General features: G+C 35.9%; 51 protein-coding genes, 1 other RNA gene and 4 pseudogenes (2 of these 56 running past the window's edge). 11 read left to right on the top strand and 45 right to left on the bottom strand.

Translation table 11 applies throughout. From position 1 onward, the window contains the following. The 3 genes in view from BW727_RS05120 to sufC are tightly spaced (at most 11 nt apart) and all read right to left on the bottom strand, a layout consistent with a single transcriptional unit that may run on beyond the window. Positions 1–949, bottom strand: partial view of an aminotransferase class V-fold PLP-dependent enzyme gene (locus tag BW727_RS05120; protein WP_062470171.1) — the 5' portion only. Its footprint begins 284 nt before the window's first position; the window shows 949 of its 1233 coding nt (coding positions 1–949); the start codon lies at positions 947–949; the stop codon falls past the left edge of the window. Beyond that, the gene (sufD, locus tag BW727_RS05125) at positions 949–2223 is read right to left on the bottom strand and encodes a Fe-S cluster assembly protein SufD (protein WP_062470174.1); all 1275 of its coding nucleotides are present in this window, start codon (positions 2221–2223) and stop codon (positions 949–951) included. The genes BW727_RS05120 and sufD overlap by 1 nt, the downstream gene beginning before the upstream one ends. 11 nt (positions 2224–2234) lie before the next feature. Continuing rightward, positions 2235–3008: a Fe-S cluster assembly ATPase SufC gene (gene sufC, locus BW727_RS05130; protein ID WP_062470177.1), complete on the bottom strand. Its 774-nt coding sequence runs from the start codon at positions 3006–3008 to the stop codon at positions 2235–2237. A gap of 222 nt (positions 3009–3230) precedes the next feature. On the opposite strand from sufC, the gene BW727_RS05135 reads away from it, so the two are divergent. Both BW727_RS05135 and BW727_RS05140 read left to right on the top strand, forming a co-directional pair. Beyond that, the gene (locus tag BW727_RS05135; RefSeq protein ID WP_227807255.1) at positions 3231–3938 is read left to right on the top strand and encodes a gamma-glutamyl-gamma-aminobutyrate hydrolase family protein; all 708 of its coding nucleotides are present in this window, start codon (positions 3231–3233) and stop codon (positions 3936–3938) included. A gap of 120 nt (positions 3939–4058) precedes the next feature. Then, entirely contained in the window at positions 4059–5243 is a 1185-nt protein-coding gene (locus tag BW727_RS05140; protein ID WP_062470183.1) for an MFS transporter, read from the top strand. A gap of 55 nt (positions 5244–5298) precedes the next feature. Here the strand turns inward: BW727_RS05140 and BW727_RS05145 are convergent, their stop codons facing one another. From BW727_RS05145 to BW727_RS05195, 10 genes are all read right to left on the bottom strand, one after another. Continuing rightward, on the bottom strand, positions 5299–5649 hold the full coding sequence (locus tag BW727_RS05145; protein WP_062470186.1) for a glycine cleavage system H family protein: 351 nt from the start codon (positions 5647–5649) through the stop codon (positions 5299–5301). 67 nt (positions 5650–5716) lie between these two features. Then, complete coding sequence (locus tag BW727_RS05150; RefSeq protein WP_062470189.1) at positions 5717–6919, bottom strand: FtsW/RodA/SpoVE family cell cycle protein; 1203 nt, start codon at positions 6917–6919, stop codon at positions 5717–5719. Positions 6920–7027: 108 nt separating this feature from the next. Beyond that, positions 7028–7978: a YihY/virulence factor BrkB family protein gene (locus tag BW727_RS05155; protein WP_062470192.1), complete on the bottom strand. Its 951-nt coding sequence runs from the start codon at positions 7976–7978 to the stop codon at positions 7028–7030. A gap of 76 nt (positions 7979–8054) precedes the next feature. Then, entirely contained in the window at positions 8055–8564 is a 510-nt protein-coding gene (locus tag BW727_RS05160) for a DUF2179 domain-containing protein (RefSeq protein WP_062470195.1), read from the bottom strand. 21 nt (positions 8565–8585) lie between these two features. Next, entirely contained in the window at positions 8586–9116 is a 531-nt protein-coding gene (locus tag BW727_RS05165; protein ID WP_062470198.1) for a hypothetical protein, read from the bottom strand. 27 nt (positions 9117–9143) lie between these two features. After that, positions 9144–10061, bottom strand: coding sequence for a metallophosphoesterase family protein (locus BW727_RS05170; protein WP_062470201.1), 918 nt, complete (start codon positions 10059–10061; stop codon positions 9144–9146). 121 nt (positions 10062–10182) lie between these two features. Then, positions 10183–10947 carry an ABC transporter permease gene (locus BW727_RS05175; protein ID WP_062470204.1) on the bottom strand — a complete coding sequence of 255 codons (765 nt, stop codon included), beginning with the start codon at positions 10945–10947 and terminating at the stop codon, positions 10183–10185. Beyond that, on the bottom strand, positions 10940–11596 hold the full coding sequence (locus BW727_RS05180; RefSeq protein ID WP_077795764.1) for an ABC transporter ATP-binding protein: 657 nt from the start codon (positions 11594–11596) through the stop codon (positions 10940–10942). Before BW727_RS05180 ends, BW727_RS05175 begins: the two co-directional genes overlap by 8 nt. 161 nt (positions 11597–11757) lie before the next feature. Then, positions 11758–13539, bottom strand: coding sequence for a pyruvate oxidase (gene spxB, locus BW727_RS05185; protein WP_062470207.1), 1782 nt, complete (start codon positions 13537–13539; stop codon positions 11758–11760). A 620-nt stretch (positions 13540–14159) separates the two neighbouring features. Next, positions 14160–14426, bottom strand: a complete 267-nt coding sequence (locus BW727_RS05195; protein WP_159443132.1) for a hypothetical protein — start codon at positions 14424–14426, stop codon at positions 14160–14162. A 271-nt stretch (positions 14427–14697) separates the two neighbouring features. Between BW727_RS05195 and BW727_RS05200 the strand changes: the two genes are divergently transcribed. Next, positions 14698–15165 carry a hypothetical protein gene (locus BW727_RS05200; RefSeq protein WP_062470214.1) on the top strand — a complete coding sequence of 156 codons (468 nt, stop codon included), beginning with the start codon at positions 14698–14700 and terminating at the stop codon, positions 15163–15165. A gap of 81 nt (positions 15166–15246) precedes the next feature. Here the strand turns inward: BW727_RS05200 and BW727_RS10605 are convergent, their stop codons facing one another. The 6 genes from BW727_RS10605 to BW727_RS10915 form a co-directional block, all read right to left on the bottom strand. Beyond that, entirely contained in the window at positions 15247–15417 is a 171-nt protein-coding gene (locus tag BW727_RS10605; protein WP_156179558.1) for a hypothetical protein, read from the bottom strand. 204 nt (positions 15418–15621) lie between these two features. Beyond that, positions 15622–15804 (bottom strand): hypothetical protein, encoded by a 183-nt coding sequence (locus BW727_RS05205; protein WP_062470217.1) that lies wholly within the window; start codon positions 15802–15804, stop codon positions 15622–15624. A gap of 41 nt (positions 15805–15845) precedes the next feature. Further along, on the bottom strand, positions 15846–18428 hold the full coding sequence (locus BW727_RS05210) for a DUF4268 domain-containing protein (protein ID WP_062470220.1): 2583 nt from the start codon (positions 18426–18428) through the stop codon (positions 15846–15848). A 246-nt stretch (positions 18429–18674) separates the two neighbouring features. Next, positions 18675–19415: an HIRAN domain-containing protein gene (locus BW727_RS05215; protein WP_062470223.1), complete on the bottom strand. Its 741-nt coding sequence runs from the start codon at positions 19413–19415 to the stop codon at positions 18675–18677. Further along, entirely contained in the window at positions 19408–20280 is an 873-nt protein-coding gene (locus tag BW727_RS05220; protein ID WP_062470227.1) for a HipA domain-containing protein, read from the bottom strand. Before BW727_RS05220 ends, BW727_RS05215 begins: the two co-directional genes overlap by 8 nt. A gap of 170 nt (positions 20281–20450) precedes the next feature. After that, the gene (locus BW727_RS10915; protein WP_082220156.1) at positions 20451–20582 is read right to left on the bottom strand and encodes a DUF4357 domain-containing protein; all 132 of its coding nucleotides are present in this window, start codon (positions 20580–20582) and stop codon (positions 20451–20453) included. Positions 20583–20664: 82 nt separating this feature from the next. Between BW727_RS10915 and BW727_RS05230 the strand changes: the two are divergent. Further along, positions 20665–20946 (top strand): annotated as a pseudogene (locus BW727_RS05230) (tyrosine-type recombinase/integrase); the annotation flags it as partial. 332 nt (positions 20947–21278) lie between these two features. Here BW727_RS05230 and BW727_RS05235 read toward each other — a convergent pair. The 7 genes from BW727_RS05235 to BW727_RS05265 all read right to left on the bottom strand — a co-directional run bounded on the left by BW727_RS05235 (position 21279) and on the right by BW727_RS05265 (position 31859). Further along, positions 21279–23279 carry an ATP-dependent DNA helicase gene (locus BW727_RS05235; RefSeq protein WP_062470230.1) on the bottom strand — a complete coding sequence of 667 codons (2001 nt, stop codon included), beginning with the start codon at positions 23277–23279 and terminating at the stop codon, positions 21279–21281. A gap of 54 nt (positions 23280–23333) precedes the next feature. Then, the gene (locus tag BW727_RS05240; RefSeq protein WP_062470232.1) at positions 23334–23912 is read right to left on the bottom strand and encodes a hypothetical protein; all 579 of its coding nucleotides are present in this window, start codon (positions 23910–23912) and stop codon (positions 23334–23336) included. Between the two features lie 123 nt (positions 23913–24035). Further along, the gene (locus BW727_RS05245) at positions 24036–25316 is read right to left on the bottom strand and encodes a hypothetical protein (protein ID WP_062470236.1); all 1281 of its coding nucleotides are present in this window, start codon (positions 25314–25316) and stop codon (positions 24036–24038) included. A gap of 48 nt (positions 25317–25364) precedes the next feature. Next, positions 25365–26273 (bottom strand): restriction endonuclease, encoded by a 909-nt coding sequence (locus tag BW727_RS05250; protein ID WP_062470239.1) that lies wholly within the window; start codon positions 26271–26273, stop codon positions 25365–25367. A 91-nt stretch (positions 26274–26364) separates the two neighbouring features. Beyond that, positions 26365–29691 carry a DEAD/DEAH box helicase family protein gene (locus BW727_RS05255; protein ID WP_062470242.1) on the bottom strand — a complete coding sequence of 1109 codons (3327 nt, stop codon included), beginning with the start codon at positions 29689–29691 and terminating at the stop codon, positions 26365–26367. A 1-nt stretch (position 29692) separates the two neighbouring features. Beyond that, complete coding sequence (locus BW727_RS05260) at positions 29693–31606, bottom strand: Eco57I restriction-modification methylase domain-containing protein (protein WP_062470244.1); 1914 nt, start codon at positions 31604–31606, stop codon at positions 29693–29695. A 19-nt stretch (positions 31607–31625) separates the two neighbouring features. Beyond that, positions 31626–31859: a TIGR04540 family protein gene (locus tag BW727_RS05265; RefSeq protein ID WP_062470247.1), complete on the bottom strand. Its 234-nt coding sequence runs from the start codon at positions 31857–31859 to the stop codon at positions 31626–31628. 422 nt (positions 31860–32281) lie between these two features. On the opposite strand from BW727_RS05265, the gene BW727_RS05270 reads away from it, so the two are divergent. Further along, positions 32282–32653, top strand: coding sequence for an aquaporin (locus BW727_RS05270; RefSeq protein WP_062470251.1), 372 nt, complete (start codon positions 32282–32284; stop codon positions 32651–32653). 187 nt (positions 32654–32840) lie between these two features. On the opposite strand, the gene arsB is transcribed toward BW727_RS05270, so the two are convergent. The 4 genes from arsB to arsA all read right to left on the bottom strand — a co-directional run bounded on the left by arsB (position 32841) and on the right by arsA (position 36715). After that, positions 32841–33920: an ACR3 family arsenite efflux transporter gene (gene arsB, locus BW727_RS05275; RefSeq protein WP_149025730.1), complete on the bottom strand. Its 1080-nt coding sequence runs from the start codon at positions 33918–33920 to the stop codon at positions 32841–32843. Between the two features lie 382 nt (positions 33921–34302). Beyond that, the gene (arsD, locus tag BW727_RS05280; protein ID WP_062470254.1) at positions 34303–34638 is read right to left on the bottom strand and encodes an arsenite efflux transporter metallochaperone ArsD; all 336 of its coding nucleotides are present in this window, start codon (positions 34636–34638) and stop codon (positions 34303–34305) included. Continuing rightward, positions 34616–34957 carry an ArsR/SmtB family transcription factor gene (locus tag BW727_RS05285; protein WP_062470257.1) on the bottom strand — a complete coding sequence of 114 codons (342 nt, stop codon included), beginning with the start codon at positions 34955–34957 and terminating at the stop codon, positions 34616–34618. The genes arsD and BW727_RS05285 overlap by 23 nt, the downstream gene beginning before the upstream one ends. 18 nt (positions 34958–34975) lie before the next feature. Further along, positions 34976–36715 carry an arsenical pump-driving ATPase gene (gene arsA, locus BW727_RS05290; protein WP_062470260.1) on the bottom strand — a complete coding sequence of 580 codons (1740 nt, stop codon included), beginning with the start codon at positions 36713–36715 and terminating at the stop codon, positions 34976–34978. 374 nt (positions 36716–37089) lie between these two features. On the opposite strand from arsA, the gene BW727_RS05295 reads away from it, so the two are divergent. Next, entirely contained in the window at positions 37090–37668 is a 579-nt protein-coding gene (locus BW727_RS05295; protein ID WP_062470263.1) for a rhodanese-like domain-containing protein, read from the top strand. 202 nt (positions 37669–37870) lie between these two features. Here the strand turns inward: BW727_RS05295 and BW727_RS05300 are convergent. Then, positions 37871–38585, bottom strand: a pseudogene (locus BW727_RS05300) (FAD-dependent oxidoreductase); the annotation flags it as partial. Between the two features lie 174 nt (positions 38586–38759). On the opposite strand from BW727_RS05300, the gene BW727_RS05305 reads away from it, so the two are divergent. The 4 genes and pseudogenes from BW727_RS05305 to BW727_RS05315 all read left to right on the top strand — a co-directional run bounded on the left by BW727_RS05305 (position 38760) and on the right by BW727_RS05315 (position 42227). Then, positions 38760–39122, top strand: a complete 363-nt coding sequence (locus BW727_RS05305) for an ArsR/SmtB family transcription factor (protein ID WP_062470271.1) — start codon at positions 38760–38762, stop codon at positions 39120–39122. 16 nt (positions 39123–39138) lie between these two features. Further along, positions 39139–39750 (top strand): CadD family cadmium resistance transporter, encoded by a 612-nt coding sequence (locus BW727_RS05310; RefSeq protein ID WP_062470274.1) that lies wholly within the window; start codon positions 39139–39141, stop codon positions 39748–39750. Between the two features lie 26 nt (positions 39751–39776). Beyond that, positions 39777–39971, top strand: a pseudogene (locus BW727_RS10725) (cation transporter); the annotation flags it as partial. A gap of 60 nt (positions 39972–40031) precedes the next feature. Continuing rightward, positions 40032–42227, top strand: coding sequence for a heavy metal translocating P-type ATPase (locus BW727_RS05315; RefSeq protein ID WP_227807257.1), 2196 nt, complete (start codon positions 40032–40034; stop codon positions 42225–42227). Between the two features lie 211 nt (positions 42228–42438). Here the strand turns inward: BW727_RS05315 and BW727_RS05320 are convergent, their stop codons facing one another. From BW727_RS05320 to BW727_RS05345, 6 genes are all read right to left on the bottom strand, one after another. After that, positions 42439–42993, bottom strand: coding sequence for a Dps family protein (locus tag BW727_RS05320; protein WP_062470279.1), 555 nt, complete (start codon positions 42991–42993; stop codon positions 42439–42441). A gap of 40 nt (positions 42994–43033) precedes the next feature. Next, positions 43034–43264 (bottom strand): heavy-metal-associated domain-containing protein, encoded by a 231-nt coding sequence (locus BW727_RS05325; protein ID WP_062470281.1) that lies wholly within the window; start codon positions 43262–43264, stop codon positions 43034–43036. Between the two features lie 303 nt (positions 43265–43567). Continuing rightward, entirely contained in the window at positions 43568–45448 is a 1881-nt protein-coding gene (locus tag BW727_RS05330) for a heavy metal translocating P-type ATPase (protein ID WP_062470300.1), read from the bottom strand. 56 nt (positions 45449–45504) lie between these two features. Next, entirely contained in the window at positions 45505–46809 is a 1305-nt protein-coding gene (locus tag BW727_RS05335) for an ISL3 family transposase (RefSeq protein WP_159443124.1), read from the bottom strand. A 270-nt stretch (positions 46810–47079) separates the two neighbouring features. After that, positions 47080–47292 (bottom strand): heavy-metal-associated domain-containing protein, encoded by a 213-nt coding sequence (locus BW727_RS05340; RefSeq protein ID WP_062467865.1) that lies wholly within the window; start codon positions 47290–47292, stop codon positions 47080–47082. A gap of 164 nt (positions 47293–47456) precedes the next feature. Then, a complete protein-coding gene (locus BW727_RS05345; RefSeq protein WP_062467864.1) occupies positions 47457–47768 on the bottom strand; it encodes a hypothetical protein in 312 nt (103 codons plus the stop codon). A gap of 167 nt (positions 47769–47935) precedes the next feature. Between BW727_RS05345 and BW727_RS10920 the strand changes: the two are divergent. Continuing rightward, positions 47936–48520, top strand: a pseudogene (locus BW727_RS10920) (site-specific integrase). A gap of 520 nt (positions 48521–49040) precedes the next feature. On the opposite strand, the gene ssrA reads toward BW727_RS10920, so the two are convergent. The 8 genes from ssrA to eno all read right to left on the bottom strand — a co-directional run. After that, positions 49041–49407: a transfer-messenger RNA gene (gene ssrA / locus BW727_RS05365) on the bottom strand. Between the two features lie 71 nt (positions 49408–49478). Continuing rightward, positions 49479–50234 (bottom strand): histidine phosphatase family protein, encoded by a 756-nt coding sequence (locus BW727_RS05370; protein ID WP_077795769.1) that lies wholly within the window; start codon positions 50232–50234, stop codon positions 49479–49481. An 18-nt stretch (positions 50235–50252) separates the two neighbouring features. Next, positions 50253–52235, bottom strand: coding sequence for a fructose-bisphosphatase class III (locus tag BW727_RS05375; protein ID WP_062467860.1), 1983 nt, complete (start codon positions 52233–52235; stop codon positions 50253–50255). Between the two features lie 80 nt (positions 52236–52315). Then, the gene (gene smpB / locus BW727_RS05380; protein WP_062467859.1) at positions 52316–52774 is read right to left on the bottom strand and encodes an SsrA-binding protein SmpB; all 459 of its coding nucleotides are present in this window, start codon (positions 52772–52774) and stop codon (positions 52316–52318) included. A 17-nt stretch (positions 52775–52791) separates the two neighbouring features. Next, complete coding sequence (gene rnr, locus BW727_RS05385) at positions 52792–55131, bottom strand: ribonuclease R (RefSeq protein WP_062467858.1); 2340 nt, start codon at positions 55129–55131, stop codon at positions 52792–52794. Between the two features lie 3 nt (positions 55132–55134). Continuing rightward, a complete protein-coding gene (locus BW727_RS05390; protein WP_159443133.1) occupies positions 55135–55887 on the bottom strand; it encodes an alpha/beta hydrolase in 753 nt (250 codons plus the stop codon). Between the two features lie 134 nt (positions 55888–56021). Beyond that, the gene (gene secG / locus BW727_RS05395; RefSeq protein WP_062467856.1) at positions 56022–56255 is read right to left on the bottom strand and encodes a preprotein translocase subunit SecG; all 234 of its coding nucleotides are present in this window, start codon (positions 56253–56255) and stop codon (positions 56022–56024) included. A 135-nt stretch (positions 56256–56390) separates the two neighbouring features. Further along, positions 56391–57671, bottom strand: the 3' portion of a protein-coding gene (eno, locus tag BW727_RS05400) for a phosphopyruvate hydratase (protein ID WP_062467855.1). 18 nt of this gene lie beyond the right edge of the window; 1281 of the gene's 1299 nt are visible here — the last part of the coding sequence; its start codon lies off the right edge, out of view — the gene reads right to left on this strand; the stop codon is at positions 56391–56393.

The following is a 57671-nucleotide window of genomic DNA, read 5'->3' on the forward strand; positions in this document are numbered from 1 at the left end:
TTTCTCGCATCTTAGGAAGCACGTAAGCCATAAGCTCTTGTTCATGGGCGGCAATCTGGTCCATCCCAATTTCAGTTAAATAATCAATAGCTGCTTTCAGTCCAATAGCCCCAGCAATATTAGGCGTTCCGCCTTCAAACTTAAAAGGCAGTTCACTCCAAGTTGCGTCTTGTTCATATACAAAAGCAATCATTTCACCACCAAATTCGACTGGTTCCATTTGGTTTAATAATGCTTCTTTCCCGTATAAGACACCAATACCGGTTGGACCGCTCATCTTATGACCACTGAATGCAAAAAAGTCTATATCTAAGGCTTGAACATCTACGGGCAGATGTGGAGCACTCTGAGCGCCATCGACGACAATATAACCTCCTACCGCGTGGATTAAACCGGCTAATTCCTTAATAGGATTGGTCGTTCCCAGAACGTTTGATACATGCGTCACTGCTAGAATTTTACCTTTTTGGCTAATTGCTTCTTTTGCAGCTTCTAAGTCGACACTACCGTCTTTTGTCAGGGGCAAATAATGCAAATGAGCCTTTTTACGTTTGGCAAGTTGTTGCCAAGGAACAATATTCGAATGGTGTTCTAGTGGCGTGATATAAATCTCATCCCCCGCTTCTACTACCAAATCACCTAAACTATAGGCCAGCCAATTTAAGGAAGTTGTAGTTCCTTTTGTAAAAATAACCTCTTTGGTTGATTGTGCATGGATAAACGCACGTATACCCTCACGAGCCTCTTCGTACTGACGGGTTGCTCGCTCACTTAAGGTATGAACCCCCCGGTGAACATTAGCATTGTCATGCGTATAGTACTTTTCGATTGCTTCAATTACTTGCTTGGGTTTTTGTGTGGTAGCGGCATTATCTAAATAAATAAGTAATTCGTCATTCACTTCTTGAAATAAAATTGGAAAGTCCTGTCTAATTCTTTGAACGTCCATTAGCTTCCCTTCTTTCTCAACTTCTTATCAATCATAGTAATTAATCCGTCACGAATTTCTTTAATCGGGATGGCTGCAATAACAGTCCCCAAAAATCCGCGAATCACTAAGCGTTCTGCTTCTTCTTGTGAGATACCACGACTGGTCAAGTAAAATAATTGCTCTGGGTCGACCCGCCCAACGCTGGCAGCGTGGCCAGCAGTCACTTCATTCTCATCAATTAATAAGAGCGGGTTAGCGTCACCTTTAGCATTTTCAGATAACATTAAGATTCGGCTCTCTTGTTGGGCATCGGCACCCTTTGCACCTTTGATAATATGACCAATTCCATTAAAAGTTAATGTAGAGCGATCTAATATAACCCCATGTTGCAAGATATGACCGATTGAATGTTTTCCATAGTTGGTTACCCGTGTATCTAATGCTTGGATTTGGTTACCGGTGGAAACCGCTACCGCCTTAATTTCACTGTGGGACCCGTCTCCAATCAAATCAGAATCAAAATCAGCAATAATATTGCCGTCATTCATAACCCCAATGGCCCATTCAATCGAAGCATCTCTTTCTAAGTAGCCACGTCGATTCAAATAAGCAGTGGTATGGACGCCCAGATGGTCAACTGCTGAATATTTAACTTTAGCGCCAGGTTTTGCAATCACTTCAACGATGATATTAGCACTGTTTGCCTGGTTACCTTCTGTTTCAAAATTTTCAACATAAGTTAACGCACTATTAGTGTCCGCCACAATAAGAATATGCTTATTGTAGGCTTCTTTAACAAAGCTATTTTGAATAAATAATGATTCAATCGGCTCTTCAATGATGACGTTTTTTGGCACATAGAGAAATAATCCACTGTTGACATAGGCCGCATGATAGCCGGTCAGATTGTTCTCGTTAGGTTGGACGGCTTTTGTCATATAATAACGTTGAACTAATTTAGGATAGTCCCTTACGGCAGTAAATAAATCCGTAAAAATAACACCGGCATCAATTAATTCTTGTGGTAATTGTTCCATAATGGTTTCTTTTCCATATTGGACTATTTTGGCGCGGTCGCTTGTACCGTATTGATATTGTTGGCTGCGGTAAAGCTCATCACCGTATTCTGTATCTATTTGTGTATCAGTTAAAGGCCAGCGGTGAAATTTTACTTTTTCAATACTTGGCAAGGCTAAGTGTTCAAATTGCGCTAGATTTTGAAGGCGAAAATCTTGCATCCAACTTGGTTCTTCTTTGAAAGCAGAAAACAAACGGATATTTACGTCACTCATCTTGTTTCCTCCTAATCTTCCATTATTTCAATGTCAAGACCTAACTCGTCTCGAATTCCACGGTAACCTTCTGCTTCTAAACGTTTGGCTAAACTAGCATCACCAGACTTCACAATTTTTCCATCCATCATGATATGGACAAAAGTCGGTTCGACATAATTTAATAGGCGTTGATAATGGGTAATAATTAAAACACCAAAGTCATCACCAAGCATAGCGTTAATCCCTTTAGAAACCACTTTTAGGGCATCAATATCTAAACCGGAGTCAATCTCATCTAAAAGGGCAAAAGCTGGTTCAATCATCATTAATTGCAAGATTTCATTCCGTTTTTTCTCGCCACCAGAAAACCCTTCGTTTAAATAGCGCTCAGCCATTTCTTCTGGCATATCTAATGTCGCCATATGCTTATCTAGTTTTTTAATAAAATCCATGACCGACATTTTATCGTTCTCACCCAAGCGTGCATTAATGGCGGCGCGCATAAACTCGGCATTGGTAACGCCGGTAATTTCACTAGGATACTGCATAGCGAGGAACAATCCAGCTCGTGCCCGTTCATCTACGGCCATTCCCAAAACATTCTCGCCATCCAGTAAAATCTCACCTTGAGTTACTTGGTAACTGGGATGACCCATGATAGCTTGTGAAAGTGTCGATTTACCAGTCCCATTTGGACCCATAATAGCGTGAATTTCACCGGAATGAATTACCAAATTGACGCCTTTCAAAATTTCTTTATCTTCTATAGAAACATGCAGATTCTTTATTTCCAAAACAGACATGTTTATGCCTCCTTATTTTATCTCGTTACTGACCATCTATAAGCACATAAAACCTTTTATATAAAACGATTTCTATCAATAAATTATACTACTAAAAGTAACACTCAGGAAGTCTTTAGTCAATGTTAGGAGCCAGTTCAAAAGCTTTCAAAAAGTATAAAAGTATGCGATAATGAAAAAACTATTTTATAGGAGGCGATTACAATAAAACCAATTATTGGTATATCGGGTACACAAATATTATCACCAACGAGTGAATTCGAAGGGACTTTAGTTGCTTATACTCCGCAATTTTATATTGATAATATCCAAACAGCTGGTGGGACCCCCATCATGTTACCAGTTGGAACAGCTGAAGATGCAAAAAATATGGTTCAATTAATTGATACATTGGTATTAACCGGTGGACATGATGTCGATCCCGATTCTTATGGTGAGAACCCTCACCCCAAATTGAACGGTATCTTCCCTAAACGTGATACCTTTGATATGGCCCTTCTTGAAGCGGCACTAAAAAAAGGAATTCCTGTTTATGGTGTTTGCCGTGGGATGCAAATTATCAACGTTTACTTTGGTGGTAGCTTATATCAAGATTTAGAGAGTCAGTATGAAGGTGACCTGATGCTGCATGTTCAAAGTGGCGCCCTCGATGTCCCTGTTCATTACGTAACCGTCCGCGAAGAAAGTCGTTTGATTGAAATGACAGGACCCAACCCCAAAGTGAATACCTTACATCACCAAGGGATTAAAAAGATCGGTGATGGTCTAAAGGCAGTTGCTTATAGTAGCGATGGTATGATTGAAGCCTTTGAATCAATTGATTCCGCCCAAAACATACTCGCTGTTCAATGGCATCCAGAAATTTTAGCTGCTTTTGATCCAGCCTGCCAAGCCTTTTTCAAAGATATTGTTAACAAAGCAAAAGATTAATTTATAAATCAAGAGGTATATCACTATGATATGGCCTCTTTTGTTTTTATTAACGCTCTTACTCCTCTATAATGATAATTAACGGTTAACTTCTAAAACCTAATGAGGAGGCATTACTTTTTGAAAAATGGTTCATTTTATTCAAAACTAAGTCCTGATAATCAGTATATTGTAAAAATCGCCTACTATGCATTTGCAGTAAATGGGCTATTTGGTATGATTATGGGTTCTTTATTGCCCTATATAAGTGATGCCTATAACTTAAGCGATACCGTTAGTGGGTCACTCTTATCCTCCCACTACATTGGCAATTTATTAGCGAGTTTCATCGCTGGAGTTTTACCTCTCTATATGGGGCGAAAAAGAGCTATTGTTTTCTTAACAAGTTTCGTAACAGCTGGTTTTTTATTAATGATTTTCACGGGTAATCCTTTTTTATTACTCCTATCTTTTTTCTTTACAGGTTTAACGCGTGGGAGTATTTCGAATTTTAACAATAGTATCATCAACGAGGTTTCTAATAGCAGTCCGGCCGCAATGAGCTTTTTACACAGTATTTTTGCTATTGGTGCGCTTTTAGCGCCCTACCTCGTTATGGGATCTGTTAAACTAGCGGGTGAGAACGGTTGGCGTTTGGCAGGAGCAATTATTGTTGCCCTAACGGCTCTTTCTGTTTATTTCTTCTCACAAATGAAATTAAAAGATGGCCCGGTCCAACAAAAGAAAAAAGTTGCTTCTTATCATTTTATGAAACAAAAAGAATTTTGGATTTTATCCGGCATTTTATTCTTTTATTTATGTGGAGAATCAACCATTAATGGCTGGTTAGTAAAATATTTTGTTGACTCTGGTATTTTAACAATTGGCTACTCCCAGTTTTTAGCTTCACTTTTATGGATTGGGATGTTAGTAGGTCGTTTAACAGTAGCTGCGCAAGGACAACGCTATTCCCGTACCAATCAACTCTATCTTTTTGCTTTTACGACTACTCTATTGTTTATCGTTTTACTGTCGTCACGGAATTCATTGGTTATTACCTTTGCGATACTAGGACTTGGTTTATCTATGGCAGGAATTTACCCGACTACTATTGCTGCTACAGGCGGTTTTATCAAAGACTATCCTATGGCAATGGGTGTCATTTTAGTCCTTGGTAACATCGGCTCAATTGTGATGCCAACGATTACTGGTGCCTTATCAGATCGGTTTGGTATTTTTTATGGAATGGCCGTGATTGCTGTGGCTTTAGTCTTGATGATTCTCTGTGTTTTCCTCTACCAACGCGACCAAAAACAAACCGTATAATAAAACGATCAGACGCCTATCCGGAATGGATAGAAATCTGATCGTTTTTACTTTTTTAGAGGCCAGACTGATTTCCCAAAGCTAAAAACGCTTCTTCAGATACAGCAGTCATCTTAACAATCCAATTTTTTTGGATATCTGGACTGTCTAACTGACTAGGATCGTCTTCTAGGCCCTCATTTACTTCAATAATTGTTCCTGAAACAGGTGCCGGTAATTCTGTCACTGCTTTTGCGGCCTCCACACCAATCAGCACCTCATCTTTTTGGATAGGGCCTTCTGCTGGTAAATCCACAAAGCTTACTTCGCCTAAATCATCTTGCCCCTTATCTGAAAGACCAATGATGTAGTGAGTTTCTTTCTTTTCTACCCAAAATCCTTCTTGACTATATTTTATCTCTGACATTCTACGACCTCCATCATTTTCATATACTTCTTCATTATAACCAACAAAAACCAACAAAGATATTTTTTTACTTTATTCCGTAGTGTTCTTCATCTTCCGATAGCATATAACTATTATAGTGAAAGCGCATGGACATCACGAGTCCAATGGCTAGCATATTTCCTAATAAAGCTGAGCCTCCTTGCGAAATGAACGGCAATGGAATACCGGTAATTGGCAACAGTCCGATTGTCATTCCGACATTTTCCAAAACGTGGAAGAGAATCATCATGATAACACCAGCAGTCATATAGGCATAAAACTCATTTTTTGTATCAAAACAAATACGAATCATTTGATAAATTAATAGAAAATAGATAAAAATTAAAAAACAACCACCGATAAACCCAAAGTTTTCTCCAATAGTTGAAAAGATCATATCGGATTCACGAACCGGCACATATACTTCTGAAACGCCTAGCCCTTTTCCGAATAATTGACCCGATCCAATGGCTTTCATACTCTGAGCTAACTGGAAGGCATCTCCACGACTATCTCCGAAAGGATTTAGCCAAGAATCAATACGCGCAAATTGATAGGGCATGAAGCCTAAATTAAGTAGAATGTTACGATTATAAATAACTAAATAAATTAAGAATGCACCGATCACACCGATAAAGCTAAAGAGTGGCATTAATATTTTCCAACTAATTCCTGATAGAAGTGTCATCCCAATAATAATAGCTAAGTAAACCAGAACCGTTCCTAAATCATTTTGTGCCATAATCAATACCAAAAGTGGCAGTGACCATAGCCCAATACGCAGAATTAGTTTCCCGTCTGTTTTAACAGTCCGTTCTGGCGTATCCATATTATGTTGGGTAATAACACGCCCTAGCATCATAATCAGTGATATTTTCACAACTTCTGAAGGTTGAAATGACACGGAACCGATCACAAACCAACTCTTGGCGCCTTGCATGATATAACTCGTGCGGTCATAAAAAATCAAGATTAATATTAATAAGACAACTCCGATACCATAGGCAATCGGTGCCAGTTTCCACAGCTGTTCCGAATCAAAAAACATCATCACACCTGCCGCAACGCTCCCAATAATATACCAAAGCATATGCATCAGAGTGGGCCTTAAACTTGGCGTCCCACTCATTAAATAAGTGGTCGAATAAATCGTTAAAAAACTAATAAGAGCTAGAAGGATAATAGACAGGATAATGCCATAATCAATCTTTGATACATCCGACTTCGATTTTAATTGTTGGTTTCTCATAAATATTTCCTTTCTGTTCGACACATACTTCATTCAATCATTATATAGAACAATGTCTTAAAAAAAAAGCGGTAATCCCAGAAGTATCCAGAATTACCGTTCTGACTATTAGTGTGACGTGTGAGTATCTTTGAATAAAGCGCGTTTTAGAACTTGTTTAGGCATTAACGCTTGGCCATTTTCTGAGTAAATTATCGACACATATGGAAAATTTTTATCAACTGGTTCTTCGTGCGCGTGTTTATAATCGTATATGATAACGTTCAAAACGCCGCCTAGTATAAAAACAATTCCTAAGAGGTAGAGCCAAATCATCAAGACGATAAAGACGCCAATGGTACCCGTTCCGATGGATGCTCCACCCGCCAAACTAATATAAAGCGAAAATAATTGTGAAACCAACAAGAAACCTAGTGTAGTCAAAATCGCTCCGGGTACCGCATATTTTAGTGGCCATTTTACGTTAGGAATAAAGTAATAGATAAAGGTCATAATGATAATCAATATACCAAACGCCACAATCCATCTAAAGTATTCAAAAGCCGTTATAATACCTAAAATATCAATCGGGATTAAAGATTGAATAAGCTCTAAAATTTCACGTCCAAACACAAAAATAAAGGCAACTGCACCAACTAAACTAACCATTAACAACACGGTTAAGAAGGAGAAGATACGTGAAATAATAAAGTTTTTCCGCTCATCCGCATCATAAACTTGATTTAAAACACGTTGAAAGACGGTAAAGGCTTTAGAGGCAGGCCACAGAGAAATAATAATCCCAATTGAAATCGCCCCGCCATTTCCACCCTCTAGATAACCTTCTAAAATAGGAAGAATGATGGTAGCTACTTGGTCAGGGACACCTAACTCGACATATTCTAGTACTTGATCCGTTGGAATTGGTAAAAAAGGAATAAAATTGGCGAGTGCTAATAATAAGGGAAACAAAGCTAATAAAACATAGTAAGCCAGCTCCGCTGCTTGTCGGCCAATTTCCGCTCGTTTAAAATGTTCTAATATAATCGTTACTGTATTTGGAAGCTTTAGGCTTTTCATTCTGCTCCACCCTTTTCTAAAATTTATAAACTTCATATTAAAATGAAATAAGAAATGTTGCCTCTTCCGTCACTCTTTACCGAACACGTTTAGACCAGAAGCCACCGCGAACATATTTAGGATCAGAAGAGTAGATAAAGGCTTTTTCATCAATCTCTAAAATAGTATTAATTAATTCACGTTCTTTCTTTCGAATTGCCAGTACATTTAATACCAAGCGACTTCCATGTCTACCTTGCGCTTGGGTAATTGTGACACCGTACCCAGCTTCCCATAGTTTATCGGGTAATTTTGTTTCTTGGTCGGAGGTCATCACCGTCATCATGGTATAACCTAGAGCTAACCAATCTTCTATTTTAATCCCTAAGGCAATCCCCACGCCATAGCCAACAGCATAGGAAGCTAAATTGAGTGGGTTATCTAAACTACTCATGACGATACTTAACCCCGTTACATAAATGACAATCTCTACCATACTCAACAATGGCGCAAATAGACGGTAACCTTTTATGGTTAGCATAAAACGTATCGTGTTCAACGTTACGTAGACAAAACTAATAATAAATATTTGTAAAATTAACAGCATTCTAATCTAACACCTCAGTCATTATTCTGCAGGATATGTAACATACTCTCCAGTTAGTAAATCCATTTCTTGTAATTCTTGTGTTTCGTCATTATAACGGAACATGCCTATCATACTCGCGACTTCTTCACCATCTTCACGGACTTCAATCGTTGCAATTTGATCTTCGATGGGATGAATGAGGAATAGATAGTCCCCTTCTGAGTAACCAGTCGCTTCTGTAATCGCTGCTTTTGCGCGTTCAATCAAGGTCGTTTCTTCTGAGTTGAGCTCTGTTACGTCTTCAAATGATTCTTGAGAACTTTCCACAAGCACTTCTTCTGAGCTCTCTTTTGAACTTTCTTCAAAATTTTCTTCAACGCTTTCTTCTATTAAAGTGCTAGATGATTCCTCTTGTATTTCTTCAGAAACACTTTCGGAAATCGACTCTATTACTTGAGAAGACTCCGAGATAGAAACTGATTGCTTGTCCGGTTCTACCTCAGTTGTACTGTTACAAGCCACTAGTAGGCTACTTGTTGCTATAAATAAAGACATTTTTCTAATATTCATCTCAAAACCCCTTCTCTAAAAACTGTTTTATAGTGCTGGTGATTCTGTTAAATCCCTTAAATCAAATTCTTTCACATTATCTGGCCCTCTCATAACGGATCGAACGACGTTAAGCGATCCTTCTTCATCACTTTTGACGTGCCACCTTACAAGTTGGATTTCCTCTCCCACTATTTCAATAGCGGTAATAATGGTTGGATAAACACAACAGCCCGTATTGAAGTAAGGTAAGGCATTTTTTCGGGGATATTTAAACCGATGGGTGTGCCCACAAATGAGCATCATCTTGTTTTCAGCAATCCACTTACTATAGTTCTTTTCAATTTTGTGTCGTCGACTAATATTTTTAACCGGGCTTGACGGGTTGCGAATCCCAAAAGCATGTAGGAAACGCCAAAAATACTTGAGTGACAACATGGTTAAGACCCAAAACTGATCATTCGGTGCATCACCTTGATGCCCATGAACGGTTAATATTTCTTGCCCCGTTCGCGTATGTTTCAAAACAAGCGCTTCAATAGGTTTAAGTCCTTCCAAAAAACTGTAGAAGGTTTCATGATATTCGTCGTAGTTTGTGTAATAATGCCTCTCCACATAACTAGGATCTTTTAAATAAATATTGTGGTTCCCCCACATCATGATAAAGCGGTCCTCATCAAAAAATTGTTTAATAGTAGAAAAAATCGCTGGATGGGCATTTTTAATATACTTGACGTCTTGATATTCCCAGAGTTCGTCGCCATCTCCTGCTTCTACATAGGTAAAATCATTGCGATAATAGTATTCGAGTGCATACTGGAAGATATTCCTATTCCTTGTAAATTCATCCGATAAACTCCCATCACCACGGTGGTGATCACTAATAAAAACATATTTCGTTGTTTCATCAAAGGGTTCAACGCGTGCACCTTCATAGGCGCCAGTCAATCTTTGCTTGGTAAACATACTCTCACCCCTAGCTCGTTCTTGATTTCTTTCTTAAGTATACTTGAAAGAGTGAAAAACTAAAAGATTTGTCGTTTAAAGAAAAAAATACTGCTAGAAAGTATCTAGCAGTAAATCCATTCTATTTGATGACAAGTTGAACTTTATCATTAAAATAACTACGATATGCCAAGTAACTGGAGATCATCGTGGAGAATCCTGTTGTAGAAATCAGCATAAACATGACAATAATTTGATAGCGAATCGCCGCAATAGGATCAACACCCGCAAAAATCATCCCCGACATCATACCCGGTAAACTCACTAAACCAACTGTTTTTGTTGTGTCTACGGTTGGCCCCATTGCGGATTTAATGCTAGCACGAATAATTGACTGCGATGCTTGGCTTGCGTTTGCCCCTAGAGAAAGGCGTTCTAGTACTTGTTGACGCTGATCGGTATATTTAGACCGCATTGTACGGTAACCAACCCCAATTGCGGTCATGGCGTTACTAGCAATCATTCCCGTAATCGGGATAATCTGTGAAGGAATCCATTTCAATGCGCCAGAAAACAGCATCACTCCAAGTGAGACGAAGGTTCCAACACCAATTGCTAATAAGGAAATAGCAAAAGAATGATCAATTCCTTCCGCACTCTTGGCTCCCTGAAAGGCCGCATTAAAAATAATAAAGAGAACCATCACAAAGGTCACAATCGTATTATCAATTTCAAAGATATAACCTAGTATGTACCCAATGGCAAAGAGTTGCACCACTGTTCGAATCGTCGCAATGATAATATCTTTTCTTAACCCTAATTTTTCTTTGGAATCTATGATTAAAGCAATCACAATGAGTAGTCCGGTTAAAGCTAGTGATAAATTTGAAATATTTAAATCAGGCATGTGTATCTACCTCCACTTGGCCAGCAACTATTTCCATCGTCTTAGTCGCATTTTTAATTTCTTCTGTGTTATGGGTAACCCACAGAACAGTCACGCCTTCTTCTTGATTAAACCGGCGGATGGCTTCACCAATGTCATGGCGTGTCGCTTCATCTAATGAGCTAGTCACTTCATCCAGAAGCAGCACTTCCGGCATAAAGACGACATTTCGGATCAAAGCAATTCGCTGCTTTTCTCCCCCGGAAAGAGCGGTTACTTTCTGTTCTAAATAAGATTCCGATAGATTGACCTTTTTCAACAATTCAAGGGCACGTTTACGGTCGAATTCTTGGTCACGAATGAGATAAGGAAAGGCTAAGTTTTCCGCAACCGTTTCTCCAAATAGTGAAGCGTTTTGAAACCCATATGAAACTTCTTTTCGGTAATCGGTCACGTCAAAAGCTGATAGTGGCTTACCCTTATAGTAGATTTCCCCAGAGCTTGGACTGATTAAAGAAGCCAGACATTCCAACAAGGTACTCTTCCCACTCCCAGAAGGCCCTTTAATGGTTAAAAACTCCCCTTTTTCTACGGTAAAGGAAATATCTTTTAGGATCTTCTTACCGTTCACTTCATAAGACATATTTTTAACATCAAAAATAGTTGTCATAATTTCCTCCTGCATCATTTTTAGTGGTTATGGATTATAATTATTATAATCTATTATACCAAACAAGATAAAGAAGTGCGATGATTGGGTTTTGAATAAAAAACTCCCAAGTGTTTAGATTTCAATCTAAACATTTGGGAGTCTCTACTAATTATTTGAATTTATTCTGTTTTTGATTTTAAACCTTCTGCTTCAAGAAACGCACGAAATGGTTTCAAATCCCAGGCTTCATAGCGATCTTTGTATTCTTTAATTTCTCCTTCTGAATATTTCATTGAATCCAGTCTTAAATACTGAGTTTGAATAGGAATCGGCTGTTCATCAGTAATTTTTGCATCAATAATGACTGTTTTCCCTGCTGCTTCATCTGCCAATGCTTTTTTGAATACGTCATCAATCTCTTCGATTTTTGTGATGGTATAGCCTTCAGCTCCTTGAGCTCTAGAAATTTTGGCATAATCAACTGCTCTTTCAAAATCAACGCCAAAGTAAGGATTTTTATTGGTTACTTCTTGTTCCCTTTTAATAAACCCATACATTTCGTTTGAAAAAACAATATGGATAGAAGGTAATTGATATTGAACTAAAGTGACGATATCTTGCATAACCATACCAAAGCCACCATCTCCAGATAAATTCCACACTTGACGATTTGGAAATTCTAACTTGGCCGCTAGGGCGCCAGGAAGACCATTACCCATAGTGGCAAATTTAGGAGAAGTACGCCATAAATTTTTAGGAGTTAAATGCAAATGACGCACGGAATGTTGCGTCACATTCCCAACATCAACTGAATAGATGGCATCTTCTTTTGCAAATTTGTTAATGGCATTAAATATTTGAAAGGCTTGTAAATCGCCTGCTTCTTTCGTTTCAAGACGAGTCATATAGTCACGCCAGTTTTCGTTATTGGCGATACTTGCACGGTACCAAGGGCTATCCGATACTGCACGAATTTCTTTGGTAATTTCACGAATGGCTGTACCCGCATCCCCTAAAATAGCAACATCTGCAGCACGTCTTTTCCCTAACTGACCTGCATCAATATCAATCTGGATAAATTTCTTGTTATCGAAGATTCCACTCGATTCCACAAATGGATAATCACTACCAATAAAGAGAATGGTGTCTGCTTCATCAATGATTTCATTAGCTGGTTTCCAAGCGACACGTCCGGCAGATCCCATAAAGTCGATGGAAGCAAAGTCAAAACTATCATAATTTTTACCTGTTGTGACAATGGGTGCTTTTATTTTATGAGAAAGCTCTTGAACCGATTCGCCTTGTCCGCGCGTTCCAATCCCAGCATAGATAACTGGTCGTTCAGCTTCTTCTAACAATCCCACTGCTTTTTGAATGTCCCCTTGGTTTATAGGTGGCGTTTCAAATTCACGGTAACTACTTGCGGAAGAATACCAAGCATCATCTTCTATTTCTGCCCAACCAAAATCAACCGGAACTTCAACAATTGCAGGCCCTCTTTTATTAAGCGCTTCTCGAATGGCACGGTCAATAATTTTTGGAAGTTGTTCTGCGTAAGCAACGCGAGCGTTATAAACCGATACATCCGCATAAATCGGATTTTGATTTAATTCTTGGAATCCATCAATATTAATTTCTTCTAGAGGACGTGTCCCAATAATTGCTAAAAGAGGGACGCGGTCCTCACGTGCATCATAAAGACCGTTCATCAAATGCGTTCCACCAGGGCCACCAGAACCGAGAGCAACGCCAATATTACCTGAAAATTTGTACTGCATGGACGCAGCAAGTGCTCCCACCTCTTCATGACGAACTTGGATAAATTTGATTTCGTCTTGTTCATCATACATACTGTCCATCAGTGAATTCAAAGAACCAGCTGGAATACCATAAATCTGTTTCACACCCCAGCTCTCAATAATTTTTAATACGGCACGACCTACAGTAATTTTTCCACTCATAAGAAGATTCCTTTCTAAAAATTATTTTGTAAAAATTTATCTCTAATTGCGTTAATTTAAGTTTAAAGTAATTAAATGGATAAATCAATTATAAGGGGTTAGAGGGAATAAGTGGGTTGAAGGAATATAACTCTATAAAGTAAAGTGGTGGTAGAAACATTATCAAAAAAAAAAGTCCTTCAAATATGAGTTTGAAGGATCTTAGCAATTATTGTAAAACTGTTTATAGAGGGGGGCTCGACTAAACACTGTCATATCAACTCTATCAGTCTTGCAGTAATAGAAATGGTAATGGTTTAGACTAAAATTCACACATACGCCTATGTTATTATCTATTTTTAGAATCATCTTCTGAGTCATATATATTCGTTCTAGATATACTATTTTTATAACCATACTCTGTACATTCCCAAATATATTTATTACCATCAAAGTCTGATTGACTATTCAAATAACTATTACATCGATCATAATACCAATCAATATCTGGAAATATTTCTCCTATGTTTATTCCCACCTTCTCTTATAATATTAGTTTTACACTAGGCTGCCCTCTTATGAGATGATACATAAGTTTGATTTTCAGCCAATGGTATACTATTATTTAGAGCTAATTTTTTCTATTTTTTCGAAGCAGTATGATTCTTAGGTAAATTCTTAGTATGCCCACTGACATCCACTATATCTTTATTATCTTTGGCATAATCAACAGCTTTCTCAACTGATACATCATTTTTTTCTAGCAAGTTTTCCATAGTTTTTTGAATTTTATCTTTATTTTTCCAAAATATTAAAGCTCCTACAGAAAAAGTAATTATTCCCGCTCCAACCAGTATTTCTTTTTTATGTTCTTTTATTTTTTCTTTAAATGATTTTTCTTCTTTCATCATCCATCCCTTCCTCTCTATCATGATTATCTTAATTTAATTATATAATTGACTATTAAGTTGCACAAGGGTTATATACGCAATATAATATAATAAAAATCGAGGATTTTATACCATGGATGACATATATAGTGATAAAGCTGAAATATGGAATAATAGATTGAAAGAATGCTTGAAAATCATAATCTAACTCAAGAATCTTTTACAAATAAATTAAATCAACAATATTATCAATACTTCAGTCAAAAAGACGTGAGTCGTTGGACAAATATTGGTTCAACTTACCAAAAAAAAAATAGGATTTCCTAAATTTCAAACTATGATTTTAATTGCAGACTTTTTTGATGTAGATGTAGGCTATGTTACAGGAAAAACTAATTATTTAACTTTTTCATTAGCTCAAGCTAGCGAATATACTGGAATGAGTCCAATAGCTATTCAAAAAAAACGCCAATTTTCTATATCTGATAACATTAATAATTTAATGATTGAAGATCAGAAACATGCATTAAATAAATTTTTTACGGCTAATAACATTGAATTACTTTATTATAATTTATATGATCTTTATTTAATTTCAACTGATCCTGAGAGGACTTCTAAATTGACACATAATAATACAGAAAATGCTATCAATTACCTTCGTCAATTAGAACATGAGAGTAAAATTATTAAGTACGAATTGAATGAGTCCCTAATTTTATTAATAAATGGGGTCTTTCAAATATCTGATTTTTAAGATGTTTTTTTCTTATTTTTTATCAAAAAACTTCTTTATAACTTTTTCTTTCCACATTGGAAACTGCCATTCTTTCAATGCTTAACCACCTTCCCCATTATCTTTTTTTCTAATTTCACCATACTTCTTTCCTAGTTCTGTTAAAGTCCATTTTCCTGGAGTACCATCTAACAAACCTTTTTCATGCAAAATTTTGTTTATCTCGCGCGCGTTTAAATTGACTATTTCTCCAATTTGTCTAGCCGATTTCATTAAAACTCCTCCTCATGTGATTCATATATCTGGATTTCAAGCTAAATTTTTTTATACAATTATATTATATATCTTGAAATTAATAGAGGAATAGCCTCATTTCTCCATCAATCCGTAGATATCATTCCACTAGACATTCCTCCATGAGCATATTTATCTATATAAATTATATCCTTGTAAAATAAAGAGCGTCCCGTCTTTTCTCTAAAAAATTTTATTAATTTTGGTTTCAAATTCCTCTACATTATTTGTTGGTGTCCCCTTTTTCATAGCATCTCTTAAATTTTCCCAAAAATAAGAATCTCCTCTTAAGTCCCATTTTTCTGGAATTGGATAAAATGTGCTTAAATCTCTATTCTGATTATTTTCATCTTCTTGATTAAACATAATATTCACTTCCTTAAAAAAAGATCATTATAATTATTATACTAACTATTTTCAACAAAATAATCTTCTACAAGTGGAACTAAATGCTCATTAATTATATTGACTCCCTCAACAAATAAATCAATACATGCTTGCCAATCAGCTTCATCTTCAATACCCAGTCCATTATATTCAATATATATTTTAGAGGTCACATTCTCAGGGTTATTGTCCCATACAAAGAGCTGTTTTACTTTGTTTTCAATTTCTGCTTGTTCTTTTTGAATATAATTAAAAATAGCCTTATTTTCATCTTTATTGTTTTTTCCTAAATTTAATTCGATCCGTATATTATCAAAGTTTGCAACGGTTCGAATATTAATACCTGAGTACCCAATATAAGTGTTTTTCTCATTGGATCTTGAAGGATTTACATTTTTAAACTGCCCTGTCTTCTCTCGAAAAATGGGTAAGGCTTCTTTCCAAAAGCCGTCTCGGATAACCCATCTTGAAGGTTGCTTCTCTGTCTTCCTAGTATCGGCTAAATAGAAAACCAACTCTTCTTCTTCAACATCGTACATCTCAAATAAAGTTCGTAAAAAACTTAACTTGGTATTGGTATTCGTATTGACCCATAAGTAAATCCCGTCTTCCAACTTAGCATAATTTGAATTTCCTTCACTTTGATCGGATACAAAAGTACGGGGGGGCTCACCTGTAGAATCAACTGCTAACTGATGCAAAATAACTGGATTTTCTGCATGCAATATGGAAATAATCTCCATATAGGCCTCAACCCAACTAATAACCTCTTGTTCAGTTCCTTGGAAGGAAATCTTGGAGATTCGTCTATTAGTCATACTGATTTCATCTGCTAGTGTAATAGAATCCATAACTTTTTCAGCCGGTTCATATTCTGTTTCAACCATTGGCCAAATATTCCTAGCCTGGCTTACTAAGCGATCATTGCGCTCTTCTAACTCTTTAGCTGTCCACTTATCATATTGAGCAATCGTTTGATTCATCCGAATGCCACTATGGCGAAAACCGTTTTCCATATCGCGTTTCTTCTCAAAGCTACTATTGCTATATCGTGAGTTGTAAGCGGTCAGTGTTAAGTTTGCCAGTTTATCATTCCACTCTTCATAAATGGTTTCATAGTCTGGACCTAATTCATCTTTCCATGCAGTGGTTAAAGTTTGAGGCATTATGTGTTCAATTGTATAAGTTCCTTCTTCAATAAGTCCCCAGACATCTTTCACTTCTTTTGTACCCCAGTTTTCAAATCGCTCCATAATGTACTTCTTGTTTTTCGACTGCATTAAATATACATGTTTAGTCGATAATCCTTCAGCAAACATCTGATCATCTGGATAAATACGACTAGCTGTTTTACCCAATAAGGTATACTTTAATTTTTCGACATAATCTTCAATCGTCCCATCATAGCGCATAATCTCATTATTTAAAGAGGCAAAAATGCTTTTCAGTGAGTTGGTTGGAATATCACACATTTGCCGTCTAAATAGGTAGCTCTCCACTATTTTAAAGATTTCTATAAGGTCTGCTTCATTTAATCGATTGCCTTCACTGTCCCCTATTTCTGCATGTTTAATAACTTCCATTAAAAATGGTCGGGTAACTGTTGCTTCAAATCGATTTAAGCGATCAATGATACTATTTAGTTCCCCTATTTTACTATTTGCCTTTAATAAAATTTCATAGCGTTTCGCATAATTGAGTAAATCACCCAACAAAAATTCTTTCTGGGCATTGTTTTCTTGGGTTTCTCTATTAGCAAAAGGGTTCATCTCCACATAATCCTTAAACTTCAAATACACTCTTTTCATTGCTGGCGTGGCCTGGGTCTTAATGCTTAAGTAGTCTCTTGTAAAAGCACTCACCTCATAGTCTGTATGTTTTTCAATCCTATGCCAATATTTTTCATAAAATCTTTCTTGTAGTTTCGTTGGCTGCACACCCATTAAAATATAATTACGGATTTTGTCCCCTTCGCTTAAATCTAACCCAGTTGAATTCAGACTTTCAAAAATCAACTGTGGATTATCATCTCGTCCAAGGTTAATACTAATAATTTGTAAGCGACAAAATGCATCATATAATTCTTCTGGTTGTATTTCTTGCCTTAAAATCCGATTGTAAAAATAATTATAGTTAACTGTTAGATTCGAAGCCTTGATTGGATCATTAATATCATCAATTAGTGCCATATAAGCCTGCATATCATCTTTAACCGGTTTTAATTTAATTTTTGTCTCGTCTTCTGTATATTTATCAATCAAAAATTCGTCTCTAATCTTTTCAGTTAATTTATTCCGATCCGTTTGAATTCGACCTTCTTCTAGTAAATCATACAAAGCCAATAACAACAAAGATACCGTAGTTAATCGTTGCTGGCCGTCTATAATTAGATATTCGTGCATTCCTAACTGATCGTCTTTAGCTGAAACAATACTTCCAAAAAAATGGCTGCGTCTATTTTCTCTATGAACTTTTATCAAATCATCATATAATCGTTTACAATGTTCAATCTGCCAATCATAGTTCCTCTGATAGACAGGAATCACAAATCGTTTGGATGACCCCTCCATATACTGAAAGAGCATCTCCTCTTGACCCTTCATCTAACTCCACTCCTTGTATAATATATTTTGTAATAGATAATGCTATATATTCCACATAAATAGAAGGCGCTAACATTATTATAGCATAATGATTTCAGTGCTTGATAAGATTCAGTAATTACTGCTTGACTTTGTTACAGCTAAATATCTTAAAATTCCATGACAAATCAATACTTATCTTTTTTAAATCTAAAAAATCGCCTCGCTTAACAAAATGTTAAGCAAGGCGACCTAAGTGTATTAAAATTAAATAGCAATCAGTAATTCCTCTACTTCATTCTCCATTTCATGAGGAACTTCACACTCTAAATCAACTTGTACCCACCAATGCGGATCAGATTGTTTATTGACACGCACAACTCGAATCTTAGGGATTAAATCTTGTTTAATTAAAGAAGAAATCGCTTTACTATAAAATGCAGGCACATAACCTAAACAAAATCCTCTATAGGTATAAATAGCTACTGCATATTCATCGTATTCATTATTTGGCTCAGATTTTAAATAAAGTGTCGGATTTTTCGTAACTATTGAATACCAATCTTCAGGAAGGTTTTGATAGCGCATACCATGTATAAAGAAACGTGAAGATAATCGATTATCTTCTTCAATACGTAATGGCTGTTCAAAAGAATACGAATCTCCGGCTAAACGACCTCGAGTTGCTCGAAGAATATCCATTTGATTTGCATCTTGACCTAACCCCAACTCATCTAAAATACTATCATAATCTTTTCGATTCGATGAAGGTATCCGTTGGTTAAAAGCTGGGAACAGCTTCTTAGAACGGTATTTTTTATCCGGATCCGGAAACAGAGGATGCTTCACATAACCATGCTCTAATGCATCACCTAGCTGCCCTTTTTTTTCTCTTGATGTATAATTAAATTCATAAAATCCATTGTAATAAGAAAGTGTTCCGATATGGTAATAAGAACGACTATTTTCTTCTTGCCAAACCACAAGTAATGTTTGAATATTATTCATGATGATCCTCCTCATCTATCCATTGTAAAATCATTTTTTGTCTGTGTGGAATAATGACTTGTAACCACTTTGCTTGCTCTACACTTAAAAAATCAAGCGATTCGATTTCTTTTCTATATTGCTCTAAATCAAATTTTTTTAATTTTTTTATACTATTATTAAACTCGCTCTGATAGTAAATTTGTATGTATTCTAATAAATCATGAGCTCTGACTGTGATTTTTTCAAATACTCCGGCTTTTACCTTAGTTCTTCTAACATACCCATTTAATTGGTCAGAATTAGTGTAAATCTGATGCAATTTTTTATCATCAAATCGAAAACCTAAAGATGCTCCACTATCATAAATCGGTGAAAACCGACAATCTTTTTCAAAATATATTATCTGCCAATTATAAGGATGTCTATCTTGGTTACCAATCAAAATATCAAATATTAACATATCAATATAAACTTTTTTAATTGAATCCCAAATATCTAATCTTTCTAGCACCTTGAATCCCTCATTAATTAAATCCATGCCTTTTGATTTGGAATTTTGTAACTCTTGATATCCTGTAGAATGAGCACCTAATAGAAGCCCACCCTCAGCAAAGGTCTTTGCACCATATTCATCTAAAAAATTACGAAGCAAGCAACCTCTTTCGTCATTACGAGTTACTATCTCAACCTTCATCATTTCTAATCCAAAAATTGTTCCAATCTTAGCCGCAATAAGTTCAGTTACTTCTTCCCACGATACACCATTCGGCCTTGGGTATTTAATCAGGTACTGTAAGTTGTCAGGCGACTCTATCTCTTCTTTCGGTAAGGTACTCTCTCCACCATGTCCTGTTTTCACCCATTTTGATACGTCTCTTAGCATAGTATCAAATCCTTATATTTTATCAAAATACATATTATTACTTATCGTAACATTTATAGGTGAAATTAGCTAATAGATTTTATCTCGTTTTACTCAGTTAAAATGCAAGTTATACTGGTAAACTTCACTATAGATATAGTGCTGGTAACATTACATATCTATGCTAAATTTCACTCTACTTGTTCTCTATAAATATCTATCGGTGGCCCTAAAATATTTTTCCAAACTAACCAACCATTATTTGAACTTCCCAAGACGACCCATCCTGCTGTAGATGGTGAGTTACAATCAATATTCTCCATCAATAGATTATTTTCAAAAAGAAGGGAAGATGCAGCAAGCACAGTTTATGTTCAAACTTGGATATAAGCCAAGTCATCGGATCAACTTGTGTTTTCAAATACTCGAAATAATTTCTATTCAATCAATGTACCCAATCGACGCATGAAAAACGTTCAAAAACGTAATGGTTTAAAAGAAATTACTGTTCATGGCTTGCGTCACACGCACTGCAGCATCCTATTCTCCATGGGAGCCTCAATAAAAGACGTACAGGCTCGCCTAGGACACACTGATATCCATACAACAATGAATATCTATGCTCATGTGACAAAAGAAGACAAGAAAGATACCGCGAATCATTTTACGAAGTTTATGGAAAAATAAAAAATCATTACCCTTTTTAATTGGTAATGGTTCGATAAAGTCTTGTATTGACCGGTGTTTCGTCTGTAATCATTCAAAACCATTACCCTTTTTTCGATGGTAATAGTTGGTACTGATTTATAGGAATTGCAAGCAGTCTATAAAATGCAAAAAAGCCTTCAAACGAAGTTTGAAGGCTCTTAGCAATTCTTATTCACTTAATGGGGGTGAGGGGGCTCATCTTCCCCCCTCACGTCAACGTTTATAGCTATATGGTAATGATTTTGGTAATGGTTTAGACTAAATTTTCACGCATACGCCTATGTTTTAAGAAAGTTAGACTATTCAAATATTTAAAGTTTATTATCATATTGAAATTTCTTGACTTCTTCTATTTCATAAATGTGATTTTTGAAGGGTAGTTCATTATATATAATCTCTTTATACTTATAGTACGGCAAATTTAAACGTGAATCTAGGATGCTTACTACCCCAATATCACTTTTGCTTCTAATCAATCTTCCAGTGCCTTGTTTTAACTTCATAATCATTTCAGGAACTAAAATATCATCTCGGTTTCCTAATCTACTTATTTTATTCTCAATAACTGGATCTGGTACAGGAAATGGTATTCTCACAACAATTAAATTTGTTAACAACTCCCCTTTCAGATCAATTCCCTCCCAAAAACTTCCAGCACTTAAAATTATACCTTTAGTTTTTTCAAAGTCATTTAATATTTCCTTAGGAGTCAGATTATCATCATCTAGATATATTACATCATCAACTTTATTAATTAACTTTTTATGAACATTTACCATATCATATTTTGAAGTGAATAGAACTAAACAACCGCCGACACATCCACTAATTATATTAGAAATTAATTCTGAAATAGATAGATAGTAATTATTATTTCTATTCCTCTGATCTGGTAATGTTTTTGGAATAAAGAGGTTGCTCTTATTATAGTTAAATTCAGATTCTTCCGAATACTCCCACGATCCTTTATTCTCATCAAAACCAATACTGTCAATGATATATTCATATGGACTTTCCATATTAAGATTGTTAGTAATCGTTGCAGACATTCCAACAGTTGGAATTGGTTCAGTAAATATATTAGATTTTAGGGTTTTACCTATGTCTCCTGGACAATAATAAATTGAAAAGAAACCCTTCTCCTGATTATTAATTTCCGCCCAAACAATGTAATTATCATTTGAATTATTATAAGCTTGTAGAAAAATTAACAAATTTTCTAATTCATTTTCTATACTTTTATATCTATTTCTACTATAGTATTCCTTTTTCTCAGTATTTAATATAAATGCAGTTAAGATATCTCGGATATTAATAATTAAATCATCTATCTTAACATCTCGTGAAGAAATAGTTATTTTTTCATTGATTAACAATGGATCATCTTTATTTATTTCTTTTTTAACTTCACGATTTATAGAATCATAAATTTTTTCTATTGATTTTCTAAGGGATTCTATCTCTAACTCTGTTATTTGCATTTCCCCATAAAACTTAACCTGACTTAGTGCACTTAAAGAACTATTTATATCAACTCTAGTTGTTAGCGCAGTTCTAGTCTTTTCCTCTAAATTATGTAATTCATCTATTATTAATAAGCATGGGTTTTCATGCAATATAGGATTTCTTCCAATCTCTATATTTTTATAGTGATTAATTAGTAAATCTTGATTTATAACTAATACACGTGGATCAAATATCCTTTCAATATCTTTTGCAATAGATTGTTTTGTTAATTCTGCTCTCATTTGATAAAAATAACAATTTTTTCTATCAAAACCTTTTGTAGATGTACATTCATGTTTGGTTATTTCATTCCAATATTTTCTTGGAATGCCATTCGGGTTTTGTCTGTCCACCCCTGCTTCAATCTTATCTAGTAATTCAACATATATTCTTTTACCTGTTGTTTCGATTTTATTCTTCACAGTACAGATACAAGGGTAATTGTTTTTACCTTTTCCAATAACTGAATTAACTTTTCTTCCCTTCAGATAAGGAGTTAATAGTTTTCTAACGGTATCAATATCTTTAACTAGCTGTTCAGTTAATTGTATAGTCGAAGTGGCTACTATCAGAGGTTTACCAGTAAAGTAGGATATCAGTATTCCAGGGACAAGGTAACCAAAAGATTTTCCAGTTCCAACTCCTGCCTCAATCAACATATTTTCGTTACTTTCAAAGGCAGAAATCACAGTATACATTACATTTACTTGTCCTTCTCTACGGTCAAAACCTTGAGTTTTCATATCGACTATCACTCTATCTGTAATTTCATAGACCTTGTTACTAATTGATCTTCGTATTGTCATGAGTCCTCCCAATGGAACTTTCAGTATCCACATCTTCAAACTTTATACTAATGATTAAGTATATTCGCTCTCTATAATTTCTGCTTCTTTTGCAATCTTCTTTATGAACTCTCTTTTTTCATCGAAAAGAAATAAAGCTACTTCTTCACCATTTTGTTCCAAGTAGAAAATTTGCGGACCTATATTATCATGTCTCATCATATAATCATAATCAGCTTTTGCTTTACTATATGCCATTAGTAAATCTACTGACATGTAAATTTTATTTTTTTCGATAATTTCCTCAATGTATTTTGATGCATTAAGTTGTATTCCATCTCCAAAGATTTCCACTGAACTAGTTTCATCTAAATCACTCAATAGTCTTTCTTCGTTATCATATATTTCAATGATGGGGATTAAGACTTTATGTAATCGATCCATTTTATATTTTCTTAATTGTTGTCTATTTTCATGTTCTAATTTCAGTTCAAATTTTTCAGCTTCATTTTTTTGTTGCATTTCCTCATGTCTTAATCTCTGTTCAAATCTCTCATTCTCTCTCTCATTATTATATACATTCGTACGATGTGCAATTACACCTCCTATTATTGCACCAAATATGACACTAACTACTCCAATGATTGCAACCAAGATCTCTGTACTAATTTCGTTGACTATATACCATCCTTTTACATTGAATTAATTTTATTTAAAGTAGTTTTTTAAATTTTTTTTATTATTTTTCAAGATAAATTCTATAGGATTAATAAAAAATTATGATTTATCTGTATATTTTTGACGTACATTTAAAGCTAATAAGTATTGCCAATATATCTCTTGCAGTGTCATATTTTCCCATTCTATCTTAAAGTAGTTATCTAATTCTGGTTGAAGTTCTAATAATAATAAACATGCCCAAGTTTCACTAGATACTCTGTTTATATTACTTGCCTCTGTTAAGTTATTAGTATAGGAGGTGATTTCATCAAGAAATGGGTAGCTTTCACTTTCACTTAAATATTCTTGAATCTTTTGACTAGCATAATGATCGATTCCCTTAGTGCTTATACCGTATGGAAGAAAATACATTTCATTATGAGTTAACTGCATGGTTTGAACCTCATTGGCATATTGACAAATAATATTTCCTTTTATGTTTTGCAAGGATCTAAGTTCTAAATCTCTTTCATCACCAAACTCTATATCCCAATTCACAAAATCAAAAATCTCTTGTATCGCCCAATACTCAATTGTTTCTCCATTTGCATAAGTTTCATTTATTATTTCTCTAGGATATCGTTTAATAACAGCCGCCTTTAGTTCTTTTAAATATAGTTTATCTACTTTTTCTGGGAAGTTTATTTTTTCATTTTTAAAATAATTTTCTTTATCTTGAATCAGTTTGACAAGTTTTGCAGTCACTAATTCTAGTTTAGAAATAATTATTCTTATAGGTTCTATAATATCTTTCTCTATCCAAATTCCTTTATACTGTACTTCACCTAAACCATCTTCTGAAAATTCCTCTTCTATACGAAGTTCTAGCTCAACATCTCCATCTACTATCTTAAATGCTGAATTATTTTTAAAACGAACATCTTCTAGATAAACACCCTTAAACATTCCAAATTTTTTGAATGCTTTATCTGTTGTTCTTAAAGTATGTGCAGTCGTTAAACTTCTTAACGCCCTAAAAAAATCTATTTTTTGACGTTGTTTTTCCCGTTTTTTAGCATCTTTACTATCTGGTTGACCATACAAATCATTATATCCACTTTTTACAACTTTAAATACATTTTCAATTTCGTCAAAGGCATTTAGAATTTGATATCCTTTCACTATTAATTCGTAATACCAACTACTATCATATACATCATTTTGATTTATTTTATCAATCAGTTGATTTAAATCTTGTATACCTAAATTAATATTTATTAGTGCGCTAAATAACAATGACTTATCTTCAAATTCCTTATATAAATCAAAAAATCGAAAGAGTTTATCTCTGAATTCATCATAATGTTCAAGTTTTATCTCATAAATTTCTTTAACCATTTAATTACTCCTTAAAATTTTTAAAGGAACTCATTTATGCAGTACTACCTATTCTTCTTCAAAATAAAAATCGTTTAGCTCATACGTAGTTACTGGAGAAACATAAAATTCATACTTAGCTACTAAGTCGCATATATCATCACCATTAATCAACGTAATAACACGTGTTCCAATTCTCGATGCTTCAATCGCAGATCTAGGATAATCTGACGTCGTTATGAAGATACCGTATTCTGCATTATACTTATCCATTGCTCCACGGAATTTATCGATTTCGGGAGAGCTTACCTTGCCTTCCCAACGTTTTGCTTGAAGTGCAACACGAGTTGTTCTAAAATCATCGGCAGTTATGTATCCAAATCCATCAAGTCCACCATCGGCTGTAGCTTGAATACCAATGGATTTATCTAATTCGATCCCCATTCGATTCATTAAGCCTCTAGCAAATATCTCAAATTTATGAGGAGTCATATTCTTAAGTGCTTCTTTAAGTTGGTCTCGCCATATCTCTTCTACATCTTCTGAATCGTCTACTTCTTCTCCTTCAATCTGTATCGGTTCTTTAATTTTCTTTTTCGCTATTCTTTTTTTCGACTCTTCTTCCATTGCTGATTCTGAAATGACACGTACTTCTGTTAAAGGATCAAAAGTTTCTAAGTTAACTTTTCGACCTTTTTCTGTTAGCTCAACTTCACCTCTTTTTGGATATCTTACAAAATCAGCTAATAACAAGTGTTTTATAGCAAAATTAAATTGATAATCAAATGGTTTATACTCATTTCCAGTTTGTTTTGATTTTCTAGTGTAATCTATATAATCTTCAGGAATAAGTGTAGAGTTATCATATATATTACGTTTTACTTCTTTACGCTTCTCAATTCCTCCTAAGTCAGTCAAAGATTTTATAACTGCTTTCATAATTAAGTTTTCTCGTTCATTATTTGTATATTCATCCATAATTTTTGGTTTCGTATTGATAGTTATCTCACCTTTCTATAAAACCCCATATCTCTTATTATTGGATATGGGGTTTAGTTATCAATCTAAATTATTCAAATACTTCATCTAATTTTTCTTCTAAAGTTCCGTTTTCTGCATATGGATAAGCATCTAACAGCGCAAAGTTCTTTTGGCTAATTCCCTCAGTCAATTCGCTAAAGATAAAACTTGTCGCGATTCTATAAATAATCTCTGTTGGTGCTAACCCATACACCTGATTCTCTAGTATATGTTTCAGACGGTCATAATCATCAGGAATCTCTAATTTAATTACCTCACTGTTATACAATCTTTTAATAACTTCTGTGATGTATAAACCTGACTTCATATATAAATCAATAAAGGTCTTAGAAGAATCATCATAAATACCTGGATTTTCATCTTCTAATTGTTGTACCATCTTTTGAACAACCCATTTAGGCGTATAAATTTGATTGGTATTTTGAGGTGGAATATAATCATAAATATTTTCTTCAGTTTCTTCAAAGTAGTTTGATAACTCAGATTTCTTGCGTAAAAATTCAAGTATAGATTCATTAAACACTACTTCGTTAAACAAGTTACCATTAAACTGTTGTTCTTCACCTTCATCATCAACATACGTACCACCATCTCGTAAGAAAATGAACTCTTCTAATGTAACACCTGTAACATCATAAAATACTTCATCACTAACATACTCATCAAAGTTCATTAAATTTAAATCTTCATTCCCATATGCCATGATAAAACTAGGTATAGCTCTAGAAAACCCACGTAAGTTTGATCGTATATCATCTTCTACGGTATTCTTTTTCTTCTCTTCTTGTTTTACTTCATGTTCTTCTATGATTTCAGTAGTCGTTTCTAAAACTATTTCCTCTATTTTAGCTTTTAGGTCATTATAGGTTTCTTCAATAAAGGTTTTGTTTTCTTCATCAACTTTTTCAGGATTTTCTAATGCACCATCATCTTCTAATTGGGCTTTACGGTCTGCTTGACGTGCTTTTAACTCTGCTTCAAAGGTTTCAGTTGCTCTATCAATCTTTTCTTTAGCAGCACGCTCTTTTTGCTTCCGTTGGTTAATAGTCAGCCCATACTCCGTACGCATTTTATCAAAGCTAGGTTCTAATTCTTTGCTTAGGGCATCACTTAACTTTTCTCGAACTTGAATATTGGTTGTAAGACCTATATCAGTAGGTTGAAGAATCTCCTCGATTTCTTTTCTCTCGTAAATCTTGTCACCAAAAAGTCTGTCTCTTTTCTCTTCGACAACTTCATCTTCTACAAATGCATTTCCTTCTTCATCTACGTTTAAATCTTCTACATCTTTCGAATCTACTTTATCTTTATCTGTCGTTAATTTACCCTGCTCTGTTTTTTCAAACTTATTGATAATATCTAAGGCCTTTTTAGATCGGAAAATACCCGCAATATTATTAAATAATAGGTTACTCATGAATCCACGACGAACAACCTCTCGTGATTTTATTCTTTTTGGTAAAGTCAGGACTTGTTTTGCATCTAATTCAGTCATTTGACCGTCAGTATCTTCACCAATGACTGGAAAAAAGTTTAGTAAACGTTTTATATTTTCTTCACGTTCTTCTAGTGTTCCACCTCCACTAGAGGTTGAACTATTTAAATTATTTGCAAACTCATCAATAATATCCAATGTTCTCTCTGGGGCAAAGTCAAAAATATAAGCATTTTGTTTTCGATAGGTCACTGGATTACCATCAGCATCTCTATCTGGCCATTTATGAGGGTTTTGAGCACGAAACCCTGCTTGCATATAAAGTGCGGGAGATTTCACGTTACTTAACATCAGAACACCTGACCATTCAGGGACTGTTACACCTGTTGTCAATTGGCCAACTGTTAGAGTAATTGTTTTATCATTATTTGCTATAGCATTTTTTACGCGTTCCAAAGCACTATTTCGCCCGTCAACATTTTCTTCATCGACTTCTATTACTTCTCCATTAATTTGTTCGAGTTTTCCATCCCCAGCAACAGAGACTATTTCATAGTTCTCAAATACAGGGTGATTTCGTAAAATATTAGCAAGTGCTTTGGCACTGTCAACTCTATTCAACAACCATAAAGTATGCTTTAATTCATTTCTTAATTCTGGAGTAGAAAATGGATATTTTTGATTACTTGTTAAAGAATCTAGCCAATTTAAGACATCTGCTTCATAAATTAAATTGCCCCTATCATCAGTAGCAAAAAATTCATTCAGATCAAAAGCATAATCCACATTCGTCTCTTCATCTAAATCTGCACCTTGTTTAATTTGTTCAACAATCATGTTCGACATTTGATATGTATACATGTTTAAGGTAGGTAATTCTTCATATGGATTATGTTCATCAGTTTCACTTTCATCCCAGTTCGCTTTTGCTTCTTGTTCATCCATATAAGACCAGTTAAATATTTGATTGGGTTCAAATTTGTCACCAGCAATTTGTTTAAATGGTGTTCCTGAAAGATGCAATATGTAGTCCGTTTGAATTCTCTCTAAAGCAAACTTAGTTTTATTCGTTTCAACAGCCTCATGAGCCTCATCAATAACCACTAAGTCCCAATCTACATCTCTAACCCAGCGCAATTTTGGATAATCTCCTCCAAAGTAAGCAGAACCCTTCAGATCCTGTAAACTTACAAAAGCAATTTGCTTTAAATTCCAAGAATCTACAACTTTACTTTGGTACTCGTCGCGACTCAGTATATCTCTGTTTGCAATCGCAGGACTATCACTTACAAAGTGGTAATTATGCTCTTTGTCGTACTTAATAAACTTTTCATAATCATCTACCCAAGAATTACCAACAGCTGGCCTATTTGTCAGAATTAAAATGTTTGAGAATTCCACTTTTTTAATCAGGTCATAAGTAGTTAGCGTTTTTCCAAATCGTGGTTTAGCATTCCACAAAAACTCTCCTGACTCACGACTTTTGAAATATTCAGCAGTCATTTCAACAGCTTCGGCTTGTTCTTGTCTTAGAACGTAACTCTCAGATTTTACAGAGCCTTCTAACTCATGAATGTCTTCTTTTAACATAAAAGCAGAAACCATTCGCTTTGATTTACTTACATCATTCTCAAAATTAAACCACTCAGTTCCGCTATCTCTAGGGATACCTTTACGAACCAAGTAAGCATGGAAATCATGATCATTGAAATAATAACCATCATTAAAACGAGCAACATAATCCCATAGTTTTTCTGGTGTAATACCGGCTGTATGCGTTTGTTCACGAATCCGTCTATCTACGTCTCTTTCTGTATAACCAATTTTAAACCAGCCCTGTTTCTCCAGGTTACTTGGTGTTCGATAAGCATAAATTTTTGGAATAATACGCGCCTTAGTATTAATATTCGGTGTTTGCATATTATTCCATCCCCTTTATACTCTTTTCGATATGACTTACTTCATCTTGATTAAGATTATATTTTTTATATAATTGGTGACTAATATCTTCTACAGTTGCACTCCAGTTAATATCACTTTTAGCGTCAAAATTCTGTAATGGTACAAATCGATAAGTATTAGAAGTAGCATGATGACTACTTTTAGCTAAACTTAATAAATATCTTAGAAATTTTGTTTCCAAGTACTTAGTTAAATTAGTAGCAGATTCACAGGTCAGTTCCAAATCTCCACCTATAACAAGATAGGTTTCTGTACAAATAGTATCTGGTTCTCCTAAGTAAGCATTTAAATTATCATCTGCTAATTCTGTACCTATGTTATTAGCATATGGAGTATAAACTTTCCAATTCTTAATCCATTGACGATTAATTCTTATTTCCTCATCTTCTATATAACCAATTGAAAAAGCTTTAGAATAACAAAGAACTGGTGATTTTAAAGCGTGTGGTTCCTTATGGTATCTAGCATCTTTAGTAAAGTTTGTTGCGAATCCGAAAGGTTTTCTGGAAGATACAATCTGACTAAAGGAATTAAAATTATCATCCATAATTTTTACTAATATTTCTGTTGCTTTTGAATCCCTAATAAAAATATCGACACCCTCTATTTGCAAAGGTCTTTGAACATCACTAACTACTTCTTTGTTTTTATATGTTACAACTCGAGTTCCTTCAGAATTATCATAATTTGCATCCCAAAGGAAATAACATACACCCCCTCGAATATTTGTATTAGGAAATACATCTTTTGGATCTAAAAAATCATGTAATTCCTTAATATGATTATTAGTTAACATATTATGTCTAAATTCATTCAATCCCTTACCACCTACATACCATCTTGTAGGAATAATTAATGTTAAGTAATTGGAGGAGATTTGCATTCCAGCTTCAACAAAATGATGATAAACAGGTTTAGCACTTGATTGTGCTCCTCCATCTGCAACTTGATACGGTGGATTCCCAATAACTACATCAAATTTCATACTCTTATCCTCCCTTTCTGACATCTTCTTAACTTCAACAAGTTTATTTTTCTGCCATAGTTTTAACGTTGCTAATTCAGGAGTAATATACTCTTTTACTTCAACCTCTTCGAATAGATTAAGTTGAGTCCCACTTTCTTCAAGGCCTCCATCTGAATATGGCACTTCGTATGTTAATCCATCCATTTGGAATACGTTAAGACTTATTATTTTGGTGATTTCTAATAATATTTTCTCTTTTGGGAAAGCTCCGAACATATAAAAATAGTTATCTATAAATGTTAAAATTAAATTTTCTCGAGCTAGTAAAAGTGAATCTCCTTGATATTCATAGCCATAGCTTGCTTTATATATTTCAACAGCTAATTTCAGCCATTCTTCTTCTGATTCTATTGCTTCATTTAATTTTTTAAATTTAACATCAATGAAGCCTGCTCTGTCTTTTAAAGGTATTACTTCTCCCGTTTCCATATCATAACGGTTTACCATATAGGGAGCTTCACCACATGTAATTTCTAGCCATTTTGTTTTGAGAAAATCAGTCAACGGTAATTTTTCCATATCCTCTAGAGCTGCATCTACTTGTAATTTAATCACCCATGAGGGTGTGAAAACTTCTGCTCTATTACGTTGACGTTCAAGTTGGATATCTATATCTTTATCTACTCTTGGTCGAATAAAACCTTCATACCATCCAGTAATAAGATCTATTTTAATTTCTTGATCATCTCGGAATGAATAACCATGATTTATATAGCTATCTGTCCCCCATTTTATATTCTTACCAGTGGTATGATCCTTAAGCAGTAAACTTAATATAGATTCATTTTCTCTTAAAATAGTTGAATCACTTAAATCTGAGAGCGATAAGTTATTATTTTCTTTCAAGAAGCCACCTCCTTTGTTTTTAATTAGTAATTATATTTGCTACGACGGTTAAACGATTTTTCCCGCATTGTTGCTTAAGTATTGTAGTAAAATCATCATTTTTTATTATTTTACGTTGGTTATTTTTATAAATCATAATTATATTTTCTTCTAACTCTTCATCTGTTAGATTATCTACCCAATATTCATCAACTATTTCATTAATTACAGCAGCAACTTCCCGTTGGGTACGGTAATATTTCTTCACTTTCACAGAATCACCTCTGTCGTATTAAATTCTTACTTTTATTATACTTTAGATACAGATAATTATCTATTAAACTTTGAGAATGTAAAAAGCTTTGAAGAAGATAAATCATTATTCAGATTTGTTATTATTATGAACTAGACTAATATTTTTAGTTCGCTGTTGTAGCGAGCATTCAGAGCGCATTTCAAATCGAAAGAAAGGTCATTGTCCGTTTAAGTTTCTCTAAACAACTCACTACTACCCTATTAATTTCATTAATTGTTATTTTAAAGTACCACTTTTAAAAGTTTCTCAAGGAATATGATAATCACCTCTACTAGTTGAAGCATTTTCCTAACATAAATGATATAGAAAACACACTTTACTAATGTTATTCTAGTAAGGTGAGAATTTATAATAGAGTATCAGAAAAAGGAGATTGTATTATGTGGAAGAAAGCAATCGCAGAAGTAATGGGTACATTATTTTTGGTGTTAATCGGGACAGTAGCAGTGGTCTTTGGGGACAGTATGCTAAGTATTGCTCTAGCATTTGGTCTTATCGTCATTGCTATTGCTTATAGTATCGGAACCATTTCGGGGGCTCATATGAATCCAGCAGTCAGTTTAGCCATGTTATTGAACGGTCGCATGAACTTTAAGGGATTTATCGTTTATGTCGGTGCACAATTAGCTGGGGCAGTGGCTGGCTCAGCAATCCTACAATATTTTCTTATCCAGTCAGGAAAAGATGCAACGAATCTCGGGGCGACTATTTTAGCGGAAGATTTAACTGCATCTAGTGGAGTGGATTTATGATTGAATTTATTCTCACTTTTCTCTTTGTGTTTGTGATTTGACCGCAACAAAAAATGGCAGACATCTACTCCGATCAAAGATTAGATAAAGCCTGCCATTATACATTTGGACGATCTATGCATTCAAATTTTAAGTTAATAAAACAGTTGATAAAAGGTTCTATCACATAATTTTCTTCTCTTTTTAATTAATATTCGTAGCCATCAAACCAATGTTGTGTTTTGTTTGCAAATCTGACCAATAGTAACATCGTAGGAACCTCTATCAAAACACCGACAACGGTTGCTAAAGTTGCACCAGAATTTAATCCAAACAATGCAATTGAAACAGCGACAGCAAGTTCAAAAAAGTTACTCGTTCCAACCATAGCTGCTGGTGCTGCAATGGAGAATGGCAATTTACACGCTTTTGCTCCACCGTATCCGAGGAAAAATATGACAAGATTTTGAATGATCAGTGGAATAGCAATTAACAAGATATGAAGTGGATTGTTTAAAATTTGATTCCCTTGGAAAGAAAAAATGATGATTAACGTTAATAATAAACCAATCCGTGTGGTTCCATCAAATTTATCGATAAAATCTTTTTCAAAATAGTCTGTTCCTTTTTGCTTCACCACATATTTTCGAACAATAATTCCTAGAGCCAAAGGAATTACTATAAATACGAATATGGAAAGAAACAGCGTGCCCATCGGTACAGAAACATTACCTACCCCTAATAAAAATGCAACGATTGGCGCATAGAGAAAGAGAACAATAATATCGTTTATAGACACTTGCAAAAGTGTGTATGCTGGATCACCCTTTGTTAATTCACTCCATACAAATACCATAGCTGTACAAGGCGCAGCGCCTAAAAGAACGGCCCCAGCTATATATTCTTTCGCTAGTTCTGGACCCAAAAATGGTCTGAATACCACTAAAAAGAAAAAGGCAGAGATAGCAAACATTGTAAATGGTTTAATCAACCAATTAATGGTTGTTGTTAAAATTAATCCTTTAGGTTTTTTGGTTGCATTGACGATACTACTAAAATCAATTTTTAACATCATTGGAAAAATCATTAACCAAATTAAGATCGCCGTTGGAATAGATACATTATAATATTCAAATTGACTTAAAAATTCTGGAATTGCAGGTAAAACTTGACTTAATAATACCCCAGTAATCATCGCAAGTGCTACCCAAAGACTTAAGTAACGCTCCCATAGCCCCATACCGCTATTTTTTTGTGATACTGTTTCTTGTACTTCATTTTCCATCATGACTTTCCTCCAAATTTTACTTTTTTTGATCAAGAACGAAAGAAGCCAAACTGCCTTACTTCGCTCTACTTTCTTTTGCTTTACAGACACAATCAGTTGTATATAATAATAAATAAATCGTTCCTTAATTGTCCTGTTCTGAAGTTTCTTCATTAACCGATTCATGCTGTCAGATATTATTTTTTAGCAAAAACCTTTCCTACGTTCACTAATATCTCGATATAGTGGGATAAAGTCGGTTATGTGAAAACAAAAACCTTTAAAATATAACAGCTCCACATTTCTTCGCATGACAGCATGTCCAAAACCTTTCCTCATCTTGGTTGGGACAAGGCTTAATTCTTTTGTATATTCTTCGTAATTTATTGCGTTAATCTTTCTATTAAACTATAGAGTCTTCAGTTTCTTGCAAAGAAACATCTAACCAATCAGCAATTTCTTCATTCGTTGGATAAGCCCCTGTTTTGACAATGTCCCCATCTAATACAGTAATTGGAAGAGACTCTTGTCCTTCATTTTGCATGGTGTCTATGACGTTTTGATTTCGTACAAACGAATTAGGATTTGCCGCAAGATTGTAACGGACCATCATCACATCGTCTTCTTCTTTCACTTGTTTCATCACACCCGTAATACGTAGTAAATCCTCGTCCACTGAAGGGCCACAAACTCCGGTACTACAGCATAGGGCAGGTTCATAAAGGGCTAACTTTTTCATATTGATCTTCCTTTTCATTTATTGTTGTATGACAAATACATCTTTCCGAACTTGAGAAAACACTTTGAAGGACTTCTGTTATCTCGGTAGATAATTCTCGATTCACCGAATAATGATGCCAAGTTCCTATTTTTTCAGTAACAATTAAATCCGCATCTCTTAATACTTTTATATGATGAGAGAGAGTTGGTTGAGTAAAGTCAAAGTGTTCAAGCAAATCACAGGCACATAAAGTTTCACAAGATAGTAAATCAAGTATCTTAACTCGATTTGGATCGGATAAAGCTTTCATCTTTTCAGAAAATAATTCATAATTCATTTACATTCTCCTTTGAAATTAAACAATTGTAGCAAGAACATCCTCTTTTAACTCAAAAGGACTCCAGTCGATGACCGCAAAATGTCCATTTGATAATCCATCTACACGTTGGATCCATTCTTCTTCCGATTTTGCACGAGCTAACAATGTTTCATTTGTAGTCCCTGTTGATAATAAACTGTTATTAACCACCCACCAAGTATGTGCAATACCTGCACGGTCTAAATCTTCTTGTAGACGAATTGATTCATAGACAGGTGTATTTTCAGGTAATGTCACCATGACCACTTCTGTTTGGTTGTGATCTTGTAAAATAGGCAGGAGTCGGGTAATTGATTCTGGTACTTCTCCAGAAGTTCGCTCCACCTCTTGGGCGTAACTTTGAGAAGATTCTAAAAGTAAAAGTGTGTGTCCAGTAGGCGCAGTATCAATAACCACCACATCTGCTTCCGTCATCGAAACAATTTCAGCAAATTTTCGAAATACCGCAATTTCTTCTGTACAAGGTGAGTTTAGATCTTCTTCTACATAAGCTAAGTCCTCTTCCGACATTGATTCACGCGCTTTAGCTAAAACTTCATTTTGGTAAAGCTCTAACTCTTTTTTCTCATCAATATGGCTAATTCCAAGAGTATCTGATTCATGCACAATATAATTTAAGTGAGCGGCAGGATCGGTCGTTGTTAAATGCACTTTTTTACCTTTTTCTACAAGACCTTTCGCAATGCTGGCTGCAATGGTTGTTTTCCCTACGCCACCTTTACCCATTGTAAAGACAACTCGTTTGTTTGTGTTGTATAAATCATCAATAACAGTTTGTAAGCGTGGGAACTCCTGAGCCTGCACTTCTTCATGCTTGATTTCAGGTTGTTCTTCACTAAGTAATAAACCGATACTTTCAATACTTGCTAGATTATATGGTCTTAATGGAATTTCAAAAGTAGGCAAGTTTTTAAGATTTTCAGGCATTTGCTTTAATGACTCTTGTTGAATGTCATAGTATGTTTGAGAAATCGTATCTGTTGGATTTTCTAAAAGACCATTCACAATCAATTTTTGGTTTTCAACCCCTAATGCTCGTAATTCTTCGGACGCACGATTGGCTTCGACTAATGGTCCTTCTTGAGGACGAGTTACGAGGATTAAAGTTGTCATTTCAGCATTGGCAAGTGTTTCTACTGCCAAGCTATAACTTTCTCTCTCTTCATCTAAACCAGATAACTGACCCATACAGCTTGTACCGGTAGTATTTTCATCAAAGTAGTTTGTCCAAGCAGAAGGCAGTTGTAAGAGTCTCAATGTATGGCCGGTAGGTGCTGTATCAAAAATGATATAGTCGTATTGATCAGATATATCAGGGCTCGTTAAAAATTTTGCGAACTGATCAAAAGAAGCAACTTCTGTCGTACATGAACCACTTAATTGTTCTTCCATATTTTGAACTGCAGCGTCTGGCAGAATTCCACGATAAGGACCCACAATGGATTCTTTATATTCTTCTGCAGCACTGACTGGATCAAAGTTAGCGACTGTTAAGCCAGGAATTTCTTCAATTTCTGTTCCGTTATCATCTAGTTCTCGTTCAAAAACATCTTGTAAATTACTGGCAGGGTCTGTACTCACTAATACAACTTTGAAACCATCATTCGCTAATTGAATGGCCGTTGCACTAGCGGCAGTTGTTTTCCCGACGCCACCTTTACCCGTATAGAATAAATACTTTGTATTAATATGCTCTTTTGGATTAAAAATTTCCATTCTATTTTCCACTCCTTTATTAAACAATTTGGACGAAATGATTGATTTTTCTTCAACCATCGACTAACCACGTATATAGGTGATTGTCTATATAATGAATATATAGGCACCTATCTATGTATTGTATGTAAATCGATCTCTATGATGCAAGAAAACTTGCAATCTTTCTCTAGATTTCATATACTTTACTCACATAGATACTTGTCAATGTATTAAATATAGATGAATCTCTATGTTTAGTCAAGCCATCTTATCATTTTTATTTACTTCATTTTATCGAAGGGTAATTAGGGATATCTCTTGAAAAATCCCTATCTCCTTTAGCTACAGGTAAATAATAAATGAATACAAAACTATCAGGAGGAGTACCACAAATGAAAAAAATAAATCACAAAGATATCAATGATCAGCAACTGGTTGATGTTCGAACACAACATGAGTACCAAGCTGGACATCTAAAAAATGCACTTAACCTGAATCCAGGCAACTTCAAAAAGTATGCGACTTATTATCTCGATGTAAATCAACCAGTTATCTTTATCGTTGGTTCTGAGGAAGAAAGTCATTTAGAAGAACTTTCTGAGTCTGCTGATGCACTAGGTTTTACTCAAAACAATGGCTATCTTTTGATAGAGGAAGTACCCAAAGAAAACTTAAAAACAACGGAAACTATCCCTGCTGAAGATTTCCTGAATAAAACTGATGATTTTATATTACTTGACGTTAGACATCCAGATGAAATTACACGACCAGCACCTGAGAAGAATTTGGTCAATATTCCATTTGAGAATTTAGTTAATGATTATCAATCACTGGATACGAGCAAACAAATTTTCACGCTTTGCGGATCTGGTAACCGAAGTACTGCAGCAGCTTCTTTCCTTGAATCAAAAGGATTTAATCCTAAAGTAATTGAAGGCGGAATGAAAGCCATTCAAGAAATTGGTAAATAATAAATTATAAGATGTTTTCAAAAAAATGGCTTTGCAGATCCTTACAGGAACGGCAAAGCCATTTTTTTGGTTTTTATTGTCGTTAAAAACTGCTGTAACAATCATTTAGAGCGCATTTCAAATCAAAAGCAAAATCACTTTGTCCGTTTAAAAGTGCTTAAACGTGCATGTAGAACATCAACTTTTCCCATTGCACTCTTTTTTACCCCGCGCAACACGATAATTTTGAAATATCATTATTATAACCAAGCGCTGTAAGTTTCAGTCTTTCCACCATCGTTAAATAGGGAGCCATTGTGTCTGTTAAATCCTCGATTGTTAACCCAACTGTACCTACTCCGGGATTTGTAAATATTACTCCAGGAACAACGGATAGATCGATCTTTTTATTTAAACCACCCATTGCATTATCTGCTACAATCTTGCCTTCATATGCTGCTACGTATACAAACTGAGGGCCTAAGATAACATCTCCTGCCATATAAATCCGATCATTGCTTGTCTGACCATATTCATTCATTAAAATTTCATGGTTTTCCCCTATATCAACACTAGCCGCACTTAAATTTAAAGCGTCTGTATTCGGACTTCGAGCAGTCGCAACTAATACTTGGTCAGACTCAATCGTTTTTAGTGAGTGTTAGTTTTTTAATACCACCGTCTTGTACGATATGGTCATAATTTATACCAGTAATAACCTGTATGCCTCGTTCATGAAGGGATTTTTCAACTGCTGCCGAAACTTCTGGATCATAATCTTTTAGTAATTGTTTACTTCTCTGTACTAATCTTACTTCAGCACCTAAATTGTAGAATAATTGACCGAGCTCTAGCCCAATATAACCTGAACCAATAATAGTCAATCTTTCTGGAACTTCTTCTAGCTCTAATAAAGTTGTACTCGTTAAATAATCGACATGTCCACTTTAATTTTAATTTTCTGTTAAAAGTCATTATATAAATTTAATAGATTCTATTATTGCAAGAAAATTAAATAGTTAATAATCAAACGAACGTTTGACTGTCTCCCATGGAGGATGTATAATATCTACACCATAATCAAATGAACGTTTGAATGAGAGGTGAATGAAATGACTGAAGTCTGCCAAACGACGATCATACATCCTGAAAAAGTAGATGTAGTAAAAAATAAATTAGAAAATAAAAATTTATCGAATTTACTTGTGTTGGGGAAATGTTTTAGCGACCCTTCAAGGATTAAAATTTTCTATGCTTTAGAAACCTTCAAAGAAATGTGTGTCTGTGATTTAGCGGAGATCTTAGACGCTAGTATTGCCACGACGTCACACCATTTGCGCTATTTAAAAAAGCAAGGTGTGGCGAAATCACGTAAAGACGGAAAAGAAGTCTACTACTCGTTAGCGAATAAAGAAATCCTTTCGACTATTCGTATAGTTTTAGACATGCCAAACAGCTTATCTTTGACGTCTTAGTTTGGAGGAGAATATTTTGTTACAAACTATTTTTTCAGCAATTGCTGTGTATATTTCGACCAGCATCGATTATTTATTTATCTTACTGATTATTTTCTCGCAAGCCTATACACAAAAAGGACTTCGTCAGATTTATTTCGGGCAATATCTTGGAACCGGCATTTTAGTAGCCATTAGTTTATTTGCTGCTTATGTGCTGAATTTTATCCCCCAAGATTGGATGATCGGACTTTTGGGACTCATTCCTATCTATTTAGGTATCCGAGTTGCTATGGGAAGCGAAGAAGAAGCAGAAGAAGAGGAAGTCGTGGAGAAGTTAGAGTCCAGAGGGTCCAACCGTTTGTTTTGGACTGTTGCTTTAATTACGATCGCTTCCGGTGGAGATAATTTAGGGATTTATATTCCTTATTTTACCTCTCTATCTGTTTCTGAAATAGTCATTGCTATAGTCGTTTTTGCTCTATCGATTGCGGTGCTTTGCTATATCAGTTATCGATTGGCAAAAATTTCGTTTGTCTCTGAAACATTGGAAAAGTATGAACGAATTATTGTACCGATTGTCTTTATCGGTTTAGGAATCTTTATTATGCTAGAAAACGGGACCATTCAAACACTATTCGGTTTATAAGGCTCGTATGTGAAAGGAAGAAAACGATGAGCGAAAAGAAGAAATCGCATCAGTGGCTCCTGGAAGGAATTGACTGCGCCAATTGTGCTGCTAAAGTGGAGCGAGGGGTGGCTTCCATTCCTGGCGTCACTGAAAGCAATGTGAATTTCATGACAGAAACCTTGAGGTTTGAGGTTGCTGATGATCAAGAAAACTTAATCTTAGTCAATATACAAGAAAAAATTAACAAGTTGGAACCCGACGTGACTTTAAAAAACAAAGCAGATGGGCAATTGATTAACATGAACCCAGCAATTGTTTTGGAAAGTCATTCCAAAGAAGATGAGGAAAGCCATCATGAATGGCTATTAGAGGGAATTGATTGCGCCAATTGTGCTGCAAAGATTGAGAATGGCGTGGCTGAAATAGATGGAGTCATAAATAGTAACGTGAATTACATGACCCAGACATTAAGCTTTGATCTTGTGGCAGAAAATGACGCTAAAACTCTTTCTTCGGTTAAAACTAAAATTAAAAAACTAGAACCTGATATCATCCCTCTTATAAAAGCTACAGGTCAGGAAGTTGGAGAAGACAGGGGTCTCCAGTCAGAAAAATCGGGTCAGAAACAGAATCACAAAAGACCAGAAAATTTGGGAATTAATTTAACCATCGGTCGCTTAATCCTTGCCGTTTCAGTGCTTTTACTGGCAAGTTTTGCCCCCATTACCCCTTCCCTTTCCTTTGGTTTGTTTGTGGTCGCTTACCTTGTGGCCGGTTATGATGTGATTTGGCGAGCCGTTCGAAATATCTTTAATGGCCAAGTCTTTGATGAAAACTTTTTGATGACGATTGCGACACTTGCTGCCTTCTATGTGCAAGAATATCCCGAAGCAGTAGCCGTTATGCTTTTCTATCAAGTGGGCGAAGTTTTTCAAGATGTGGCCGTAAACAAATCACGTCGCTCTATCGCAGACTTGATGGATATTCGTCCGGATTACGCCAATATAAAGTTAGCCGATGGCAGTACACGCCAAGTTTCACCAGAATCGATTAAAGTCGGCGATACCATTCTCGTACGTCCAGGCGAAAAAGTGCCCTTAGACGGGAAAGTGGTCGGCGGTTCTTCCGCTATGGATACGTCTGCTTTAACCGGTGAGTCAATGCCCCGAAGTGTTAAAGAAGGTGACGACGTTTTAAGTGGTTTTATCAACAAAAGCGGCTTGCTAGAAGTCGTGGTTGAAAAGCCCTTCTCAGAGTCAACCGTGACAAAAATTCTCGAGCTGGTTGAGAATGCAAGCAGTCGTAAAGCACCAACCGAACAATTCATTACAAAGTTTGCTCGTTACTATACGCCGATTGTGGTCATTTTAGCGGTCTTATTAGCTGTTCTTTTACCCTTGACTATTCCTGGAATGACGTTTAACGATGGTGTTTACCGGGCAGCTATTTTCCTTGTTATTTCATGTCCTTGTGCCTTAGTTGTTTCAATTCCTGTCGGTTTCTTTGGCGGAATTGGTGCTTCTTCACGTAAAGGTATCTTAGTGAAAGGCGGCAACTTCTTAGAAGGCTTAAACTATGTCAAATATGTCATTATGGATAAGACGGGTACCTTAACCAAAGGGGAATTTGAAATAACCGATATTCAATCGACACCAGAATTCAATAATGAAGAACTCTTAGAACTAGCCGCTTATGCGGAAACCCATTCTTCACACCCGATTGCGGTTTCTATCAAAGAACATTACGGGAAAGAGATTGATGAACGACGAATTGATGAATACAATGATCTCTCAGGCCATGGTGTTCAAGCGGTTGTTGATGGCAAAGAGATATTAGCCGGAAATGCTAAATTAATGGCTAAATATGGTATTCCTTTTAAAGAAGTAGAAGAAGTCGGAACGGTTGTCTATTTAGCGATTGAGGGAGCCTATGCTGGTTACCTTCTAATTGCCGATACGATTAAAGATGACGCTGCAGAAGGCATTGCCTTAATGAAAGAAAAAGGCGTCGAACACATTATCATGCTTACAGGCGATTCAAAAGCGGTGGCCGAAGCTGTTGGGAATAAATTAGGGATCGATGAAATCCACTCGGAACTTCTTCCGCAAGACAAAGTGGAGAAAATGGAAGAAATTATGGCGCGCAAAAATAAAAAAGATAAAGTCGTTTTTGTGGGCGATGGTATCAACGATACGCCCGTACTGGCCCGTTCAGATATCGGGATTGCGATGGGTGGCTTAGGATCAGACGCAGCCATTGAAGCGGCGGATATCGTGATTATGGACGACAAGCCGTCTAAAATTGGAACGGCCATGCAAGTGGCCAAAGATACTCGCCAAATTGTCTGGCAAAATATCATTCTCGCACTAGCCATCAAAGGGGTATTTTTGGTTTTAGGTGCTTTTGGTGTCGCTTCGATGTGGGAAGCAGTCTTTGCAGATGTTGGTGTAACGGTTATTGCTGTATTGAACGCCATGCGTGTTTTGAGAAAATAAATGAGTCATGTGAATTTCTCATGGTTTGTTTGGTAACTAAATCATAGGCGTTCATTGATCTTTTTTCATTTCAAAAGCAAAAATGGTGTCAATTAATCAAAATTAGCCCATCAATACCATCTATTATAGAAACAATTTGACAAACAAAAAAGGAACACGCAACTGTACTTTGTAAATTCGCAGTTACTTGTTCCTTTTCATCTATATTGTATTAGTCTTCCTCTTCATCGTGGTAATCATCATCTTCTAGGGCTTCTTTTCCTAAAAAGGCTTGCAACATCCAGATTTTTGTATCTAAGTCATCTTTAAATTCAATTAGCGTATCCTCAAAGACAACATTCTCTTCTTCTTGCGCCAAGTGAATGGCACGAATCGTTAATTCACGAGTTTCTCTGAAATCATCGATGATATTGTCAACCATTTCTTCGGCTTTTATATATTTATCTGCTGGATCTTCTGATAGCATAGAATACTCGACAAGCTCTTTGGTTGTAGAAGCTGGTTTATATCCTGAAGCTAGCAGTTGTTCAGCTAAACGGTCAAACCATTTTTCATTATCATCATATAGTTCCTCAAATTTTTCATGTAAAGTAAAGAAGTGAGGTCCCTTTACATACCAATGATACTGATGTAACTTCACATGTAGTGTGTGAATATTCCCTAAAAGATGGTCTGTAATGGCTGCTGCATTTATTTTCGTATGATGCACATGATCTTTATATTCTTGTTCTTCTTTTAATCTTTCTTGTGGTGTTTTTTCTGACATGATTCATTCCTCCATTATTTTTTTGATTTTTTAAGTAAACCTACGCGGCTTTTACACGCGATCTTTTTACGCCATAACCTAAGTCTTGGATAGCTTTTTCTATGTCTTCAATTGATACAGTGTCGTCGAAGTTTACTTTTACGCGGCTTGCATTGAACATCACTTTTAAGCTGTCTTTATCCACACCGTTTAAGTTACCAACACCATTTTCGATTTTTTGTAGACATGATGGACAAGTTAACGTTTCTAATTGAATATTTGCTTTTTGCATGATACATTCTCCTTTGAATTTTTATTTATTATTTATTATTTATTCATTCGATTTACCTTATTGACATCTATAGTATATTAGCTATTCAAGCTTTTAATCTTGATCTACATCAATTTAACGAGGTATTTTGTATTTCAATATTTTCATTTCTTACCTCTTATGCATCTATTCTAATCGAAGACTAGATAGATTGAATTGATGTAGATCAAGAATTAGTATTAATCTCCTAATTGTTTCTGAAATTTGTTCGATTATATTATATTGGAAATTCTACCGTAATCTATTTAGTTTTTATTGTATTTTTTATGCATGAACCTCTTTTGCGTTCGCCGTTTCTACATCAGTTCCTTTGAGTCTGTAGCGCAATAGTCTCATACCGTTTAAGATAACGACTAGGATACTTCCTTCGTGTACTAACATACCAATTGACATGTTCATCCAGTCTGAGAAGAAAACGGCTGCTAGAAGAACAAGTACAGTACCTACTGCAATGACAATATTTTGTTTCATATTATTGGCGGTTGCTTTAGTTAAGCCTAAAGCGTGAGGCAAGCGGCTCATATTTGAGTTCATTAAAACGACATCAGAAGTTTCAATAGCGACGTCTGTTCCGCTACCCATTGCGATTCCAATATCCGCAAGGGCTAATGAAGGACTATCGTTTACTCCATCACCAACGAATGCGACAATTTGACCCTGAGCTTGGAGTTCTTTGAGGTAGTCTGCCTTATCTTCTGGCAGTAAGTTTCCATGGGCTTCTGTTAATCCTAATTCTTCAGCGACTAAATCAACAGTACCTTGGTTATCTCCTGATAGTACGATTAAGTTCTTAACACCTAAAGCTTTCATCGCTTGTAAATCTTGTTTAATCCCTGGGCGAATTTGGTCACGAATCCCCATTAGAGCTTTCAACTCACCATCGACTACTGTAATAACTAATGAGTTTCCACCTTTTTCGTAGGCTTCAAAATCTTCACGAGCTTCTTTTGTTAATTGGATATTTTCTTTTTCCATTAAAGCTACGTTTCCTATTGCAACGCGGTGGCCATCGACTTCTGCGACGATTCCTCCACCTTTTACAACGTTTGTTTCATCTACTGGATACATTTCAATATCGCCTAACTGTGAAAGAACCGCTTTTGCGAGTGGGTGATCCGATTCATTCTCGACACTTGCCAGATAGCTTAGTGCTTGATCTGCATCCCCATAGGTTTTAAATTCGGCAACTTCTGGGTTACCTACAGTTAGAGTTCCTGTTTTATCAAATAGAATCGTATCAACTTTACTAAAGTCTTGAATTACTTCTGAACCTTTTAATAATACACCATTTTTTGCACCATTTCCGATACCAGCTACGTTAGAAACAGGTACTCCAATGACTAATGCACCTGGGCATCCGAGTACTAGTATTGTAATGGCCAACTCGACATTTTGACTAAAAATCCACACGATAAACGCTAAGACTAAGACGGCTGGTGTATACCACTGCGAGAACTGGTCAATAAAGCGTTCAGCTTCTGATTTTGAATCTTGAGCTTCTTCAACAAGCTCAATAATTTTACCGAAAGTTGTATCTTCTCCTACACGGTCTGCACGAATTTGTAGGGTTCCATTTTCTAAAATTGTACCTGCGAAGACTTCTGAATCTGTTTCTTTTCGAACCGGATCCGCTTCACCAGTGATTGATGCTTCGTTAATGTGACCTTCACCAATAACAACCGTTCCATCAACTGGAACTTTTCCACCTGTACGGACTTGTAGGATATCGCCTTCGTCAACATCCCATACATCAACTTCTTCAAATTCACCATTTTCCATTTGTTTAAAAGCTACTTCTGGTGCCATTTCTGTCAATTCTTTAATCGCTGAACGAGTAGAGTTCAATGTGCGAGCCTCTAACCAGCTACCGAATAAGAATAAGAACGTTACGATAGCTGACTCTTCATAGTTTTGAATGAGGAAAGCACCGATTACTGCGATGGTTACTAACACATCAATTGAAATTACTTTTACCTTTAAAGCCCCAAAAGCTTGAATGGCGATTGGTGCCACCCCTAAAATAGATGCGATAATGAATGCGATATTAAAAACTTGTGTGTTTCCAAAACCAAAGTGTGCAATAAATCCTATAACGATTAAAATTCGGCTCTTTGTCAAGAAGTGTTGATAGTGTATTTTTACGATTGAATGAAGTTTAAAATTCACAATCTATGAAGCAGTAGCTGGGAACCGAACGGTTCCTAAGCTGCTGTTTTTATTTCTAGCAATTTATATTCTATAAAGATGCGGTTACGGAAATTAGAAAAGTTACGATAACCATAGGCTGCCCGCTTAATAACCTTGATTTTGTTATTGATTCCTTCCACTAAGCCGTTCGAGTAATCATAGTTCAGTGCGTTGATAATTGCTTTTTCGGATTGACGGAATGTCTTCAAAGCCTGGTCCATTTTGACCGTCAGCCCCTGTTGTTTTTCATGAACGAAAGAGCTGAACAGCTTTGGTTTCCGGTGATTAACCGTGAAGATGATGGTTTGGTAGGCGTTATAATTAAGGCGCAACCCCTCGTCCAAAGAGAGGAGATAGTCAATGATTCCCCTCTCCGTCACGAGACCCTTAAAAAGCCGGTGATAACGGTATTCGGTGCTATTCAATGTCTCTTCCTTTTTCAGGATTAATTTCCAGTATTTTTTCAGCTTCCTGTAATCTCGATTAGCCTTTAAGTCTTTCGATTTCTTCAGGGTATTCATAAAACTGACACGTGCCATATTGAGAGCTCGGTTCACCTGTGTGACAATGTGAAAACGATCAATGATCAACTCTGCCTGAGGAAAGAGGGCCTGAAACAGTTTTTGATAAGGACCGTAAAGGTCTACTACCACCGTCTTGACCTTCGCTCGTTGTTCTTGTGGAAAACGCATAAAGTAATCCATGATTGATTTGTTACGGCGATCTTCAAGAATATCAAAAATTTTCTTGTTGTCGGAATCACAAATAATCAGGCTCATTGCCCCCTCAGCGCTTTTTACGCTCTTAAATTCATCAATCGCCAAGTTCTCAGGAAGATGGGTATAGACTTGGCGGAATGTATCATAAAAATCTCCAAAAACCCTTTTGACGGTGTTATTGGAAACACGGTGTTCAAGCGCAAGATCCTTTTCAGATATGTTCCTCGTCCCTTGGACGGCGATAGAACGCTTCACATCATTCGTGATATGGCAACGTTTTTTTACGATACACGTTTCCGCAATAAACGTTTGACCACATTCCCGGCATAAGAATCGTTGTTTCTTCAGTTCCAAGTAGGTGGGACATCCCGCCATATCGAGGAGTAGAGGATGAGTCAGTTTTGTCCCATTTTTGACTATCGATCCCTCATTTACGCAGCCGCAGCACTTACAAGCCTCTGGTGTATAGGTCAGCTTGGCGGAGATGATTTTGCAATGCAGGCCATTTCTAACTTCTTCCTTCAGCCAATCCTTATCCATCACTTTAATATTTTTATCTTTTATTCCTAGCAGATTTAATATAGAATGTTTATGAGACAAATGAATTTCCTCCCTAAAATAAAGACTCGATACCTTCATTTTAACGGAAAAATTCATTTGTCTCTTTGTGTTTTCACAAAAGGGCCATGGGCCCATCAACACTTAATATTCTAGAACCTAAAATTCCTGAGATAAGTGTGATTTTATTTTTACTGCTTAATATTTTTTGCTGAAAACCCATTTCTTTCTCCTCCTAGTTTGTACTTGTTGACTACAGTATACCCTGCGCTTTTTCATTTAAAATTGACCCCAATCAACTTTCATACGTTATTATATTTTCTTTGCTGAATATCCAATCTCTTCAATCTTATGAAGAATTTCTTCCTCTGATATTTTATTGTCTTCAAATACTACTCTTGCTTTGCTTCTATCAAATAAAATTTTTATTGTTTCTATCCCCGTTAATTCATTTACATTGTCTATGATTTTTTGCATACAAGATGGACAGTTCAATTTTTCTAATTGAAACGTTATCGTCGTCATCTTCTCTCTCCTTTATTTTTTTAGTCATTACTCTGAATGTTTTGATTACACAGTTAGTATAGACCGAATATTTTGTTTGCGAATTGATTTATATCAATCTTTTACATTCATTTAAACATTCGAATAAAAAATCACTATCCGTTAAGATAGCGACTCTTTTTCTTTTATGCACCATGTTCATCTTGTAGAATCTCAAGTTTTTGAAGGACAGTATCTATACTATTGGGATCTAAATTCGAATCATCAAATTCCGCTCCATGCCCTTGAATCAGCATATTTAATTTCGGCTGCAAGCCAGTAATATCATGCGCTGCTTCTGGTATCTCACAGTTATGCGCGACTAACAAAGCGTCTGCTTTTTCGTGAAAAGTATCTAAAGAGTCTAAAGCCATATTAGAATCATCAAATGTTACACCATGGTCTTCCAGTAAAAAATTTAATTTTCTATTTATGTCATTTGCTATATTTTTGTCCATTTCTATAAATCCTCCGCATTTGTATTTTTGTTACATCTACAGTCTACAAGAGATAACCGCTGTAATAATTGATGCGTATCAATAAACTGTGTTATTATTAGAAATACTTTGAATGTATAGACACCGTTCTAAAACAAAATTTAAATTTGAATATAACTAAAGATACAATGGCTGAAAATTTAGATGTAAACGGATATACGTACTTTAGGATATTATCGTACAGCGGTGCTCGAAAATCAGAAATACTAGCTCTTAAATGGTCGGATATTGATTTTGATACATCTACACTCAACATTAGTAAAACACTTACTAGGGGCTTAAATAATAAGATTATCATGCAACCTACGAAGACGGTGAACGGTCGAAGAGTGATTGATATGGATTATGACTCTATGAAGCTTTTAAAGCTGTGGAAGATGTATCAGGCTCAATTCATGCTGAAACTTGGATTTAATACCAATACACACGATCAGAATGCTTTTGCGAATACTAGAAATAATTTCTATTCAATTAATGTTTCCAATGACCGTATGAGAAATGTGCAAAAGCGTAATGGTCTTAAATAAATTACAGTTCATGGGTTACGACACACGTATAGTAGTATCCTCTTCTCTATGGGAGCTTCAATAAAAGATGTACAGGCTCGCCTAGGACACACAGATATTCAAACAACAATGAACATCTATGCTCATGTTACAAAAGAAGAGAAGAAGGACACAGCAGATAAGTTTGCGAAGTTTATGGAGCATTAATGACTAGTTATAAAATATTAAATAAAGGAGACGTCTTATGGACTTGATACAACGAGCAATAGAGCTCAGATGGCCTGTATTACTATTCGAACTTATTTTTTTAATTGGGGGAATTTTGCTTATAGTTAGCGGAAGAAAAATACGTAAACAAAGCAAAATCTCATCCTTACTCAATATGATTATAGGTTTAGTAATTGCACTGGTTTCGATATACACTTTGTATTGGACAATTATGCTTGGTTATAATTCTTAATCACCTGATTTTTTAAAAAAATCGTCCATGAACGTTGTTATGACAGTGATTCCGGAAAGTTTTAACGAGCAACTATGCACCAACCAACTTGAAATTATCTTAGAAACGCCGTCTCAACAGACAAATCAAAAACCATTACCCTTTTTCGAGTAGTAATGGAAATGGTAGTGGTTGGTAATGGTTTATAGCATTTACTAGCAAAGTTCAGAAATTAAAAAAGGCTTCCCACCAGCCTTTAGAAGCTGGTGGGAAACCTTAGTAAAGCTATAATGGAGGTGAGGGGAGTTGAACCCCTGTCCAAACATATCGGCACTTCCAAATCTACGCTCATAGTTAAATTATTTAGTTTTCGCCAGATGCTAGCCATTTAACCGGCATCACAACAAGCTAATCTGATTAGTCTCTTCCGATTCCTCCAGATGGAAAGTCACGGCGTAGTCCACTGATTATGGGACCCTTACTTGAGCACATGGACGATGCCAAGAGGATCTTAGCTAGCTGTTATTAAGCAGCGAAAGCTAAAGTATTATTGTTTGTTTTGTCAGTTATATTTAACTGTAACGTTTTAACGTAGACGTAACCTACGGAGCGCATCAAAAGCTCGACCTATGCCTGTCGAATCCGTAACACCCCCTAAATAAAGGGTAAGTCTCATGGACTACTCTTTATTATACAGGTTTCTAGTAAAAATTCAAGTCCTTACGCTTAAGGGAGTAAGGCATCATCCAAATCAATATCCGTTGGTAATACTTTATGAACTTCCGGTTCTTCTTCATCTTCATAACCAAAGTCCGGAACAAAGTGGTCAATGCTATTGAATTTTTCTAAATGATAAAACCCGTCATAGTAACTGACCGCAGATATACTAGCATTATCTAAATGACGTCCAATTTTAAATTCGGGAATCAAGGCATGAATAATATTTCGAATGGTAATACCATGAGAGACAATCAAAATATTGCGCCCTGTTTCACGGTGCTCATTGATCAATTGGATTAGTCCTTTTTCAACGCGCATCCAAAAGGTCATATAGTCTTCTGCTTCATGGTAAGGGTCCATCTTCTTCATACCGTCTAATTCTTTCATTAGTATACGGTCATCTAAGAGATCTGGTCCGTCTTCGTAACCTAAAAAGGTCCACAAATCTTCCCACGTTTCCCGAGCATCAAGTCCTTCAAATGATCCAAAGAAAATCTCACGAAACTCTGGCATTGCCTTGACTGGTGGGGTATCTTTGTGTTCATTTTCTCGTAGAATAATTTGAGCTGTCTCAAATGTTCTTCGTAAATCACTACAATAAACAGCATCGAATTTTAGATTGGCTAAACCTGCTCCACTACGCGCAACGTCTCTTCTGCCACGCGGTGTTAACGGCGTATCCGCCCAACCTTGCATCCGATTATATTTATTTAAATACGTTTCTCCGTGACGCATAAAATAAAATGTGACTCCTTTTGACATGTGACACCTCTCAATTCGTTATTTCTTTATTCTCTCAACTAATATACCATCCTGGTATGCTTCTAGCAAATCTTGTAAGTCGTTGACACGATTCGTCAACCGTGCCCCTACATCTGTTTCACGGACGAGTTTCCGTTTTAATTCTTTATCAACGATTCTTCTTGTTGAAACGATATCAATCTCGTTCGCTACCGCATCTTCCACTGAAGTAAAGGGTTGATGGGAAACCAACTGCATCCCATAAGAATTATATAAAAGCGTATAGCCGGCTAGTCCTGTCGTTGGCTGGTAGGCTTTGGAAAATCCACCATCGATTACAATGAGCTTACCGTCTGCTTTTAGTGGATCCTCTCCATGGCGTTCTTGAACAGGCGTGTGACCATTAACAATATGACCTTTTTGAGGATCGAGACCAAACTCTTCTAAAATCTGATTGCACACTTGAAGGTTATCACGTTCTTTATAATAGGTATTTTTCTTTTCTTTATGAGTTGTTTTATCAGAAACATATAACCGCTCAAAAGTAGTCATCTTATCTTTTCCAAACAACGAAGATGCCTCACCTTCCCACTGATACCAAATATAATCTAAATAGCGTTGATAACTGAGTCCACGGTGCCGATTTAAATAGCCTTTACGCAAAATATCTTCGTATTTATCTAATAAGGCTTTACCTTTATAATTTTTTTTATTGATTGTCATCTCCATAAAACTCAAGTCTTCATTTAAAGGAACACACCCATGAAATAGCAAGTTATCATTATAAGTCAGATACATGGACCCTTTACTATAGAGAAACTGGATATGTTTATGGAGGCGCTCGCTATTTAAGAACCCCTCTGTTAAGCGCGCAACGACAATCTCCTCTTCTTTTGTTAATTCGTAAGGATTAGCAGGATCAATGGTTGGAAAATAATCACAAATTAAGGGGTAATCTTTGCCATCAATGGTAATTGTACCCTTATCATGATTGATTTTATCGAGTAACAAGCGCTCGGTCATGTTAAATTCGGGCTGACGTTGAATGATTTGCCCTTCTAACTTGAACTGGATAATGGAAATGGCTTGATTCATCTTAGCGATTTGACGGATTTCTTCTGGATAAATTTTTTCTTCGGAATCAGGATCAATCTTAGGTAAAAAAGGTTGGTAACGATCTTCTGGGTAATTCATCTCAGAAAATAACATCAGAGATCGTAACGAGATGCCATAAGCATCTTCAATTATTTCTAAATTATTGTAGCGAGCAGATATGCGAATCACATTTGCCATACAAGCAGGTGAGCCACTTGCAGCTCCCATCCATAAGACATCATGATTACCCCATTGAATATCTAACTCATGTCCGTCCATTAAGGTATCAATGATTTTATCAGGTGCCGGACCACGGTCATAGATATCTCCGACGACATGAATATGGTCGACTACTAAGCGCTGAATGACATAGGCAAATGCGACAATGAGCTGCTTACCACGGTCCAGTGAGATAACGGTTTTGATAATTTTATCATAATAGTCATCTTTATTTGAAGTGGTGTTATCTTTAAAAAGCAGTTCTTCAATAATATAAGCATAATCAGGCGGTAAAGACTTTCTAACTTTGGAACGTGTGTATTTAGAAACAACAAAAGCACATAACTCCGTTATACGAGTTGTGGTCAACATATAAAACTCTTCAATCTCTTCAGGTGTTTCTAACTCGGAAACAATCAAGCTGATTTTTTTATTTGGGTAATAGACAATCGTAGCCAGTTGATTCATTTCTTTAGTGCTAAGGCGGCCTTGAAATATTTCTTTAATTTTTTCTTTGATGTTTCCAGAGCCATTCCGTAACACGTGTTGAACAGCTTCATACTCACCGTGTAAATCACTAATAAAATGTTCCGTTGCTTTGGGTAAATTCATAATCGCTTCTAAATTTATAATCTCGGTTACGGTTTCCGCAATCGTTGGGTACTCTTTTGATAGCAAGCTGAGATACTTTTCTTTTTCAACAACCAACCTGATCACCTCTTATGAAATGGTTTGATTCACTATAGACGAAAAGAGGAGAAGTAGCTTTAGCTACTATCCTCCCCTCTTTATCTTACTTTCATGGCACGATCAATCTCACGTTTCATATCTTTTTGTTTTAGAGACTGACGCTTGTCGTACTGTTTTTTCCCCTTGGCGACACCAATTAAAACTTTAGCGAAGCCATTTTTAAGGTAGACTTTTAATGGCACAATGGTTGTTCCTTGGGTCTTCACTTCGTTCGCTAACAGATTAATTTGTTTTTTGTGTAGTAGCAATTTCCGAGATCGAAGCGGATCATGGTTAAAGATGTTTCCTTGTTCATAAGGGCTAATGTGAACATTTTGCAGTAAAGCCTCTCCACCATGAATGGAGACATAGCCATCTCGTAATGTCATTTTACCGTTACGAATAGATTTAATTTCGGTTCCTTTTAAAACAATCCCTGCTTCAAAAGTGTCTAAAATTGTATACTCGTGACGCGCTTGTCTGTTTTGTGCTAATACGTTCCCTTCTTTTTTTGCCATGTTCCCAACCTCAATTTCTATTTACGTTTCTTTTTTACGGTTTTTTTCTTGCCAGAATAGCGGTTATCTTTTGATTTTTTTTGGCTTGGTTTCTTGCCAAACTTTTGGTTCTTGCTACTCGCTTTTGATTTTGGTTTATTTGTTTTTTTAGTTTGTTTTGCTTTCATTTCTTGGTCATAAACATCTAAATCCGTATCTTCTACAAGGGCAAAGTCAATTTCGCGTGTATCCACATTTGCTTTGGTTACTTCAATTTTGACTTTTTGTCCGATTCTGAAAACAATTCCTGTTCTTTCTCCTAATAATACCATATGACTTTCAATAAAGTTAAAGTAATCTTGATTCATATTTGAAATATGTACCAAACCTTCAACCGTATTTTCTAATTCTACAAAGATACCAAATTTTGTTACGGAAGAAATAACTCCTTCAAATTGCATGCCAACCTTATCAACCATAAATTCAGTCTTCTTCAAGGCATCCGTTTCACGTTCTGCATCAACAGCACGGCGTTCGGTAACCGAACTTTGAATAGCAATATCCGGTAATTTACCTTCCCATTTTTCCTTTTTAGTCGCTATATTTCCCTCTGAGTATTCACGTATTAAACGGTGAACAATCAAGTCAGGATAACGGCGAATAGGTGAAGTAAAGTGTGTATAATCTTGAGCTGCCAGACCATAGTGCCCAACTGGACTCATATCATATTTTGCTTGTTTCATAGAACGCAATAAGAAAGTTGAAACAACAGCATCATATGGTTCGCCTTCTGTTTGTCTAAGAACGTTTTGTAATTGTTTTGGTTTGATGTTTTCATTAGTTCCTTTTACCATAATCCCAAAAGTCGTTACAAATTCCATAAAGCGCAACATTTTGGCTGGATCAGGTTGTTCATGAATTCGGTAAATAAAGGGTAACTTCTTACTATCGTAATTAGCCGCAATGGTCTCATTTGCTGAAAGCATAAAGGATTCAATTAAGCGTTCCCCGATTCCCCGTGTCACAGTCACAATATCTAACGGATGACCTTCTTCATCAACTAAGATTTTGGATTCGGTCGTATCAAAGTCAATGGCTCCTCGCTTGCGACGTTTTGCTTCTAATACTTTATGGAGTTTTCCCATCCCGTCTAGCATTTCAACATAATCCGCATATTGCTCCATTAACTCTGGATCACGATCTTCTAAAATACCATTCACTGCTAAATAGGTGAAGCGTTCACTTGAATTGATAATACTTGGGAAAATATCATAATTAATGACTTGGCCGTTGCCATCCATTTCCATCACACAAGACATGGCAAGACGATCCTCATGTGGAAGCAGCGAACAAACACCATTTGATAATTTTTGTGGCAACATTGGTACCACACGGTCGGTCAGGTAGACACTGGTCCCACGCTCATAAGCTTCACGGTCAATCGGTGAGTTTTCAGTCACATAGTAAGAAACATCAGCAATATGGACGCCTAATTGGTAGTGGCTGTTTTCTAGTTTCTTAAAAGAAATGGCATCATCTAAATCTTTTGCGTCTGCCCCATCGATGGTAATGACTTTCTCATGACGTAAATCCACGCGTTTAGCAATTTCTTCTTCAGGAATATCAAAAGAAATTTCTTCTGCTTGTTGGATGGCATCTTGAGGGAACTCCGTTGGGATTCCAAGTTTATACAGGATAGATAAAATATCAACCCCCGGTGCATTTTTGTGTCCAATTTCCTTGGTTACAAACCCTGTCATAGCAACCGGTTTTTCAGGCGTTGGATAGGTATCTACTTCTAAGAGTACAATACTACCTTCAACTGGATGCAAGCCTTGTGGTAGCACGTATGCGACCATATGACTAATCTTTTTGTCTTCAGGTACGACGTAACCTAAGAAACCTGTTTCTTCCCGGCGATTTGAGTCGTAAGGGAAAAACTCACCGACAACGCGGCTTCTACTTCTGGTAATAATCTGAACAACTTTACCTTCTGGTCCTTTGCTATTCCAAGGCTCAGGTTTTCCAGTAATTTTTACTTCAACTGTATCGCCTTCCATAGCGCTACCCGTTGATTCTTTAGAGATATAAATATCGTCCTCATCAGAATCGTAATCAACAAACCCAAAGCCACGATCGTTCGCTCGAAAAGTTCCGACAATGGTACTTGCTTCACCTTTCAGACGGAATTGTCCTTGTTTATTTAAAACGATTTGACCAGACTCTTCTAAGTTAGCAATTGCTTTTACTAGCTCTTTAAATTTTTTTGACTCTTCGTACTTGAGTGAAACACTTAATTGTTTCACCGAATAGCTATCTGGTTGATTTTTTTTCAAAAAATCTAAAACTTCTGACTGCATGTCATTTGTTTTACTCATTCTTTATCCTTCTTTCCAATTTAATTTATTTAAAAATGCTATAACTGTCGTTTCAAAAGATTCTCGGTTTGGACCAACGGTTATCACATGGGTTAATTCTGGAAACTCATGATAAGTAACCTCTGTGTAAGGCATTAAAGCTTCTTTTAATATTTGACCATTTGCTGGATCAATTAGCTCATCATTTCCAGAAGAAGCGATGTAATAAGGGACGTTGATTTGATTTAAATCCTCGGCTACCTTTTTTGAAAATTCAGCTATTTCTTCTAATTGTTGGGTCCTTTTTGTTTTAATACGCGGAATACTATCTTGGATGCGTGCATCTGGCACACCCATTCGTTTGTTAAACGAACGATACAAGCTTATAAATGTTTCAGGTAAGCGCGTTTTGCCAATGTGATGGATGGGCGAGTTAAATGATCCCCCACCTATATAATCGCCAACTTCTAACGCCCGCGTTGCCATTATTCCACCCATCGAGAGGCCCATTACTGCGATTTCTTCATAGCCTTTTTCTTTTAAAAATCTAGTTGCTTCCACTACGTCTGCAAACCACTTATCAGGACTACCCTCATCTAAAATATCTTCGAATCGCTCACTCGCATGTCCCCTGAACTGGGGTGCATAAACGGTATAATTGTGTCGTTGTAATTCTCGTCCGAGTAAGCGCACATCATTGGCACTTCCTGTATAAGCATGTAAAAGCAAAACCGCTCGTGGTCCAGCTTCAAACAAAAAAGATTCTGGTAACTTCATTTTTCTCACAGTACTCCACCTCATCATTGAATAATCTAACTCTATTGTACGTTAAGATAGCCAAATATCCAAAGAGAGTGCAAATAAGAATAAAAAGAGGCTGGGAACTTTTGTCCCAGCCTCCCATATCTTGATTAGTTTGAAGATAAGTATGCAAGTGCCATCGCAAGAATGATAAATGCTGCACCAAGTAACGCTGCAACTCTTCTAAGTCCTGCTTCAAATCCTCTTGCCTTCTGTTTTCCAAAAAGTGCTTCTGCTCCACCGCTCAATGCGCTTGCCGCATTAGTTTTAGATGGTAACATCAAAACTGTAATAATTAGCAAAATTGATACGATGATAAGTGCGATTAATAAGACCTCGTACAATGGTGGACCTCCTTTAAATACTACTGTTAACTATAGCATAAATTTATTTAATATTCTACAATTTATAGCGGTATTCTTTACTTTGCAAACAAAAACCCCTCGTCCACAAAAGACGAGGGGTTGAGTAACGAAAGATTATTTGTTTTCTAGGTTATAGAAAGCTGATAGACCTTCGTAAACTGCTAGTTCACCTAATTGATCTTCGATACGTAACAATTGGTTGTATTTCGCAATACGGTCAGTACGGCTCAATGAACCTGTCTTAATTTGACCAGCATTTGTTGCAACAGCAATATCAGCAATAGTTGAATCTTCTGTTTCACCTGAACGGTGAGATACAACAGCTGTATAGCCAGCTTTTTTAGCCATTTCAATTGCTTCAAATGTTTCTGTTAAAGTACCGATTTGGTTAACTTTTACCAAGATTGAGTTACCAATGTGTTGTTTGATTCCTTTAGCCAAAATTTCAGTGTTTGTAACGAACAAGTCGTCACCAACGATTTGAACTTTTGATCCAAGACGGTCTGTCAATAGTTTCCAGCCATCCCAGTCATTTTGGTCCATGCCGTCTTCAATAGAAATAATTGGGTATTTAGAAACCAATTCTTCTAAGTAGTTAACTTGTTCTTCAGCGTTACGTTTTGCTCCGCCTTCACCTTCGAATTTAGAGTAGTCATATACGCCGTCTTCATAGAATTCAGAAGCTGCACAGTCGAAACCTAAGTATACATCTTTACCTGGCTCTAGACCAACTGCTTTAATTGCTTCAAGAATTGTTTCAACACCGTCTTCTGTTCCTTCAAAACGTGGTGCAAATCCACCTTCATCACCAACAGAAGTTTCTAATCCACGTTCTTTTAGAATTGCTTTCAATGCGTGGAAAATTTCTGCTCCCCAACGAAGTGCTTCTTTGAATGATGGTGCTCCAGCTGGAATAACCATGAATTCTTGGAAAGCAATCGGTGCGTCAGAGTGAGAACCACCATTAATGATATTCATCATTGGAGTTGGCAATACTTTCGCATTGAATCCACCTAGATATTGGTATAGTGGTGCATCTAGGTAATCTGCTGCTGCACGTGCAACTGCAATTGAAACTCCTAAAATAGCGTTAGCTCCTAATTTACCTTTGTTAGGTGTACCATCTAATTCAATCATTGTTCTGTCAATTGCAAGTTGGTCTCTAACATCAAAACCAATAATAGCTTCTGCAATTAAGTCAACGTTTTCGACAGCTTTTTGAACACCTTTACCTAAGTAACGATCTTTGTCTCCGTCACGTAATTCTACAGCTTCGTGCTCGCCAGTAGATGCTCCAGAAGGAACCATACCGCGTCCAAATGCGCCTGTTTCTGTGTAAACCTCTACCTCAATAGTTGGGTTACCTCTTGAATCAAGTACTTCTCTAGCCAAAAT

The organism is Jeotgalibaca dankookensis (genome assembly GCF_002005405.1).
GTDB classification, from domain to species: Bacteria; Bacillota; Bacilli; order Lactobacillales; family Aerococcaceae; genus Jeotgalibaca; species Jeotgalibaca dankookensis.

What these genes read in the sequence shown, in the direction of transcription:
- arsA (WP_062470260.1), bottom strand. Translation starts at nt 36,715, where the DNA reads ATGGAAATTTTTAATCCAAAAGAGCATATTAATACAAAGTATTTATTC.
- BW727_RS05175 (WP_062470204.1), bottom strand. Translation starts at nt 10,947, where the DNA reads ATGCCTGATTTAAATATTTCAAATTTATCACTAGCTTTAACCGGACTA.
- BW727_RS05325 (WP_062470281.1), bottom strand. Translation starts at nt 43,264, where the DNA reads ATGCAAAAAGCAAATATTCAATTAGAAACGTTAACTTGTCCATCATGT.
- BW727_RS05295 (WP_062470263.1), top strand. Translation starts at nt 37,090, where the DNA reads ATGAAAAAAATAAATCACAAAGATATCAATGATCAGCAACTGGTTGAT.
- BW727_RS05390 (WP_159443133.1), bottom strand. Translation starts at nt 55,887, where the DNA reads ATGAAGTTACCAGAATCTTTTTTGTTTGAAGCTGGACCACGAGCGGTT.
- BW727_RS05305 (WP_062470271.1), top strand. Translation starts at nt 38,760, where the DNA reads ATGACTGAAGTCTGCCAAACGACGATCATACATCCTGAAAAAGTAGAT.
- BW727_RS05205 (WP_062470217.1), bottom strand. Translation starts at nt 15,804, where the DNA reads ATGTTTAATCAAGAAGATGAAAATAATCAGAATAGAGATTTAAGCACA.
- rnr (WP_062467858.1), bottom strand. Translation starts at nt 55,131, where the DNA reads ATGAGTAAAACAAATGACATGCAGTCAGAAGTTTTAGATTTTTTGAAA.
- sufC (WP_062470177.1), bottom strand. Translation starts at nt 3,008, where the DNA reads ATGTCTGTTTTGGAAATAAAGAATCTGCATGTTTCTATAGAAGATAAA.
- sufD (WP_062470174.1), bottom strand. Translation starts at nt 2,223, where the DNA reads ATGAGTGACGTAAATATCCGTTTGTTTTCTGCTTTCAAAGAAGAACCA.
- BW727_RS05285 (WP_062470257.1), bottom strand. Translation starts at nt 34,957, where the DNA reads ATGAATTATGAATTATTTTCTGAAAAGATGAAAGCTTTATCCGATCCA.
- BW727_RS05340 (WP_062467865.1), bottom strand. Translation starts at nt 47,292, where the DNA reads ATGACGACGATAACGTTTCAATTAGAAAAATTGAACTGTCCATCTTGT.
- BW727_RS05170 (WP_062470201.1), bottom strand. Translation starts at nt 10,061, where the DNA reads ATGTTTACCAAGCAAAGATTGACTGGCGCCTATGAAGGTGCACGCGTT.
- BW727_RS05370 (WP_077795769.1), bottom strand. Translation starts at nt 50,234, where the DNA reads ATGTCAAAAGGAGTCACATTTTATTTTATGCGTCACGGAGAAACGTAT.
- BW727_RS05180 (WP_077795764.1), bottom strand. Translation starts at nt 11,596, where the DNA reads ATGACAACTATTTTTGATGTTAAAAATATGTCTTATGAAGTGAACGGT.
- BW727_RS10605 (WP_156179558.1), bottom strand. Translation starts at nt 15,417, where the DNA reads ATGAAATCGGCTAGACAAATTGGAGAAATAGTCAATTTAAACGCGCGC.
- BW727_RS05315 (WP_227807257.1), top strand. Translation starts at nt 40,032, where the DNA reads ATGAACCCAGCAATTGTTTTGGAAAGTCATTCCAAAGAAGATGAGGAA.
- BW727_RS05220 (WP_062470227.1), bottom strand. Translation starts at nt 20,280, where the DNA reads ATGCTAAGAGACGTATCAAAATGGGTGAAAACAGGACATGGTGGAGAG.
- smpB (WP_062467859.1), bottom strand. Translation starts at nt 52,774, where the DNA reads ATGGCAAAAAAAGAAGGGAACGTATTAGCACAAAACAGACAAGCGCGT.
- BW727_RS05255 (WP_062470242.1), bottom strand. Translation starts at nt 29,691, where the DNA reads ATGCAAACACCGAATATTAATACTAAGGCGCGTATTATTCCAAAAATT.
- BW727_RS05195 (WP_159443132.1), bottom strand. Translation starts at nt 14,426, where the DNA reads ATGAAAGAAGAAAAATCATTTAAAGAAAAAATAAAAGAACATAAAAAA.
- BW727_RS05165 (WP_062470198.1), bottom strand. Translation starts at nt 9,116, where the DNA reads ATGAATATTAGAAAAATGTCTTTATTTATAGCAACAAGTAGCCTACTA.
- BW727_RS05270 (WP_062470251.1), top strand. Translation starts at nt 32,282, where the DNA reads ATGTGGAAGAAAGCAATCGCAGAAGTAATGGGTACATTATTTTTGGTG.
- BW727_RS10915 (WP_082220156.1), bottom strand. Translation starts at nt 20,582, where the DNA reads ATGGAGAATATTGATTGTAACTCACCATCTACAGCAGGATGGGTCGTC.
- BW727_RS05245 (WP_062470236.1), bottom strand. Translation starts at nt 25,316, where the DNA reads ATGGTTAAAGAAATTTATGAGATAAAACTTGAACATTATGATGAATTC.
- BW727_RS05215 (WP_062470223.1), bottom strand. Translation starts at nt 19,415, where the DNA reads ATGAATAATATTCAAACATTACTTGTGGTTTGGCAAGAAGAAAATAGT.
- arsD (WP_062470254.1), bottom strand. Translation starts at nt 34,638, where the DNA reads ATGAAAAAGTTAGCCCTTTATGAACCTGCCCTATGCTGTAGTACCGGA.
- BW727_RS05210 (WP_062470220.1), bottom strand. Translation starts at nt 18,428, where the DNA reads ATGAAGGGTCAAGAGGAGATGCTCTTTCAGTATATGGAGGGGTCATCC.
- BW727_RS05345 (WP_062467864.1), bottom strand. Translation starts at nt 47,768, where the DNA reads ATGGACAAAAATATAGCAAATGACATAAATAGAAAATTAAATTTTTTA.
- BW727_RS05250 (WP_062470239.1), bottom strand. Translation starts at nt 26,273, where the DNA reads ATGGATGAATATACAAATAATGAACGAGAAAACTTAATTATGAAAGCA.
- BW727_RS05235 (WP_062470230.1), bottom strand. Translation starts at nt 23,279, where the DNA reads ATGACAATACGAAGATCAATTAGTAACAAGGTCTATGAAATTACAGAT.
- BW727_RS05145 (WP_062470186.1), bottom strand. Translation starts at nt 5,649, where the DNA reads ATGTCAGAGATAAAATATAGTCAAGAAGGATTTTGGGTAGAAAAGAAA.
- arsB (WP_149025730.1), bottom strand. Translation starts at nt 33,920, where the DNA reads ATGATGGAAAATGAAGTACAAGAAACAGTATCACAAAAAAATAGCGGT.
- BW727_RS05155 (WP_062470192.1), bottom strand. Translation starts at nt 7,978, where the DNA reads ATGAAAAGCCTAAAGCTTCCAAATACAGTAACGATTATATTAGAACAT.
- BW727_RS05160 (WP_062470195.1), bottom strand. Translation starts at nt 8,564, where the DNA reads ATGCTGTTAATTTTACAAATATTTATTATTAGTTTTGTCTACGTAACG.
- BW727_RS05150 (WP_062470189.1), bottom strand. Translation starts at nt 6,919, where the DNA reads ATGAGAAACCAACAATTAAAATCGAAGTCGGATGTATCAAAGATTGAT.
- BW727_RS05320 (WP_062470279.1), bottom strand. Translation starts at nt 42,993, where the DNA reads ATGTCAGAAAAAACACCACAAGAAAGATTAAAAGAAGAACAAGAATAT.
- spxB (WP_062470207.1), bottom strand. Translation starts at nt 13,539, where the DNA reads ATGAGTGGAAAAATTACTGTAGGTCGTGCCGTATTAAAAATTATTGAG.